Here is a 45,174-nt window from a genome sequence, read left to right on the forward strand (position 1 = left end):
GGCGAAGACGACCTACCAGCTGCACACCGAGGGCAACCGGGCGCCGCTGTCGTCGAAGGTGACGGCGGACTGGACGTTCACGTCCGAGACCGTCCCGGGCGACCGGTCGAAGGAGCTGCCGCTGCTCGCGGTGCGGTTCGCGCCGAGGCTCGACGACCACAACCAGGCACGGGCGGGCAGCGTGCTCACGATCCCGGTGACCGTGCAGCGCAACGGCGCCGGGGCCGTCACCGACGTCCGCACGCCGGAGGTCCAGGTCTCCTTCGACGAGGGCAAGACCTGGCAGCGGACGCTCGTGTTCAAGGCGGGGAACAAGTGGCTGCTCACGCTGCCGCACCCGAAGAACGCGAAGTCGGTGTCGTTCAAGGCGAAGGCCGGTGACGCGCACGGGACCGTCGACCAGACGATCCTCCAGGCGTACACGCTGAAGTGACGCCAGGTGGGGAGGGACCGGTCCGCCGGTCTCTCCCCACTCCTCTCCCGGTATATAGTCGACAAACGACCGAGGGAGGCGGCGGGGATGGACCGCAAGTTCAAGTGGCTCGAAGACCGGACGACGACGCCCGACGGCGTCTACCGGGTGTTGCGTGCCGCCATTCTCGACGGAACCGTGCCTCCTGGCGGGCAGCTGCGTGAGGCGCACATCGCCGCGGATCTCGGGATCAGCCGGTCCCCGCTGCGTGAAGCGCTCACGAAGCTGGAGGAGGAGGGGCTCATCGTGAAGATCCCCTACCGCGGTGCGTTCGTCGCCGAGGTGAGCGCCCAGGACGTCGCCGAGATCGACTCGATCCGCCTGCTCGTCGAGCCGTACGCCGCCGAGCTCGCGTTCGACGCGCTGCGCGGTTCCGAGCGGTCGAGGTTGCTGCAGACCACCGAGGATCTCCGCGCGGCCCTGGAGAAGAACGACATTCCGGCCAGCGTCGACGCGCACCTCGGCTTCCACCGGCTCTTCTACGACCTCTCGGGGAACGGCGCTCTGCGGAACCTCTGGCACGGCTGGGAGACCAAGCTGCGTCTCTACCTCAGCGTCGATCACCAGACCTACAGCGACCCGCGCGATCTGGCCGTCGAGCACGAGCGGCTGGCCGCCGTCGCGCTGGAGGGCTCCATCGACGAGTTCCGCGAGGAGCTGGCCGCCCACTTCCAGACGGGGCTCAGCGGCAAGGCGGAGGTTCATCCCCGGCAGGCGTGAGGCCATGCTCAGAACGCGGTGTACCCGCCGTCGACCGGCAGGACCGCCCCGGTGACGTACGACGACTCCGCCGACGCGAGGAAGAGGACCGCGTCGGCGACCTCCTGCGGGGTGGCGAGGCGCTGGAGCGGGATCTGTGACTCGCGTTCGCGGCGGTGGGCCTCGGGATCGGCACTGCGCTGGAACGACGCCTCGATGATCGGCGTGACGGTCAGGCCGGGTGCGACGACGTTGACGCGGATGTTGCGCGAGGCCCATTCGATCGCCGCACCCTTGGCGAGCATGATGAGGCCGCCTTTGGCCGCGGAGTACAGGACCTCCCCCGCCTTGCCGACCATGCCGAGCCGTGAGCTGACGCAGACGAACGAGCCTCCCGCGGCGGGCATCAGCGGCGCGAAGTGCTTCATCACCAGGAACGCGCTGAGCAGGTTGCTCTCGAGCACGTTCCTCGCGTCCTCATAGGACATCTCGGTGAGCGGACTGCTCGCCTGCAGACCGTGGTTGAGGACGACGACGTCCACGGTGCCGAACGACTCGGCGGCCCGGCGAGCCAGTGCTTCGACGAACGCCTCGTCGTTGAGGTTGCCCGGGACGTACAGGTCGTCCGGCTGAGCGCTGCCGAGCCGCTCCCTGCGGCCGGTGAGGAGCAGTCGTGCGCCCTCACGGCGGAAGCGGGAGCACACCGCCTCGCCGATGCCGCTGCCGGCGCCGGTCACCAGGGCCGTGACGTTGTCGAGTCTCATGTCGGGCAACTCCTGTAGGTCAGCTGAGGAAGCCGCGGGCGTCGACCGGCCACCGCTCCAGCGACGTGCCGGTGCTGTCGGTGACGATCAGCTCCTCGAAGTTGAGGATGACCGGGCAGACGTGGTTCGGCACCACGGGGAGCACGGTGCCGATGGTGGGCCGGGACTCGCCGCCGGGCAGCGCGAGGAATCCGTGGTACTCGTTGAGCTTGGCGAGCACGGCCTTCGTGCCGGCGACACCGCCGTAGCCGCGTTCCGGACTGCCCTCCCGGCTGAGGGCTTTGGTGCCGGTGTCGACGATGACCTGGTCAGGAAACCAGTCGCTGACCACGGTGGCGGCGACGAACAGCGCGACCTGGTCGTCCGTGCAGGCGCCGAGCCGGGTGTTGTTGAGGTCGCAGAAGACGTACTCGCCGGGACGGATCTCGGTGATCACGCTGCTGGTGGTGAACTCGACCGTTGGTGTGGAGCCGGCGCTGACCACCTGCGCGGTGATCCCGGCGGCGGCGAGGCAGCGCACCGCGGTGACGAGAGCGGCGTCCTGGTCCCGCGAGGCGCGCACGCGAGCGTCCGGACCTGAGCTGCCGTGACCCGGATACGTGAAGACACCCACCGGCACCATGCCGCGTCTGCGGGCGGCCAGTGCGAGGTCGCCCGCGAGCTCGGGCGGCGCCCCGGAACGCCGGGCACCGCAGTCCACCTCGATCACGACCTCCAGCCGGTCCGGTTCACCTTCCATGGCGTCGGCGAGCGCCTCGATCGCCGCCACGTTGTCGACGCCGACCCGCAGCCGGACGGACTCGGCGAGCCGACGGATCCGCGCGCCCTTCGTCCCCGACGGCCAGACCGGATAGGCCAGGAAGATGTCGTCGAAGCCCGCCGCGGCGAAGACCTCGGCCTCACCGACGTTGCCCGCGGTGATCCCGGTCGCGCCCGCCGCGACCTGGCGCCGGCCGATCTCCACGCACTTGTGCGTCTTGACGTGGGGCCTGACGCCGAGACCGCGCTGATCGGCGAAGTCCTGCATGCGCTCGATGTTGTTCTGCATGACGTCGGCCAGCACGATGGGCGGCCGGGGTGTCGATCCGCTCGCTCAGCGCGTCGAGTGCTCGCTGGAGCCGGTTCACGGTGTTTCCTCGTGCTGAACCGCGGTGCAGATCATCTGGATCTCGACGGGACTGTTGCGCGGCAGCCCGGCGACGCCGATCGCGGTGCGTGCGTGCCGTCCGTTCTCGCCCAGTACCTCGACGAGGAGCTCACTGGCCGCGTCGGCGACTCGCGACTGCTCACCCAGATCCGGCGTGCTGGCCACGAACACCAGCATCTGCACGATCCGCACCCGGTCCAGATCTCCCACCGCGTCCGCGGCGATCGCGAGCGCGTTGAGCGCGGTCTGGCGGGCGAGTTCTCGCGCCGTCGGCACGTCGACGTCCCTGCCGACGATGCCCTGGCCCATCAGCTCGCCGTCGCGGTACGGCAGCTGGCCCGAGATGTGGATGGCGGAGTCCACCGCCCGGTGGTTCACGAAGTACGGGCTCGCGCCGAAGCCGAGGGCAGGAAGCTCCAGGCCGAGCGCCTCGAGCCGATCAGAAGCCCGCGCGGTCGCATTGATCATCGTCACAGCACCCTTTCCAGGAACTCCTGGGTCCGCTTCTCCTTCGGGTTGGCGAGCACTTCCCGTGCGTCGCCGCGTTCGACCGCGATGCCGTCGTCCATGAAGAGCACTTCGTCGGCGACGTCGCGGGCGAAGCCCATCTCGTGGGTGACCAGCAGCATGGTCATGCCGTTGTGGGCCAGGTCGCGCATCACACCGAGCACTTCGCCGACGAGTTCGGGGTCGAGTGCGCTGGTGGGTTCGTCGAACAGCATGATGCTGGGGTCCATGGCGAGGGCGCGGGCGATGGCGACGCGTTGCTGCTGGCCGCCGGAGAGTTGGGCGGGGTACTTGTGGCCGCAGCCGCTGAGGCCGACCTGGGCCAGCAGTTCCTGGGCCCGTTCCCTGGCGGCCTTGCGGTCGGTCTTCTTGACCAGCACCGGCCCGGACATGACGTTGCTTTCCGCGGTCATGTTGGGGAACAGGTTGAACTGCTGGAAGACCATGCCGATGCGGGCACGCTGCTCAGTCAGCCTTTGCGGGCGTACGGCGTGGTAGGCGTTGTCCTTCTCGACGTAGCCGAAGTCCTCGCCGTTGACCCGCAGCACGCCGCGGTCGACGGTTTCGAGGCCGTTGACGCAGCGGAGCAGTGTCGACTTGCCGGATCCGCTGGGCCCGATGATGCAGGAGATCTCCCCGGCGGACACCGTCAGGTCGATCTCGCGCAGCACCTGGTGGCTGCCGAAGCTCTTGCAGAGCTTGCGGGCGAAGATCGTTCCGTCGGCTTTCACAGCAACGACTCCTTCGTCGCGGTGGCGACCGCGGCCTGCCTGCGGGTGGAGCGGGAGAAGCGGCGCTCGATCATGGACTGCGGCACGCTGAGCGCGAGGGTCATGATCAGGTACCAGAGGCTGGCGACGATCAGCAGCGGAATGGTTTGTAGGTGCGGGCGTAGATGGACTGCGCGCTGTTGAGCAGTTCGGCCACGCCGAGGACGCTGACCAGTGAGGTGCCCTTGAGCATGCCGATCACCTGGTTGCCGGTGGCGGGGATGATCGCGGGCATGGTCTGCGGGATGATCACGTGGCGGAGCCTGGTGAAACCGCTCATTCCCAGCGAGTCGGCGGCCTCGTACTGGCCGCGGTTCACCGACGCGAAGCCGCCGCGGATGATCTCCGCCATGTAGGCGGCCTCGTTCAGCGTCAGGCCCACGATGGCCGCGGTCAGCGGGGTCATCAGCGCGTTGACGTCCACCGGGTTGGAGATGTCGGTGAACGGGATGCCGAGGGAGACGTTCGGGTACAGCGCGGCGATGTTGAACCAGAAGATCAGCTGCACCAGCACCGGTGTGCCGCGGAAGAACGTGATGTACAGCCGGGCCAGACCGGAGATCGGGGGCTGGTGCGACATCCGCATGATCGCGAGCAGCAACCCGAGCAGCGTGCCCAGGCCCATGCTGACCACCGTCAGGACCAGCGTGAGGAGCAGACCGTCCAGAATGGACCGAGTGGTGAGGTAGCTGAACACCACCGGCCACTGGTAGTTCTCGTTGGTCACCGTCGTGTAGACCAGGCCGGCGACGACCGCGATCGCGGCCGCCCAGCAGAGGTAGTCGCGCGGACGCTTCGGCGTGATCCGCTTCTTGTGCTCTGGCAGCAGTTCCGGCAACGGCCGGCTCCCGGTCGGAGAAGTGGTCGTGGTCGTCGACATCACTGCCCCAGCGGAACGGCCATCGCCGCGGTCTCGATGCCGAGGCCCTGGAAGCCCCAGCGATCAAGGGCTTCGGCGTACTTGGGACTGTCGATGATGGACTGCACGGCCGCCTGGATGGCCGGGGTCAGCGCGGAACCCTTGGGCAGTGCGACGTTCACCTTCGCGGAGACCACCCGCTCCGGCAGGACCTCCAGCACGTTCGGCTGCCGCTTGGCCGCCCACGACAGCGAGGTGAAGTCGTACATCACCGCGTCGAGGCGCTTGGAGGCGAGCTGGGTCAGCGAGTCGTTGACGCTCGGCAGGGTCACTCCGGTGATGGCCTGCTTGCCCTGGCTCGTGCAGTCCTTCTCGCTCAGCTGTGGCAGCCACTTGATTTCCGCCGTGGTACCGGACTGCACGCCGACGCGGCGTCCGCACAGGTCGTGGACGGTCAGCTTCTGCGGGTTCCCGCGAGGTACGGCGACCCCGGTGCCGTTCTGGAAGTAGTTGATCATGTCGAGCACCTTCAGCCGCTCCGCGGTGGCGCCCATGGTGGTCGCGGTGAAGTCGAACCGCCCGCCCTGCAGACCGGGGATGATGGTGTCGAACTTGACGTTGTCGATCTGCAGCTTCACCCCGAGCTTGGCCGCGATCAGCCGCGCCATGTCCGGGTTGAACCCGATCGGGGTCTTGTTGTCCGTCGCCATGAACGTGGTGGGCGGACTCGACAGGTCCATCGCCACCGAGATCGTGCCCTTGGCCTTCACGGCTTCCGGCAGCAGCTTCACCGCCGCCGGGTCCGGCTGCACGCCCACCGAGATGTCGTCGGTGTGCTCGACCTGGTCGGAGCCGGCGGGCTGGGTTGCTTCGACCGACCCGCACGCGACGAGTGCGAAGGTCAGGGATGTCGCGATGATCGTGGCACGCAAGGGTGTTGAGGCTCGCATGGTGGCCGTCCTTCATCAACTGGGAAGGTGCGCAGGTTTGAGGCGTGGCGGAACGCCTACTTCACGGATCCTTGAACTTGTAGAAGGCACCCGCGAAAGGCAGGAACCAGGGCGGGCCGAAGTGGCCGGGGATCCGGTTGAACTTCAAGTCACGCCACGGGTTCGCGGTCACGGTGCCGTTCAGGTACTCGGCCATCTGCTTGCCCATGTGCGTGGCCATCTGGACACCGTGGCCGGAGTAGCCGAGCGAGTAGAACAGTCCGTCGCGCTCGCCGGCGTGGACCATGCGGTCCATGCTCATGTCGACCAGTCCGCCCCAGCAGTAGTCCACCCGCGCGTTCGCGAGCTGTGGGAAGAACTCGGTCATCCCCCGCTGCAGGATGCGCCCGCACTTCTCGTCCGACTGCGGGTTGGACATGGTGAACCGGGCGCGACCACCGAACAGCAGTCGGTGGTCCGGCGTGATCCTGAAGTAGTTCAGCAGGTTCTTGGAAGTCGACGCCATCCGCCGGGTCGGCAGCAGCTCGTCGCAGGCGTCCTCGCTCAGCGGCTCGGTCACGATGATGAAGCTGCCGACGGGCGCGATCCTGACCTGCTGCCAGCGGAACGGCCGCCCGGTGTAGCCGCTGGTGGCGACGAGGACCTGGTCGGCACGGACGGTGCCCCGCGCGGTGACCAGCTCGTGCTTCGTGCCGCCCAGCCCGCGGAACTGCTCGACCGGCGCCTTCTCGTGGATCGTGGCGCCCGCCCGCACGGCCGCCTCGGCGAGTCCCTTGGTGAACTTGCCGACGTGCAGCCCCGCACTCCTGGAGTCGACCATCGCACCGTGGAACTGGTCGGAGCCGATCTCCGCGCGGAGTTCGTTCCTGCCCACCACGCGGTGCTCGAAACCAAGCCCGGACAGCATCTCGGCGGTCTTGCGCATGCCGTCGAGGTGAGCGGGCCTGGACGCGAGGTTCAGCTTGCCGGTGCGGGCGAAGTCGCAGTCGATGCCCTCGTCGCTGATGACCTTCTCCACGGTGTCGACCGCGTCGTGGTAGGCCAGGAGGTACGCCTTCGCGATGTCCAGCCCGTAGCGGCTGACCGCGTCGCGGAAGCCGATCGACAGACCGGTCGTGGCCATCCCGCCGTTGCGGCCCGACGCACCCCAGCCCACCGTCTCCTTCTCGAAGACGTGCACGTTGGCGCCCTTGCGGGCCAGGTGCAGTGCCGCTGACAGGCCGGTGAGGCCGGCTCCCACGATCGCGACGTCGACGTGGCCGCCGATGTCGGTGCGCGACCGGTCAGGGCCCTGCGGAGCGGTGTCCAGCCAGTACGGGGTGAACTTCATCGCTGTCCTCCTGCCGTTGCGATCGGTCGTCCACGCCTCAAGGCCGCGGCAGACCGAAGAGGACGGGGAGGTCGGCGATGTCGGTGATCCGCTTGCAGCCGAGCCACGGGTGGTCCGGCTCGAAGCCGCGGTCCATGTACACCTTGTTCTCGAAGCCCATGACGGTCGCGGAGCGGAGGTCGTACTTCGGGCTCGCTGAGACCCACACGATCTCGTCGGGCGTCGCGCCGAGCTTGTCCAGCGTGTACTGGAACGCGTGCAGCCGCAGCTTGTAGGCGCGCATCTGCTCGGCGGTGATGACGACCTCGAACGGAGCCTGGAGGTTCTCCACGAGGCTCGGCGCGTGGGCGTCGTCGGTGTTCGTCACGATGACCAGCGGGTACTCCTCGGCCAGGCGCCGAAGTGCCTCGGTGACACCGGGGTAGGGGCCGAACGTGGGGATCTGCTCGTACACCGCCTCACCGTCACCGGCGCGGTACTCCAGGCCGAAGTGACGCATGGTGCGCTCCAGCGAGTTGGCGACGATCTGGTGGAACGGCTTCCAGTCGCCCAGGGTCTCGTCGTACCGGAACTCGTTGCCCGTCCGCAGGAACTCGTCGGCGAGCTCGGCGGGGAGCCGGTCGCCCAGGACCTGACGGATCACGTCGTTGATGCGGAAGCGGATCAGCGTCCCGTTCATGTCGAACGTGACGAACTTCGGCTTGCTCGCGAACTCCACGGTGTCCTTCAGTGCTGGTGCTGGCGTGCCGGTTGTCGATTGTCGACCATCTGTCCGCGAGAGTCAACGCTCTCCCTTGTCGATCGAGGTCCGCCGGGTGCTCGACGCCCGTCTGGTGGAGGCGAGCGGCGCAAGCGACCACGGTGGTCGAGGATCTCGCCTCAGCTGCCCCGAGACTGCACCTTGGCCCGTTGAGCGACCCGCGTGCCGCCGCGGCCGGGTTGTTGAATGTGGAGAGAGCGGCGCAAGAGGCCATCAGGCAGTGGGACAGCGCCCAGGACGAAGAGAGCCTGCGTGACTTGGTGTTCGGCGGAACGCTGGACAAGGCACTGGCGGATTTCCGATCGGCCGTCCGGCCGGGCGGGCAGGCCGTTCCCGTTGTCGCGGAGGTTTCGGCCCACTGGTCGTTCCTCAACGCGACTGTCCGCAGCCGGCTGCTGGAGACCGGCGGGAAGTGGCTGGCCCCACCACTCGCCGCGCAGATCGACGAGATGGTGAAACTGGTGACCGGCAGATCCGTACCTGGACGGCTGGCTGCGTGACCTCGCGGTCAGGAGGTTTCACACGACCTCGGACATGTCCGCCGCTCTCCGGCACCTGTGGATCCAGCTGGAGATCGGGTCCGAACTCGCCGAGGCCGTCAGCTTGCTCGGCGACCTCACCGCCCAGGCTTGCCGGGTGTTGACGTCGTCCTCAGGATGACGGGAAGCGGCGGAAATGCAAAAAAGCAGGTAGAGACGAATCTCTACCTGCTTCTCTGGAGTACGCCGCCAGGGACTCGAACCCCGGACCCGCTGATTAAGAGTCAGCTGCTCTAACCAACTGAGCTAGCGGCGCTTGTTTGTGTGCCGGAGCCTTGCTCTTTCCGACACCAAGAACGTTAGCACAGGGCATCCAACGGGTTTTCAGGCGGGGTCGCCCTCCTGCTCGAACCCGGTGTGGATCAGCCACTGCGCGGCCGCGTAGGTGGGCATCACACCGGCCGAGGCGACCCGCGCCGCCCGTCCATCGAGGACGAACCGGCTCGCCCCGAGCAGCGCGTCCGACACCGCGAACAGTGCCGCACCACCGAAAACTCGTCGCGCACCACGCCCGCGGACCGTCGACGCGGCAGCGACCATCGTTCCGAGCGTCAGTGCGTACAGGCCGACCGGTCGCCCCATCGGCCCGGCCGCGCGGGCGAACACCGCGGCCCCGGCAGCCGAGGCCGCGACGATCGGCAGGACCGCCCCGCGTGAGCCGGGCTGTGATCGGCGGGCCAGCGCGGCCGTGTAGCCGACGTGGGCCACGAGGAAGCTGAACAGTCCGGTTCGGAACGCCCGGTCGGAGTCGCCGAGCAGTGCCACGTCGCCGGCCCAGGATCCGGCCAGGCCCACCGCCATGCCAGGGTCGTGTGGCGGGCTGGTCAGCGCGAGGGCGGGCATCAGCGCGGTTTTCGTGACCTTGCGCACGCTTCCGGTGCCGCGCAAGGCCGCCATGACCGAGTCGACGACGGCGGCGACTGCGTAGAGCTTCATGAGCACTCCTCGGTTTCGAGGGCTCAGCCTAGACAAGCGGTCCTCCTCCGCTCCCGCGCACTGGCGACACCAGCAGGCGGGCGCCGTGGTGCCGGCGAGCCACAGCGACGGTCTGTCCGAAGTGGAGGGTGCTACCGCTTCGAACGCGTCGTCATGCCGGAGGGCCGCAGATCGGCGATCCCGGTGGCCTTCCTCACCGGGGACTGAGGCGCGGATCGACGGCCAGGGCGGCCAGCTGCTGATCGGTCATCGGCATCGCGGCCAGGGCGGGGCGGCCCGATCGGGCCATTCCGGTGGACTGCATGACGAACACCACGGTGCCGTCAGCGTGGCGATAGCCGGCCCACTGAGCGGGCGGCAGGCCGTCCACGGCCGGGTAGGTGACGGACGCGACGGCGACCGTCTTGCCGCTGACGTTCACCTCGGTGCAGTGAGCGAGGGAGGAGTCCCACGCCGTCGGCTTCAGCCCGCAGCCTTCCCCGGTCGTCGCCGACCCCGGCGAGTGGACCGTGGCGACCAGCTCTCCGACAGCCGCGCCCTTGGTCAGCGGGGTGCCCGCGGCGTACTGCCACAGCTCGGTGCCGTTCACCGCGCCGGCCGACATGGCCTTGTGGCTCTTCAACGGCCGGTTGGCGAAGTCACCGGTGCCCTTGAGGTCGTCCGGTGTCCCGAACCCGTCCGGTGCCAGGTCGCTCAGCGCGGCCGCCAGTGCCGCGGCGCGGTCGTGGTGCGGGCCGGAGGTCGCCGTCGCGTCGGGACGTGCGGTCGGTGACGACGCAACGGTGTCCGGCACTGCCGACGGCTTCGCGCCGACCGGAGCGAAACCGTTGTGGCCCTGGCCTGAAGCGAGCACGGCCACCCCGACCGCCGTGATCGCGACCACCGCCGCGCTCGCGGTGCTCGCCCGCAGCGCACGACGTCGTTTGAGGGCTTGCCGACCGGCCACCAGCACGGGCCCTTCCATCATCGGCGGCGGCGCCACCGCCACGGCGTCGTCCATCGCTGTCCGCAGTTCACGCTCATCCATCTCTTGGGCTCCTTGTTCCGCATTACCCAGCTGTTTCACGAGGTCACGCACTGCTGACCGGCACGAGGGAGCGCATCGTCGCGAGGCCGCGGGCTAGCTGGCTCTTGACCGTCCCCGTGCTGCAGCCCATCGCCTTCGCGGTGTCCTCGACGGACAGGTCCTCCCAGATCCGCAGCACCAGAGCGGCCCTCTGCCGCGGCGCGACCGCGGCGAGCGCCTCGACCAGCACGACGCGGTTCTCGACGTGGTCGTCCGGTTCGGACAGCGGGCGGTCCCCGATCTCGGAGGTCGGCCGCTCGCGCCGGAAGAACCCGCGTCTCTTCTCGTCCAGGAAGGTCCGCACCAGAACCTGGCGCGTGTAGCAGTCCAGCTTTTCCTCGTGGCCGACCCGGTGCCACACCAGGTACAGCTTCACGAACGCGGTCTGGACGAGGTCCTCCGCGCGGTGCCAGTCGCCGCACAGCAGGTACGCGGTCGCGCGCATCGCGCCCGATTTGGCGGCGAAGTACGCCGCGAACCGGTCCTCGCGTTCGTTCTTTGTCCGTTCCCCACCGGCATTCACGCGGTTAGTCACGCCATGTCCTCACCGGGAGGTTGCAACCCGGTCAGGAGGACATGGCGTGTCTTGGTCCGCGAGTCGAACCACGACAACAACTTTGTGGAGATGTTTGATGCGAAGCAGACGAGCCTTACCGGGGCTGCTGGCACTCGTGCTGGCGGGGACGGTGGTGTCGGCGGCACCGAGCGCGGCCGCCGATCCGGTCGTGATCACGCCGGTTGGTGCCAACGGTGCGACCGTGACACTGCTGACCGGGGACAAGATCACCGTCAGCGGTAAGCGGGTGGTGAACGTCCGGCCCGCTCCTGGCCGTGAGCGCTTCCTGTTCGAGTCCTACACCGACGAGCACGGCGACCTCAACGTCGTCCCGGAGGACGCGCAGGCACTGTTGCAGAAGGGGGTTCTCGACCCGCGGCTGTTCAACGTCACCGACCTGATCGCCGCCGGGTTCGACGACGCCTCTGCCGACCGCCTGCCGCTGATCGTCGACCACGCCGGACCGGCGCCGAGCACTGCCGCCGCCCAGGTCACGCGCGAACTGCCCGCCATGGGGGCGACGGCCGTCTCCGTGGCTCGTTCGGCGGCGTTCTGGCCGGTGGCCCAGAAGGCGGACCGCGTGTGGCTCGACGGACGGGTCCGGGTGGCTCTGGCGCACTCGGTGCCGCAGATCGGCGCCCCGGCCGCGTGGCAGGCAGGCCACACCGGTGCGGGTACGAAGGTCGCGGTGCTGGACACCGGGATCGACGCCACGCACCCCGACCTCGCCGGCGCGGTGGTGGACGCCCGCGACTTCACCGGCGGTGACAGCCCGGACGACCGGCACGGGCACGGCACGCACGTCGCGTCGATCATCACCGGCGAGCACACCCGGTACCGGGGAGTCGCGCCGGACACCAGGCTCCTCAACGGGAAGGTGCTCGGCGACGACGGTGTCGGCCACGTGTCGACGATCATCGAAGGCATGCAGTGGGCGGCGGCCCAGGGTGCCGACGTGGTCAACATGAGCCTGAGCGGCGAACCGAGCGACGGCACGGATCCGTTGTCGCAGGCGGTGAACCGGCTCACCGCCGAAACCGGGACGCTGTTCGTCATCGCCGCGGGCAACCAGGGCTTCGTCGGACTGCCGGGCACCGCGGACGCGGCGCTGACCGTCGGAGCGGTCGACCGCTCGGACAACCTGGCCGAGTTCTCCGGCCGGGGTCCCCGGTTCGGCGACGGTGCGGTCAAACCGGACATCACCGCGCCCGGCGTCGACATCACCGCGGCCCGCGCCGCGCACAGCGTGAACGGGCAGCCCGGCCAGAGCCACCTGCCGCTGACGGGCACGTCGATGGCGGCACCGCACGTCGCGGGCGCGGCGGCGATCCTCGCAGGGCAGCACCCGGGCTGGACCGCGGAGCAGCTGAAGTCCACGCTGATGGGCAGCGCCACCGCGAAGGCCGGACTGACGGTCCACCAGCAGGGCGCGGGCCGGGTCGACGTCGGCAAAGCGGTCGGCGCGACCACGTCCACCGCACCCGCGAGCCTGAACTTCGGCGAGGTGCGCTGGCCCTACCAGGACACGGCCGCGATCAAGAAGACCCTCACCTACACCAACCACGGCACCGCACCGGCCACCTTCAGCCTCTCGGCCGACGTCAAGCACCAGGACGGTTCTCCCGCACCGCAGGGCATGTTCACGATCACCCCGGCGACGGTGACCGTGCCGGCAGGTGGTCAGGCCACCGTCACCGTCACCGCCGACGTCGCGGTGAACGGGCCTTCCGGTGATGTCTCGGGCGTCATCACCGCGACGGCCGGCACCACCGCGGTGCGCACGCCGATCGCGGTGCATCGCGAGGTCGAGAGCTACGACGTCGACCTCAGCGCGATCGCTCACGACGGCTCGCCCAGCACCGACTACCGCTACCGGTTCGTCCCGATCGGCCGGGTGGACGTCTACAAGGCCTTCGCCACCGGGCCCACCACGGTCCGGCTGCCCGCGGGCGAGTACACCTACACCGGCTTCGTCCGGGACGCCGCCACCGGGCGCAAGGCGTACATGGCCGAACCGACGTTCACGGTGGGCAAGAAGACTTCGCTGGTCTTCGACGCCCGCGAGGCGATGCCCGTCGGGATCACGGTGGACGAGCCGTCCTCCCGGGACGTCCGCACCCAGCTCGACTTCCAGCGCACGACCAGCACCGAGTTCGGATTCACCGGGGAGTCGGTGCTGGCGTTCGGAGAGGAGCTCCAGCGGCTGACCGTGCGACCGTCGTCCACCCGGCACGACGCGTTCACCTTCACCACGCAGACCACGAAGGCGAAGTGGAACGGACAGTCGTTCGACGGCAGCCCGTACCTGTACCACCTGAAGCACACCGACCACGCCGTCCCGAGGACACCGAGGTGGCACGATCGGACGGGCGACCTCGCGAAGGTCCGGTCCGAGCACGCGAGCACGACACCGGGCTCGACCGGTGTTCGCGACCTGGTGGCCATCCCGTTGCCCGGCACCCTGACCGAGTACTACACACCGGACGTGCCGTGGGCCTTCCGCACCTTCACCGAGGTGGTCGGCGACCAGTGGCTCGGCGAGCACGTGCAGATCAAGCCGGTGGTGTACCCCCGCGGGAAGACCACGACCGTCCGCTGGAACCGCGGTGTCTTCGGACCGTCCCTGTTCGACGGCGAGGTCGGGTCCACGGCGTTCCGGGGACTGGACCGGCTGCACTTCCAGATCTCACCGCTGGCCGACCAGGACCCCGGCCGCGACAGCTCGCAGGCGATGCGCGGTCGCACGGAGCTGCTGCGCGACGGCGAGGTCATCGGCGAAAACGACCAGGCGGTCTACGGCGTGTTCGCGGTGGGTCCGGAACGGGCGGCGTACACCGCCCGCACCACCGCGGACCGCTCCACCTACGCGGGCCTGACCACCCGGTACGAGGCGGAGTGGACGTTCACCTCGCAGCGCGGTGAGCGGCCCCTCGAAGCAACCCTCCTGCCGTTGCTCGGCGTGCGGTACGCACCGGACCTCGACGACCGCAACGCCGCACCCGCCGGCAGGTTCTTCCGGATCCCGATGTCGGTGCAGCGCAACGGAAGCGCCACCCCCGGCCAGATCTCCAAGCCGACGGTCGACGTCTCCTGCGACGACGGCAAGACCTGGGCTCCGGCGCTGGTCCAGCGTGACCGTACACAGTGGACGGTCACGGTCCGCCACCCGGCCGGCGCGAAGTTCGTCTCGCTGCGCTCGTCCGTCCACGACGCCGAGGGGAACAAGCAGAGCCAGACCATCATCCGCGCCTACGCCCTGAAGTAACCGAGCAGGGGAACGGCGGGCGTCCACCGATGAGTTTCCGGACGCTCGCCGGTCTGCCTGTGCATGGGAAACGTCATCGTGCACAAGAGCATCTCTCTCGACGGCTACGTCACCGGACCGAACGTCTCGATGGAGAACCCGATGGGGGAGGGCGGCGAGGCGCTGCACTCCTGGATGTTCGGCGCGCCCGCACCGATCGACCAGGAGGTCGCCGCCTGGATGACGGCGTCGGCGGGTGCGGTCGTCTGCGGCCGCCACACGTTCGAGCTGGGCCTGCCGCACTGGGAGGACACGCCCTACCCAGCGCCGACGTTCGTGCTCACCCGCACCGGACGACCTCCGTTGCCCGCCCGCTCGGCCTCCTTCACGTTCGTCACCGACGTGGCCGCCGCCGTGCGGCAGGCCGGGGAGGTCGCCGGCGGCAGGGACGTGATCGTGATGGGAGCCGAGACCAGCAGGGCGGTCCTGCGGGCAGGGCTGCTCGACCGCGTGCAGCTCAACCTGGTGCCGCTGCTGCTCGGCGCCGGCGCGCGGCTGTTCGACGGCGTGTCCGTGGCGCTGGAGCAGGAGTTCTCGGTGTCGTCACCGGCGGTCACGCACGTGCGGTATCGCGTGGTGCCGAGCTGACGAAGGCCGTGGCCTCAGCTGGACCGGGAGATCAGGAGCGCCACCACAGCCGAGCAGGCGGCCGCGGCGGCACCGACGGCGAACGCGGCCGGCACCGACCAGGCCAGCACCAGACCGCCGATCAGCGACCCGAGCGGCAGGCCGGACATGTTGGCGCTGATGGACGTCGCCAGCACCCGGCCCAGCTGCTCGGGGTCGGTGCGGCGCTGGCGCAGGGTCAGCGTGCCGACGTCCACCAGTCCGGACAGCAGACCCACCAGCGCCAGTCCCACCGCGAGCCACACCAGGCCGCCGAGCCCGGCGATCGGGAAGACGGCGACAGCGGTGCCGAGGGTGCCCGCCATGATCCAGCCGCGTTCGCGGTTCGTGCTCTCGAGCCGCCCGACGAACAACGCACCCACGACGGCGGTCACCCCGACCAGAGCCCACAGCAGGCCGGTGCCCACCTCGGCGGCGTCGGCGGTGGCGAGCTCGCGCTGCACGGTGACCGGCACCGCGACCACCAGCACGCCCCAGCTCACCTGGTACAGCGAGTATGACCCGGCCAGCGCGCGCAAAGTCGAGTGGCGCAGCAGATAGCCGAGACCGGAAGCGGCTTCCCGCAACAGGTGCGGGTGTTCGGCGCGCTGTTCCGCTGTCCGCAGCGCCAGCGGGACCAGCAGGACGGCGGCCACGACGTACAGCCCGCCGATGAGCGCCAGCGTCACCCACGACCCGGTCAACGCGAACAGCCCGCCCGCGAGCACCGGCCCGAGCACGTCCACCACGGCGAACGTGCTGGTGTCCAAGGCGTTCACGCGAGGCAGCGCGTGCGCGGGCACGAGCCGGGGAAGCAGCGTGCGCACGCCGGCCAGGTGCAGCGGGCTCGTCAGCGAGTACAGGCCCGCGACGACGATCAGCAGCCACGAACTGGTGAAGTCCGTTCGGTCGGCGACGACGAGGGCGAACACCAGCACCGCGCTCGCCAGCAGGTCGACCGTGATCGCACGGGCGGCGCCGAGCCGGTCCAGCACGGCGCCGGCGATCGGGCTCAGCACCAGACCCGGCGCCATCGCGATGAACGCGACGACACCGGCCAGCGCGGGCGAGTGGAACCGTTCGAGCGTGTAGAGCACGATCGCCAGTGCGAAGGTCTGCTCGGCCAGCCGGGAGACCGTGGACGCGGTCACGAGCCTGCCGACGTCCGGCAGTCGCAGCACCGACCGGTAGCTCAGCTCATCGGGCGGCGATACCAATCGTCGTCTCCACTTCCTCTGCGAGGTCCGGTTCGAACTGTCCGATGAGGATCAGCGTCGGTGTCGTCACAGCTCAGTCCGCTCGGGCTGTTGAGAGATCGGATGCAACGTTAGAGGTCACTTCTTCATTAGGGGTGCGAAATCGAGGTCGAGTCGATGATCGGGAGTTGCCGATGGAGTTCACCGAGTACGTGGCAAGGCAGCGTCCCGCGCTGATGCGGTTCGCCACGGTTCTGACCTGCCGGACGTGGCTGGCCGAGGAGCTGGTGAGCGATGTGCTGGGCCGGGCGTTCGAACGCTGGGAACAGATCTCGGGAATGGACGAGCCGCACGCCTACGTGCGGCGGATGGTCGTCAACGAGTACCTGTCCTGGCGCAGAAGGCTGACCCGCACGTCCCCGCGGGCCGAGGTCGAGCCGATGGTGATCTCAGACGGCGCGGACCAGCGGGCCGAGCGGGACGCGATGATCCGCCGCCTCGCCGCCCTGCCCAGGAAACAGCGCGCGGCCGTGGTCCTGCGCTACTACGCGGGCCCCGGTCACGAGCCGGGCGAGGCCGCCGCCTCGGCTCTGTCCGAGCAGGACCACGCGGCGACCGGTCGCTTCGGCGTGCTGCTCCAGCCGGCGTTCGGTCCGTTCAACGAGTTCGCTGGTGCAGCCCACGTTGAGACCGATCTGAGCGCCTGCTGCTGACAGGCCCCTGTTGCGCAACCATGTCGCGGTCAAGGCGAGGCTGGCGTCGCCGAACCCGAAACCTGGCACCAGCAGCACGCCGAGTCCGTTGCCCTGGTTCGGTTCGGCGGCCCGCCACACCGGATGGCGCAGCAGCCGCGGTATGCCCAGCATGGCGACGAGAACGTGCTCGCGGGTTGCGGAACGGATCCTGTCAACGACGTTCATCGCTCTGCCTCCGCTGGCTGCTCTCCTCCTCCTGCGGTCATTCGTGCCGTACCCGTACACCGCCACTTCAAACGACGATCGTCATCGTCTTCCGCCGCAACGGTCAGTAGCGGTGTTTCGACCGCCGTGCTGTTGGTTATCCGCCGTTCGTGACCGACACGATTTGTGTCCTGACACCAGCGACAGCGGTGTTGTCGCTGGTGTCAGACGGGGTCATGCGCGTGACCTGCTGGAAGGGCGTCTCCGGGGCTGCTCGCAATCATCGGCGGCCTGACCGGAGAAGCGCTACGGCACGTGACCGACGGACGTTGGGCGCTGTGGCTCGGAAGGAGTCGAAGCGCTGATCCGTTGACGGAGGTGAGCAAGTGAAGATCGCGATGGTGTCCGAACACGCCAGCCCGCTGGCGGCGTCGGGCGATGTGGACGCCGGGGGACAGAACCTCTACGTGGCGGAGTTGTCGGCGGCGTTGTGCCGGCACGGGCACGAGGTGACGGTGTACACCAGGCGCGACCATCCACGCTCACCTGCCCGCGTGCGCACTGATCAAGGCTATGACGTGGTGCACGTGCCGGCTGGTCCGGCGACGCGGCTCGCCAAGGACGAACTTCTGCCGCACATGGGGGAGTTTGCCCACTTCCTCGCCGCGCAATGGAGCGATGAGACGCCGGATGTCGTGCACGCCCATTTCTGGATGTCAGGGCTCGCGGCGGTGCACGGCGCGCGTCCGATGAACGTCCCCGTGGTGCAGACATACCACGCACTCGGGATCGTGAAACGGCGTTATCAGGCTGCCGATGACACGAGCCCACCCGAGCGTGTCGGTGTCGAACGGCTCATCGGCCGGCGGGTCGCCGCGATCGCGGCCACTTGTTCGGACGAGGTGTCCGAACTCATCCGCATGGGGATTGCGCGTTCACGCATCTCGATCGTGCCGTGCGGGGTGGACCTGGCGATGTTCACCCCAGAAGGTCCGCGTGCCGAACGCGGCCAACCAAAGCGCATCGTCACGGTTGGTAGGTTCGTGCCGCGCAAGGGATTTGACGACGTCATCGCTGCTCTGTCCAAACTGGATGACACTGAGCTGGTGATCGCCGGTGGGCCTGCAAGGGACAGGTTGCGGCACGATCCCGAGGCGAAGCGGCTGAGGGCGCTGGCGACTGATGCCGGGGTCGCGGACCGCGTTGTGTTCACCGGGAAGGTGTCACGGTCGGACATGCCCGCGTTGTTGCGATCGGCGGATGCCGTGGTGTGTGCACCGTGGTACGAGCCGTTCGGCATCGTGCCCCTGGAAGCCATGGCTTGCGGCGTGCCGGTGGTCGCAACCGCGGTCGGTGGGCTCACCGACACCGTGGTGGACGGCGTGACCGGTGTGCATGTTCCGCCGCGCGATCCAGCTGCGCTGGCGCGTGCGTTGCGCGCGTTGCTGGCCGACGCCACCCAGCGCCAGGAGTTCGGCATAGCGGGACAGGATCGTGTAGCCGCGCGTTACTCGTGGCACCGGGTCGCTGCCGACATGCTGCGCGTTTACCAGCGCGCTCGTGCGGCGGTCCCGAACTTGGCGACGGCGTGGGTTCCCTCATGACGGGACGTTCGAAATGACCAGGTCGACAAGTGGGCGCGAGCGGCCGTCGTTCAGCAAGGCCTATTCCTTCGTGTTGGTCACCTTCGCCTTGTTCCTGCTGTCCTGGATCGGCCAGTTCATCAGTCAGGTCATCGAGGTGGGCAACTCGGCGGCTGAGCACGGATCGAGTTTCTCCTGGTCGGAGTTCTTCCCGCAGTTCCTGTCGGCGACGCTGGAGAACTGGCAGTCGGAGTTCCTCCAGTTGATGTGGCAGGTGGTGGGATTGGCGTTCCTCTACGCGTGGGGTTCGTCCCAGTCCCGCGAGAGCGACGACCGGCTCGAGGCGAAGATCGATGCGCTGCTCCAGGACCGCGGCATCGACAGCAGTGCGATCAACACCGAGATCAGGGACCGAGTTCAAGGCCGGACGACACAGGATCACGGATGACCAGGTCGTGATCGGGGTAGCCGTGAGGTCGCGATGTTTCCGATGAGGGGTGGACCACGATGACCTCAACGACCATGCCGATGCTGCGCAGCTATCCCGCCGAGATCACGATGGACCGCGTCGAGCTCGCGGCCGCGATCGACGCCTTGATCGCGTGCGCCGAAGCCTGCACGGCCTGTGCCGACGCCTGTCTGAGCGAGGACTCGGTGGCGGAGTTGACGAAGTGTGTGCGCACGAACCTGGACTGCGCCGATGTCTGCAACGCGACGGCGCGGGTGTTGTCGCGGCACACCGGCTACGACGCCAACATCAGCCGCACGTTGCTGGAGGCGTGCGCGATGGTGTGCAAGTCCTGTGGCGACGAGTGCGGCCAGCACGCGGAGATGCACGAACACTGCCGGATCTGTGCGGAGGCGTGCCGTGAGTGCGCGCGGGCGTGCGAGAGCTTGCTGGCCACCATGAGCTGACCCGCCCGGCGACGAGTGGTGTCCGCTCGAGCAGATGGGAGAAAGACGAGTAGCTTCAGCCGCACGGCCTGCGCCGGGCGCAGGCCTGACGAGATCTTTCGTCGATTGGACGCGGTCGTCGTGGCATCAGGTCAGAGGGAAGGTACGCGGCTGGCTGGGGAGCGCGCGGCGTCGCGGGGCGAACCTCACGTCAGAGCGCATCCTGCAACTGGCGTCGCGCCGGGCCGAACTCGCCACCGATGCGGGAAGGGCGTCAACGGGCACCGACATCGAGTCGGCCGTCGGTGCTCTGAGCAAGGCTCGAAGACATGCGGCTGAGGCGCAGGAGAGGTTGCGGGAGAGTCTCGGCCGGGCTGCTGCGGCGCACGAACGAGCAGCGCAGGCACACGAGCAGGCGGCGGCACGCGGCGGCAGCGACGCCGAGGACCATCGCACCGCTGCCGCCCGTCACCGCGCTGCCGCCGAGGCCGATCGCCGTCGTGCGGCAGCGTTCGAACGTCGCTGATCGGCCGACGATGCCCCCCAACGGCAGTTCGATCGTCCCTGTCATGTGGCCGTCGTCGACCGGTCAGCGGCTGCGGCGTGCCGCAGAAGTCGTTCGAACACCAGGGGATCGTCGGAGTCCACCACCGGGAACCCGGCGCCCTGCTCGCCTTCCCAGCGCAGCTGAACGCCGGGGTTGTGCACGTCGTAACCGTCGGCGAAGAACAGATGCGGACTGCCCTGCACGGCATCTCGATGAGCGTGGTAGTCGAGCATCATGGGTCCGCGTGCCCGGCCGTCGTTCAGTGCCGCGCCGATCTCGGTGGCGTCGACGTGCGGACAGCCCTGCGCGATGTCGACGATCTCGTGGCGCAGCGAGATGCACCGGCTGTCGCGGAAGAACGCCAAGCGCAGCGCAAGGTCGAGTTCCTCGGCGGCCTGTGGTGACTGCAGTTTAGCGGCGTGCACGGCCTCGTTGGCCGGCGCTGTGGTGACCGGCCACTCGGACGGGTCGGCCTGCCAGGGTTTCCAGCCCAGACTCGGTTCGAGGGCGCCGGCGACCGGGATCTCGGAGTCGAGGAGCTTCTTGGGGATGGGGAAGGAGTTGACGTCCTCGAGCAGGAAGCACCGGTGGTCCAGCAGCACCTGCTCGTCGAGGCCGAGGTCGGCGCGGGTGCGCAGCAGCCGCGCGATCGTGACGGTCGACCACGCGCAAGCGACGTCGGTGTAGATCACGATGGTTCCGGGACGCACGTCCGGCCGGGTCATCACGGGTTCCTTTCCGCGGCGCGCTGCCGCAGCAGCCGTTCCTTCGCGCCGCCGCCGTCGGGTTCCTGCTCCAGCCCGTGCAGACTCAGCCGATGCCGTGCTGCTGCAGCCAGATTTCCAGCACGCCCAGGTGCCACAGCGCGTTACCCCCGGTTTTGGTGAACTGGCCGTTCGGATCGGCCAGCAGGGCGTCGACGTAACCGGGTCGCAGGACGCCGCGACGGCGAGCGGCGGGGGAGCTCAACGCGGAGCGGAGCAGGTCGAGCACCTCTCCGTCGAGCCGGGTGAGCGCCGGAACCGGGAAGTACCCCTTCTTGCGGTCGACCACCTCGACGGGCAGCAGATCGCGCCCGATGTCCTTGAGGATTCCCTTGCCGTCCTGTCCGGACTTCAGCTCCGGCGGGCACGCCGCGACGAGTTCCACGAGGTCCTGGTCGAGGAACGGCACGCGCGCCTCGACGCCCCACGCCATCGCCATGTTGTCGACCCGCTTGACCGGGTCGTCGGGCATCAGCAGATGCGTGTCCGTCCGCAGCACGGCATCCAGCGCAGTGTCCGCGCCAGGAGCGGCGAGGTGCCGCGCAACGAGGTCGCTGCTGACGTCCTCATCCGGAAGCCAGTGCGGTTCCAGCACGTGCGCGAGCTCGTCGTGGGTCAGGTCGTGGAACGCCTCGCGGAGCACGTCGGCCGCTTGGTGCCGTGCCGCGCCGGCCGCGGGCTGGTGGTAGCGGTAGCCCGCGAACACCTCGTCGGCGCCCTGACCGCACTGCACGACCTTGATGTGCCGGGACACCTCGCGGCACACGAGGTGGAACGCGGTGGCGTCGTGGCTGCCCATCGGTTCGCTCATCGATCCCACGGCGTGCTCGACGGCGGAGGCGATTTGCTCGTCGTCGACGCGCAGCTGGTGGTGATCGGTGCCGAACTTCTGCGCGACGGCGTCGGAGTAGGCGAACTCGTCACCGTCCACTCCGTCGCGGTCGGTGAAGCCGATGCTGAACGTGCTGGGCCGCTGCCCTTCCTCGGCGAGCAACGCCACCAGGAGGCTGGAGTCCAGTCCTCCGGAGAGCAGCACACCGACGTCCACATCGGACACCGTCCGCCGCCGCACCGCGACCTGCAACGCCTCACGGACCGCGTCACGCCAGTCCTGCGCGGTCCACTCGGCGTGCACGGACCGCCGCGTGTACGACGGCTGCCAGTAGACGTGATCGCGGGGCGCCCGGCCCGGTTCGAGCACGCGGATCGTGGCGGCCGGCAGCTTGCGCACGCCCCGCAGGACCGTGCGCGGTGCGGGAACGATGGAGTGCCACGTCAGGTAGTGGTGCAGGCCCACCGGGTCGAGTTCCGTGTCCACACCGCCACCCGCCAGCAGCGCGGGCAGGGTCGAGGCGAACCGCGTCCGCCCCCGCACTTCGGCCACGTAGAGGGGCTTGATCCCGAGTCGGTCCCTGACCAGCAGCACCCGGTCGCGCCGCCGGTCGACCAGCGCGATCGCGAACATGCCGACGAGGTGCTCGACGAACCGCTCACCCCAGCGGTCGTAGGCCTTCAGGATCACCTCGGTGTCGCTGGTGGACCTGAAGCGGTAACGGCTCGACAGCTCCGCGCGCAGTTCCCGGTAGTTGTAGATGCACCCGTTGAACACGATCGCCAGCCCGAGATCGTCATCGATCATGGGCTGGGTGCCGTTCTCGGACAGGTCGATGATCGACAGTCTTCGGTGTCCGAGCGCCACCCGTCCCTCGGACCAGTGCCCCGCACCGTCCGGGCCCCGTGACCACAGGGACCGCGTCATGCGTTCCACCGCGGCGAGGTCGGGGCTTCCCACCTGCGCGGTCACGACCTCTCCGGCGATTCCACACATGGCGCCTCTCCTCGGGTGAACCAGACTGCTCGATGCAACTCAGTTACCCCGTTTGCGCACGATCAAGCGCCTACCTGGTGTTACGGGGTGCTTCGACAACGACGTGTGAGGGAGAACACGTTTGAATCGGCGGTTCTGTGGTTGACTCCCGACGCCCGTGGTCCGGCAATTGCAGGATGCAGCTCGTGACCGCCAGCGCCCCGGTGACCGCCGGTCTGGGCGCAGACGTCGACCTGGACCGGGTGACGATCCCGCTGCTCGCCGATCTGATGGCGGACGGCACGCTGACCTCGGTCGAGCTGACTCACGCCTACCTGCGGCGCATCGCTGACGTCGACCGGCTGGTACGGGCAGTGCTGGCGGTGGACCCGACGGCGTTGAAGCAGGCGGCTGACAGCGATCACAGGCGCACGCGCGGACAGTCACGTGGACCGCTGGACGGTGTTCCGGTGCTGCTCAAGGACAACATCGACACGGCCGGCCTGGCGACCACGGCCGGCTCACGAGCGTTGTGCGTGCCGCCGCGACAGGACGCCGAGCTGGTGCGCCGCCTCCGCGCCGCCGGTGCCGTCGTGCTGGGCAAGACGAACATGTCGGAGTGGGGGAACTTCCGCTCCCCGTGGGCGCCGTCCGGTTGGTCTGCGGTCGGTGGGCAGACCCGCAACCCCTACGTGCTGGGGCACAGCCCGTGCGGCTCCTCGTCCGGGTCGGCCGCGGCGGTGGCGGCCTCGCTGGCGCAGGTGGCGATCGGCACCGAGACCAACGGCTCGATCGTGTCCCCGGCGGGCCACACGGGCGTCGTGGGGTTCAAACCGACGCTCGGCAGGGTCAGCGGCGCCGGTGTCGTACCGATCTCGCTCGAGCAGGACACCGCGGGCCCGATGGCCCGAAACGTCGAGGACGTCGCCGCCCTGATGTCGGTGCTGGCAGGTGTGGACCACCCGCTCACGCCCGGTGCGTTGCGGGGTGCGCGGGTGGGCGTGTGGCGCAAGGCAGGGTTCTGCGCCGAGGTCGACCGGGTCCTGGAATCGGCGGTGGAGGTCCTGCGCGACTGCGGCGCCACCACTGTCGACGTCGAACTCCGGTACCAGGAGGAGATCCACGCCGCCGAACGTGCCGCGTTGGTCACCGAGTTCAAGCACGACGTGGAGGAGTACCTGAGGACCCGGCCGGGCGTGCCGCGGACGGTGCGGGAGCTGATCGAGTTCAACGAGAACGACCCGGTCGAGTTGAGCAGGTTCGGGCAGGAGCGCTTCTTCGACGCCGAGAAGGCGCCGCCGATCGGCGGCGCGGCCTACCTCGACCAGCGGCGCACCGCGACGACACTGGCGCGCCGGTCGATCGACGAGGTGCTCGCCGCCCACCACCTGGACGTGATCATGGCGCCCACCAACGGTCCGGCGTGGCCCACCGCGGACAACGGCGATCCGGACGGGCCGAGCACCGCCAGTCCGGCGGCGGTCGCCGGTTACCCGACCATCACGGTCCCGGCGGGGTTCGCCGGGCCGTTGCCGATCGGGGTGTCGTTCCTGGGCGGGCACGGGGCGGACGCGACGGTCCTGCGGTTCGCCGCGGACTTCGAACGCGCGGCACCCGCACGACGTGCACCGGCCTACCTGCGCACGCTGCCCTGACGCCGTTACGGCTTCCTGGCCACGACGCGGAACGTCTTCAGCTCCGAGTCGGCCGGGTCAGGCAGCTGCATCCCGGCGTTCAGGCCGCTGCGGACGTAGTCGACGACCTCTTCGGTGATCACCTCACCGGGCAGGATGGCGGGTGCGCCGGGCGGGTAGGGCGTGACCATCTCGGCGCAGACCCGTCCGATCGCCTGGTCGGCGCCGACCTGCTCGACCTCGGCGAAGAACGCGTCGCGCGGCAGCATCGCGGTCTCCAGCTGCAGGTCCTCCGGTGAGGGCAGATCCACCGGTGGTGGCGTCTGCATCTCGTCGGCGGCCTTGACCAGGGCGCCGAGCGCGTCGAGCAGAATGCCGGCGGTGCGGTGGTCGTCGGCGTGGGTGAACTGGGCGACGATGCGCCGGTGGTCGGACAGGCCGACGGTGACGCGCTGGTGCTCACGCAGCCAGTCGGCGGCCTGGTAGCCGCTGATGCCGAGGCCGGTCAGGTCGATGACCATCTTGAGGGGGTCGAGCGACTTGGCCAGCTTCTCGCCGATGAACTCCGCCTCGCCCATCACGCGCAGGCCCGGCAGGTCGTTGATCGCGGCGCGGGTCGAGTGGGCCAGCGCCAGGGCCGCGGTGAGCAGGCCCTCGCCGTGCTGGACCATGTGCCGCCGCCAGCCGTCGAGGGTGGCGTAGACCAGCGAGGTCGGGCTGGTGGTGGCCAGCAGGTCCTCGCGGGCCTTGAGCACGTTCGGGTCGACCAGGTCGCCTTGCATGTGGAACACCGAACTCTGCTCCACCGCGGCACCGGACTTGTGCACGCTCGTCACGACCACGTCGGCGTTCGCGTCCATGCCCCACGGCGGCAGGTCGTCGTGGAACGGCAGGTGCGCACCCCAGGCCTCGTCCACGATCAGCGGCTTGCCGAAGTCGTGGCAGACCTCCGCGATCGCGGCGATGTCGCCGCAGGTGCCGTAGTCGTTGGGAGTCACCAGCAGCATGCCCTTGGTCTCCGGCTCGGCCTCGAACAGCTCGCGCACCTCGTCTGCGCCCGGCGGGTGGGACAGGTGGCGTTCGGCGTCCCAGTGCGGGGACAGCCACACAGGTGAGACACCGCTGAGGATCAGCCCCGAGATGACCGACTTGTGGACATGGCGGGGCACGATCAGCTTCTCGTGCGGTCCCGCGACCGAGAGCATGGCGCTCTTGACCGACAGAGAACTGCCACAGGTCGAGAAGAACGCCTGCTCGGCGTCGACGGCCTCGGCCATCAGCTGCTGGGCCTGCTCGATGACGCCTTGCCGGTTGAGCCGGTCGTCCAGCCCGTTGACCGAGATGACGTCGGCGGCGAACACCGCTTCACCGAGGATCTCCAGCACGCGCGGGTCCGCACCGCGGCCCTGGCGGTGGCCGGGCGGGTTGAACGGCGTGTAGCCGCGCTCGCGATACGCCTGCAACGCTTCCAGCACCGGTGCCCTGCTCTGGTCCATAGAGGAGGGTTAGCCAGGACGACGCGACTTGAACCGGATCGCCTGCATCGCCGATCGGGGGACGCCTGGTCAGGTGAGCAACTGGCCGCCGGTGACGTCCAGGACCTCACCGGTGATGTAGCTGGACTCCCTGTGATGCGAAGAAGACGTAGACCGGCCCCAGTTCGGCGGGTTGGGCGGCGCGGCCCATCGGCGTCTGCGCGCCGAGGTCGTCGACCTTCTCGGCGGGCATCGTTGGGGGGAGCAGCGGTGTCCACACAGGACCGGGTGCGACGGAGTTCACCCGGATGCTCTAGTTAGAACATCGCGTAGATGTTGGTCTTGAACACCCGGTCGAAGTGGTCGCTGCTGATGCCGAGCAGGCCGGCGCTCTGCGCCATCTGACAGGCCGCGTTGTTGACCCGTGGCAGAGGAGTCAGCCCCCTCGAGCGCGGGCAAACCCGGAGCAGCATCACGTTTTCCGAGCCGGGGAAGGCGGTAGCCGCAGCATTGAGCCGGTGCGAAAGGGGCCTGTCATGCCGGACGGTCTGCAGCACGTGCGTCTGCGGTGGGACGAGGTCGCGGGCCGGAAGGTCCGCAGTCTGCAAGCTGGCCTGCAGCACGACGGCCACGTGGACGTCGTCCTGGTGCCGGGCCTCGGGGCGTTGGGCTACCTGGTCGACACGCTCGCGGGCTGCGGTGCCTGGGCCAGGGCACACCTGCTCGACGTGCCGGGCTTCGGCCACCGTGCGTCGCGCGTGTGCCCGGCCGAGATCGGTGCCGTCGCGGACGCGGTGTCCGGCTGGGTCAAGGAGGTGGTGGGCGGTCCCGTGGTCCTCGTCGGACACTCCACAGGGGCCCAGGCGGCGTTGCATGTTGCCGCGGCACAGCCGGAACTGGTGCGGTCGCTGGTGCTGCTCGGGCCGACGTTCCCGCCGGAGCAACGTGCCGCGAAGGGCTTGTTCCGCGCGTACGTGCGCAACTCGCGGCACGAGCCACCAGGCCTGTGGCCGGCGACGGTGCCGGACTACCTGCGCGGCGGCCCGAAGGCGCTCTGCCGCTTCGTCCGGTCGGCACAACAGGACGAGCCGGAACGCGTCATCACGGAGGTCAGCTGTCCGGTGTTGCTGGCCCGTGGTGAACACGACGCGTTCGCTCCGCAACCGTGGGTCGACCGGCTGACCGCGGCGGCGCCGGACGGACGGTCGAAGGTGGTCGCCGGGGCGCACACCTTCCCGTTCCGCAGGGGCGGGATGACCGCTCAGCTCATCGCCGGGTTCACCTCGGGCTGAGCACGAACCCACTGCGGACGCGCGCCGGAATCCGGCTCAGCGAGATGGTGAGGTCCTGGCCGGGCACGTCGTAGTCCTGGTGAGCCAGGCGGGTGCACAGCTCGGCGAGCAGCGCGACGGTGAATGGCTCGCCGGGGCAGCGGTGCCCGGTGTGCGGATCACCGGCGCCCTGCGGAACGAGGTCCCACGCGCCGATCTCCTGGTCGACGAACCGGTGCGGGTCGAACCGGTACGGGTCCGTCCACAAGCGACTGTCGTGGTTCTGGCCGTAGAGGTCCAGCAGCACCAGGGATCCCTCTGGAACGTGCTCGCCCTGCCACGTCAGGTCCTGTGCCGCGCGGCCACCGAGGAACGGCGCGAACGGGTAGAACCGGCGCAGCTCGTGTGCGAACGCCACAGCGAAGTCACCGCCTGACCGCAGTGGTTCCCGGTGCTGCGGCCAGCGGTGCAGCGCATGTCCGGCGTAGGCGACGAACCAGCACACCGCGACCGTCGGCCGGATGAAGTTGAGCAACTCCACCGCGGCCGTGTGCGGGTCGAGCAGCTCGCCGTCCGCGTCGCGATGCCGTGCCACGGCCTCGAGTGCAGAGCCGTGCGGTGCGTCGAGCTCACCGTCGCGCACCTGTCGCACCAGCGATCCGAGCCACGCCTCACGGCGTGTGCGGGCCTTGCGGGCACGCCAGTGCCGGGGCCCGGCCGTGGCGAACCCGTCGACCATCGCGACGAGATCCGCCGCGAGGTCCGCCACGTCGTGGGTTTCCACCGGGACGCCGGCCCAGCGGCGCACACCGGCCGTGAGCGCGCGGCTCGCTTCGTCGAACAGCACGACCGCGCGGCCTGCTCGCCATCCGACGACGGTGTCCTCCCATGCGGCGGCCACGCAGCTGACCAGTGAGGCGATCGAGTCGGGTGTCACCAGCGAGAGGAAGAGGCTCTTGCGCTGCCGATGGGCGTCACCGTCCAAAGTGTGCACAGCGCCGTGACCGAACAGCGTGCTCAGCACAGGGCTGGGAATCGCGCCGTGCCGCTGCACGTGCTTCTCGTCGTAGAAGTACTGCGCGGCTTCCGGTCCGCACAACCCGAGTGCGGGCTGGCCCATGACTCGTGTCCGCACCACGTCGCTGCCGGTGCTGCGTCGAAGGCCTGGCAGCCAGGCGTAGCCCTCGAGCAGGACCCGCAGCGACTGGTCCCAGTGACGATCTCGCATTCCCATACGAAGCCTGCGCCCGCTTCATTGAGCTTCAAACGTGGTGAGGGCGAGAAGCCGATCGCCGCGACCGGTCAGCTCGTTCTGACGGCGCGATCGCTGGTCGTGCTGCAGCGGGTGGGCTGATATCGGGCGACGTTTCGTGTTGGTGCGAACGGGTACTCGGCCGGTGCCCCGCTCGCTCCGGCGAACGGGGGCATCCACCGGTGAAGCAGCGCGCCGGTACCCCTTCGGGTGGCCGTCCCGCGTGCTGTGATGATTCGGCCACCCACCAGGAACATCTGCGGCGCGCACGCGCCACGAGCAGGGCGGTGGGACGTGGAGCGGACATCATCGACTGAGGCGTGCAGTCCGACTGTGGGCGTGGAGGAGGAGTTCCTCCTGGTGGATCCGGTGACCGGCGTGGCGGTGAACCGGGCTGCCGGCGTCGTCGCGGCTGCCCGTGAGCTGTTCGGCCTCGAACTGGACCACGAGCTGACCGGGTCGCAGGTGGAGACCAACACCTCGGTGTGTACGGACGTGGAGCAGGTGAGGCGTGAACTGCTTCGCACGCGCAGCGTGGTCGCACGCGCCGCGCGGGCAGCTGGATGCCGTGCGATCGCGGTCGGCGCGCCACCGCTGGGAGACATGACCGGCGTGATCACGGACGACCTGCGGTACCGGCGGATCGCCCGCGCCTTCGGTGCGCTGGCAGAACAGCAGCTGATCTGCGGCTGTCACGTGCACGTCGCCGTACCGGACCGTGAGACGGCGGTGCAGGTGTGCAACCACCTGCGTCCGTGGCTGCCGTTGCTCGGCGCGATCACCGCCAACTCGCCGTTCTCGCGTGGCGCCGACACCGGTTTCGCGAGCTGGCGGCAGATGGTGTGGTCGCGGTGGCCGGTGTCCGGGCCACCGCCGTACTTCACCTCCTGGCAGCACTACCAAGCCGTGTCCGACACGCTGCTGGACGCGGAGACCGCGCTGGACCAGGGGATGATCTACTGGGACGTCCGGCCGTCCGCTCACCTGCCGACGGTAGAGGTGCGTGTTGCGGACGTGGCCGCGAGCGTGCACGACGCGGTGCTGCTGGCGGCTCTGGCGCGTGCTCTGGTCACGAAGGCGGTGGCGGAGGTCGAACGCGGTGTGCTCGCGGTGCCGGTGCCCGTCGAGACGCTGCGCCAGGCCTCTTGGCGCGCGGCCAAGGACGGTCTGACGGGCAGCACGTTGGACGTGCTGTCCGGCCGGAAGTTACCGGTGCGGCAGCAGCTGATCGCACTCGTGCGCGAGCTGACGCCGGTGCTCGACGCCAACGGTGACCTGGCTTTGGTGGAGCGCGGTCTGCGGGTGCTGGACCGCGACGGGTGCGGTGCGGATCGTCAGCGCCGGGCGTTCCGCGAGGGCGGGACGGAGGATCTGCTCACCTTGCTCGACGCCGACGCGGCACAGCGCCCTTCCGGCCACGGAATGGCCGTGGTGAAGATGGCCGGCGACGTCGACCTGTCGAACAGCGACGAGCTGGAGCGGCGCTGCACGGAGGCGATGGACGCCGGCGCCGAGGAGGTCGTGCTCGACCTGTCGGAAGTGGCGTACTTCGGCTCGTCCGGCATCACGGCACTGGAGCGGATCCGTGCACAGGGGATCGAGCGGCGTGTGCCGATCAGTGTCACCGCCAGTGCGACGGTTGCGCGGGTGCTGAACGCCACCGCTATGGACAACCTCCTGCCGCTGCGCGAGCAGCCCAGGGCGCCCTTGCCGACGGCCGGTTGATCGTGTCCGGCCGTTTTGGTGCCGTGCGTGCGGGGAAGCCAGGCGGATGGACCACGACCTGCCGCTGGCTGACGAACTGGCGGCCGTGTCCGCGCGGATGTCGGGTTTGCTGCTGTCCCGGGAGACGGTCCACACGGCGTTGAGCCTGGTCACGTCGCTGGCCGGGGAAGCACTCCCGGGCATCGCGGGAGCGGGCGTGACGCTGCTGGACGAGCACGGCCGCAAGGTGACCGCGGCCGCCACCGATTCACTCGTGGAACAGCTGGACCGGCTTCAGTACGAGCTGGGGGAGGGACCGTGCCTGAGCGCTTGGGAAGAGCGGCGCGTGTTCCGCGTCGACGACATCGCCGCGGAAGTGCGGTGGCCACGCTGGACCGCGGCCGCCCGAGGTTCTCGGATGCGGGCGACGTTGAGCGCGCCGCTGGTCGCCGGCGGGGCCGCACTCGGTGCTCTCAAGGTGTACGGGCGGGAGCCGGGCACGTTCGGGGAACGCGAAGAGTACGTGCTCACGATGTTCGCCGCGCAGGCGGCGATTCTGATGGCCAACGTGAGGTCGTTCGACGATGCGCGGAAGCTCAGCGACGCGCTCGTCGACCAGTTGCGCGGCCGGGATGTCATCAGCATGGCCAAGGGCATCCTCATGGCGCGTGAGCACGTGGACGAGGGAACCGCGTTCGCCATGCTGGCACGCGCCTCCCAGGAGGAGAACAAGAAACTTCGCGACCTGGCCGGCACACTGATCCGCTCCACCATCCGGCGCGACCGCTGATCACCATGTTCTCCGAACACGAATCATCACAGCAGGACGAGCAACGCCATGCGATGTCGCTCGCCTTCATCCGGTCCGATCTGACGTTGCAGCAGTTGTGGACGCGGTACTTCGCCCTCGGCGGAGACGCAGGTCTGGTTGAGGTCGACGCCTATCTGCACGGACTGATGCCCTTGCTCGCGTTGCAGCGGGACATGCTGGCGCACGCGGTCAACGAGCGACTCGACGAACTCACCTGGCCGCATCGCGTTCCCTACACGTTCCGCTCACGGGGAAACAGCCCGCGCACCGGCCCCCTGGCCGGGCTGGTGAAGTTGCTCGACGGCATGCACCAGGCACCGCCGGAACGCCTTCCTGTCGTCGTAGCACGCGCCGGTCAGGCACTGGGCCTGGAGATCACGGTCTACCTCGTCGACTACGAACAGCGGGCGCTGTATCCGTTGCGCGACCGGGAAAGCTCCGGCCTCACACCGCTCGGAGTGGACTCCACCCTGCCGGGCCGGGCGTTCAGGACGGTAGAGACCGTGCCGTCCACCAACGGCGGACACCCGCGGTTGTGGGTGCCTCTGCTCGACGGGGTGGAACGCCTCGGCGTGCTCGACGTAACCCTGCAAGAAGGAACGGACCTGCACGACCCCGACCTGCGCGAGCGGTGCCAATGGCTGTCGGCCCTCATCGGTCACCTGGTCACCATCAGCACGCACTACGGCGACGGGCTGGACGTCGTCCGCCTGCAGAGGCCCAGGACACCCGCCGCAGACCTGATCTGGCAGTTGCTGCCACCGCTCACCGCTGCCACGGACAGCTTCGCCGTCGCCGGCATGCTCGAGCCCTGCTACGAGGTCGGTGGTGATGCCTTCGACTACTCCTTGTCGACGGACATGGCGTCACTGGCGATCTTCGACGCCGTCGGGCACACCATGCGCAGCGGGTTCGTGACCGCCGCCGCGCTGGCCGCCTGCCGCAGCACCCGCCGCGCCGGGCACGGCCTGTTCGAACAGGCCCGGGCGATGGACGAGACGATCAACACCCAGTTCCCCCACGGCGCGTTCGCGACCGGTGTCCTGGCCGAACTGAACCTGATCAGCGGGCGGCTGCGGTACGTCAACGCGGGACACCCACCGCCGCTGCTGATGCGGTCCGGCAAGGTCGTCAAACGGCTCACCGGTGGGCGCCGGCGGCCTTTCGGGCTGGGAACTGGCGAGCTGACCATCGCCGAGGAGGTGCTGCAGTCCGACGACTGGCTCGTGCTGCACACCGACGGCGTGACCGAAGCACGTGACCACAATGGAGAGTCGTTCGGTGAGGCGCGGCTGACGGACTTCCTCGAGCGGGAAGCCGCTGCGGCGCACCCGCCACCCGAGACAGCGCGGCGACTGGTCAAAGCCGTGCTGGCACACCAGAACGACGTACTGCAAGACGACGCGTCCGTCCTGTTCGCTCGATGGATCAAGCGGGACGAACTGAGGTTGTGAGCGGTGACGGCGGGTATCCGAGCCGTGTGCAAACGTTCTTGCCGTACCCCGATTTCGCCGCCACCGCGAGCGTGTTGGATCAGCGCAGGCTCGGCAGGCAACGCGTGGAAGCGCTCCAGCTGCAGCGCGCGCTGACAGTGCCCGGTCACGGCTGGCGTCACCACCCGGCGGCGCGGATGTGGGCGGGATACGAGGAAGCGCTCGTGCGATACGGCCTGGAGATCTGCGCTGTGTGGTGCGCGGCGGGGTTCCGCGACACGTGTGAGGCCACGATGCGTGCGGATCTGTTGCACGCCAAGCAGATCACGACGGTTCGCAGCCAGGACGAGCTCGCCGCCGAGGGTGAGGTGCCTGGCTGGCTGGGTGACGAAGCCATGCACCGCAGCCACCAGTCCGCCCTGGTGCGCAAGAATCCTGGGCATTACCGCCGGTTCTTCCCGGAAGTTCCGGATGACCTGCCGTACGTGTGGCCGCGCTCTGACCGTCCAGCGCCTTCAGGCGTGCGATGAGGCCGCGCCTGGTTCGGCAGCCGGCTGACCATCGAGTCGGCCACGAGGCGCCGGTGCGAGCGAATCGATCTTGTGCCTGGTCACCGCGATGATCCGTCACAGCAACTCGCCTTCTCGTGATTTCACCGGCCTGTCGCGGGTATCCGAGCAGAACGTCGAGCAACCGACCTCATACCGCTGAGGCCGCACAGCAACGAACCGGTGCGAGCTTCCGACCCCACGGACTTCGCCATGTCCATCACGCCATGCCCTGACCGCGGTGCGGTCGTCACCTACCTCAACCCCGATGCGCTGCACCCCGCTATCTTCTTGTGCGGCGTGGTCCTCGGGGCGCACGTGGTCGATCCGGAGAGCTCTCACCTGTGGGTGCCGGTGAGACTGCCCGACAGCACCGTGTCGGTGGTGGACACCGTGAACATCGTGGAGGCTCAGGCACCGGAATGCCCCAGCCGAGGACCCGAGCGTGCTACCTGAGTGGCCGACGGCCACCACCGCGGGTTCACCGAGCGATTCTCACGGACACGGTGCAGGGCATCGCCGAAACCTCCGATGCGATGTACGTTGACCAGTAGCGACTGGACGTCGGGCTGACCCTGCGCTTGGCCGCGAAGGTGACTGGTGTTCAGACGGGCCGGCGTTGACCAGCGCGGGGCCGATGCGCCGGTCACCGTCCGCACCCGCGACGGGTGGGAGCGGGAGCGGGAGAACCGGGGTAGCGGCCATGCAGCCGAGCGAGTGGGATTGGGCTCGGGACAAGGCGCGGTTCGTCGCCGGTCCGGTGGCGGGGGATCACTGGTTCCCGCTGGGGCCGCTCGCTCAGCAGTTCGCGACGTTGACTCACTCGCTGCTGGATGCCGACACCGTGGCTGTGGTGCTCGAACAGGTGACGCACGCGACGCTGCGGCTGGTGCCGGGCGCGGATCTGGCGTCGGTCACGCTGCGTACGCCGGACGGTCGCTTCCACACGCCTGTGGAGACCGATCCGGTGGCGGGCACGTTGGATCAGCTGCAATACGACCTCGGCGAGGGTCCCTGCCTGGACGCGGCACTGGCGTTGGGCCCCGGTGTGGCGGGCAGCTTCGATCTGGCGGCCGAGTCCAAGTGGCCGCGCTTCGGTCCGGCCGCCGCCGGGTACGGCGTGGGCGCGGTGCTGTCCACCACGTTGCTGCCGAACGCGGAGCTACCGCTGCTGTCCGGTGCTTTGAACGTCTACTCCCGTCGTCCACGTGGCCTGGAGGAAGCTGACGAGGGCATGGCGCTGCTGCTGGCAACACACGCCTCGCTGGCCCTGGCCCACACCCAGGCCGTCGGAGCAGCTGAGCTCCGGGCTGTTCACCTGCGCAATGCGATCGACTCCCGGGATGTGATCGGCCAGGCGAAGGGCATCCTGATGAGCCGCCGCGGAATGTCCGCCGACGAGGCCTTCGACGTGCTGCGGCGCACCTCTCAAGATCTCAACGTCAAGCTGGTCCAGCTCGCCGCGACCGTCATCGCACACCATGACGAACTCGACGTCTCCGTCCCGTCAGGTGAGTGAACCGCGCAGCCAGGGGCTCACTCTAGGCAGCGTGAACGCGCAACGCCTCGTGCAGATCGTGGTGAAGGTCGAAGACGAGATCGAGGCCGGTGACCGACAGCGGCATCAGCACGGCTCGCTGGTTGGCCACGACCGCGAATCGCGTACCGATGAGCTGGGCGTCGGTGTGGCCGGCCAGCAGGACGTGGATGCCGGACGAGCCGAGGAAGGTGACCCCTCGCAGGTCCACCACCAGGACGGACGGCTTGTTCGCCAGCTGCTGCTTCAGCACGACACAGAACAGCTCTTCGGTACACATGTCGATCTCGCCGTGCACGGCTGTGACCGGAAAGCCTTGGCAGGTGTGGGTTGTGATCGTCAGGGGCTCGGTCTCGTCGGAGCGGAAGAGAGCGTTCATGGAGTGCTCTTCTCAAGCGTCCGCGCATGGTTGGCCAGCCTGCGTGTTCAACCCAGACAACGACATTTCGCGGTGTTCGGCATTTCTGGTGTCGTGTTCTCACGGTAGAGCCATACCCGGTTACTCACAACCGTCCTCGCACGTGACCTCCTGCCAGCTGGGCCAATCGGTTCGCGTTACCCGAAGCTCGTCGAGATAAACCTGCTTGTCGGTGTCGCGTCGATGTTCCTGCCCGGCCGTTGCGGCCACAGTGGACGATGTCCAGTCCCGCACCGAGCAGTCACGCCTGCCGCTGTTACACGGGCTGCTGACGGATCTGCCGGGACACGTGGGTGTAGAAGTCATCACATGTTGCTGTCCTTGGCTGATACGGCGCGTCGTCTGGGTATCGCTGGGAGGCGGTCGTACCGCCGGCAGGTGTTGGCGAGAGGAGGGTAGGGGACCTGTGCCGTCTGGTAACCACCTCGGTCACAATGCGCGATCGCGAAGCGTCGATCTGGACGACTACGTGCAGAACGTCGCGGGGATTCGCCGCCTGGCACGCCTCGCCCTGTCCAGGTTCCCGGATGACGATCTCGAAGACATCCTGCTCGTGGTCACCGAGCTGGTGAGCAACGCCTTCGACCATGGCCGGAGCCCGCGCTGGATGCGGCTGTACCTGACCCTGGCGCCGTTCGCGGTGCGCTGCGAAGTGGACGACACCGCACCGGAGCTGCCGGTGCTCGGCAAGTCCCGGCTCGGCGGCTTCCGCGGCCGGGGAATGGTGCTGGTGGACCAGTTGGCCACGTCCTGGGGAGCGGCGCGCGGCGACGGCTACAAGACGGTGTGGGCGCAGTTCAACCGCGAGGGGTCCCGCTGAGTCGCAGTGCGAATCGTCGGCACGTCGTTCCTGTGCCGGACGCATCTCCAGCGCGGTGCGATGGCCCACCTGGGCTCCCCTGCGCCCGGCACGTGACGAATCGATGTCCGCCGACGGACCCGACGTACTTGATCAGCACGGGTCTGTCGGGTCGGTGAGGCGCAAGGCGGCGGCATTCCTCTGTGCGGTAGCGGACACTATCCTGACGTTGTGCACGGGACGCGGTCATACGATGGCCGCCTTCGACGTGGTGTGCATGGCCGCGTCGATGGGTGGTGTTGTCGCGTACCGCGATCTGGTGCGGTTGCTGCCGGAGACGTCCCCTGCCGCGATCGTGCTGGTCCAGCACCGGACCCTGCGGGACCGTGACGCCTTCGTCGACGCCCTGCGTTACCGATCGGTGCTGCCGGTGCGGTTGCTGAGCGAGGGCGACCGGTTGTCTCCCGGTGTCGTGCACGTCGTGCCCGCGCGATCGTCCGCTGTGCTGACCGCCGCCGACGGCGTGCGGTTGCGGCCGGTGAACGACTACCGCAGCGCTGACCCGTTGTTCACCTCAGCCGCAGCGGCGTTCGGGCCGCGTGTGCTGGCCGCTGTGCTGACCGGCCGCCTCGACGATGCGGCCCTCGGCGTGCGACACGTCAAAGGTGCGGGAGGGCGGGTGCTCGCTCAGGAGCCTGCCACCGCCGCGGCGTCCGGCATGCCCAGCGCGGCGATCGCGACCGGTTGTGTGGATTTCGTGCTGCCGTTGCCCGTGCTGGCTCATGCCTTGGTCAGTCTGGTGATGGCGCCCGGCGCTGCGAACATGATGCGCGTCGCACTACCGTCGTGGGCGACCGCGATCCCACCGGTAGCTGTCGGCTGACAGGGCCGGCCCGACCCACGGGGAGGCGACCAGAGCCATGACGGGCAGCGAAGCCGGTCATCACGACCCTCGACGCAACCGGGTCCTCGCCGCCCTGTCCGACAGGGATCGTGATCAGCTGGCCGGCAACCTCACCGCTGTGGACATGCCTGTCGGCACCGCGCTCTACCAGCCGGGTGAGCCGATCAGCGCGGTGTACTTCCCGCTGCTAGGTGTGTTCTCCATCCTCACCGACCTGGACGGGCCGACGGTCGAGGTCGTCACGGTCGGCGACGAGGGGATGATCGGGCTACCGGTGTTCCTCGGCGCGGGCGTGCCGACCGAGCGGGCGATCTGCCAGGTCGAGGGACTGGCGCTGCGCATGGAGGCCGATGTCTTCCGCCACGAGATCGCGATCCTGGACGGGCCGTTTCAAGCCGTGCTCCAGCGCTACACCCAGTCCATGTTCACCCAGCTCGCCCGCAACGCCGCCTGCAACCGCAGCCACCAGACTCGGCAACGCTGTGCCCGCTGGCTGCTGATGACCGCCGACCGCATGCACAGCGACCAGTTCCCCCTCACTCAGGAGTTCCTCGCCCAGATGCTGGCGATGCGCCGCTCGTCGGTCAGCGAAGTCGCCGGGGCACTGGCCGATGACGGCTGCATCCGCTACAGCCGCGGCAGCATCACCGTGCTCGACCGCGACCGCCTGGAAACCAACGCCTGCAGCTGCTATCGCGTCATCCGCGACGCCACCGATGCCGCCTTCCCGCGCACCACCCTGAGGTGGCCTGACGGGAGCGTGGTGCGGCAGCGATGTACCGCTCGGCAACGCACGCCACAACGGCGTCCTGCCGGACGGCGCGTCGGTTCTCCTGGCCCGATGGATCAAGCGCGGCGACCTGATCCCTGGCGACGTGAAAACTGTTCACGGCTGAGCGCGGACCACCGTGCCGCGCACGTAAAGGCGCCGGCGCGGGAACTGGCGTCCGCGCCGGCGGTACTCACCGGAGTGGTCCAGGTGGGATGCTCGACCGGAGATGCTCAACGCCGTCCGGCGGTGCGGCGGCGGCCCAGCGCGAGTCCGAGGCCGATCATGCCGAGCCCGAGCAGCAGGTGCAGCCAGTTGTCGGCGTTGTTCAGCGGTACGAAGTTGGCCTGACTCTCGTGGTCGATCAGCAGGCCGTACAGCCACAGCAGCAGATAGACGATGCCGCCGCCGACGAGGAACCAGTACGCGCCGTTCCCCGTGCGAGCCATCAGGAACCCGACGGCGCCGAAGGCGAGATGCACGATGTTGTGCAGGATCGACACCATGAAGACGCCGAGCAACATCGCCTGCGACTCGTGGCCGGCGAACTCCATCGCGTCGTAGCCGGTCGTGAGCCCGGGAATGAACCCGGCGATGCCCACGAGCGCGAACACCGCGGCGACGGCCAGGGCGGCCTTCTGCACGGCGGTGCGGGCGGTCATCTCGGTTCGGGACATGACAACTCCCGTTGGGGGCGGGGAACCGCTTCGGTCGAGATCCGGCTACCCCCGGCCGTGGAGGGCAAACTGGGCCTGCGGTGGTTGGCCGGCCAGGAGGCGGGTATGTGCTCGGCATGCGTCTTGGTGTGCTGGACATCGGGTCGAACTCCGCCCAGTTGCAGGTCGTCGACGTGCGGCCGGGTGCCCCGCCGCTGCCGGCCCACTCGGTGAAGTCGCCGACGCTGCTGGGCGAGGAGATCACACCGGACGGATCTGTGAGTCCAGAGGGCGTGGAGCGCGTCACGGTCGCGGTGGCGGAGGCGGTCGACGCCGCCCATCGCCTCGGCGTCGACCAGCTGTACCCGTTCGCCACGTCCGCGGTGCGGGACGCGACCAACCGGGACGAGATCATCGACCGCATCCAGCGGGCGGTGGGCATCCGGCCGCAGTTCCTCGCGGGCGAGGAGGAAGCGCGCCTGACGTATCTGGCCGCGCACCGGTGGTACGGGTGGTCGGTCGGCCGTCTGCTGCTGCTCGACATCGGAGGCGGCTCGATGGAGATCGCGCTCGGCCGCGATGCCGACCCGAGCTGGCCCTGTCGTTGCCGGTGGGGGCAGGCCGGTTGACACGGGCGTTCCTGCACCACGACCCGCCGAAACGGGCGGAGGTCAAGGCGTTGCGCCGGTACGTCAGCGACACGCTGGGCGAGGTGGTCGACCGGCTGCGCTGGGAGAGCATGCCTCGCCGGATCGTCGCCACGTCCAAGACGTTCAAGCAGCTCGCGCGCCTGGCCGGGGCACCGCCTCAACGTGAGGGCCCGTTCGTGCGACGGGAACTGACCATCGAGGACGTGCAGAGGTGGATCCCGCGGCTGGCCGGGATGTCGGCCGCCCAGCGGGGCCGGTTGCGCGGGGTTTCGCAGCCGCGGGCCAAGCAGATCCTGGCGGGAGCGGTCGTGGCGCACGTGACGATGAGCGCACTGGGAGTGCAACGCCTGCGGATCTGCCCATGGGCGCTCCGTGAAGGCATCATGTTGCAGCACCTCGAAAGCATGTCCGACACCAACGTCAGGCTCCCGCTGCAGCCGCTGGTCCGCATGCCCGAAGCTCCTGCTGCCACCGTGACTCCCTTGCGCGACAACCCGGTTGGCTGACCGCGGCGGTGCCGGGCGCCTCCGCGGGGACTTGCGTCGCACTGACCGAAGCCCAACGCCGCGCGGCTGAAGCACGAGAGCGGCAGCCCATGCCAGGCAACAGCCCGTGGTGGCCGCGGCGCCGCGGAACACCACGCCGCTGCTGCTCGGCACCGTGCCGCCGCCGCCGCGGACCGCAGTCGCGCCGCCGAAGCGTGATGCCGCCTGAGCCGTCCGTCCTGTATGGAGTGAAGGCATACGGGTGCGCCACGAACTGGACGACGCACCACGCCGGCACCGCGTCCGGCAGCGCACTGGAACCCAGGGCACCGCTTCCGTCTTTCAGCCGAGAGTGATCCAGTAGTCCCAGAAAGCCTGCAGGACCGCGATCACGACGGCCGAGTACCAGGTCGTCAGCGCCACACCGTGGTACTTCCGAAGCGCTGGGAGGCGGAAGTTGTGCAGGGTCGTGTACCAGAAGATCGGAATGGTGACGGCCCAGACGACCATGCAGTACGGGCAGAGCGCGCCGATGACGTACAGCGACTGGAAGATCAGCCAGTGAACGAACACCACGCCGAACGTCGCGCCGGCCTGCAGCCCGAGCCAGAACCATCGCGGCAGCTCCACGCCGGCGAGCAGCACGACGCCGACCGTTGCCACGACTGCGAATCCGGCGATGCCCAGCAGCGGGTTGGGGAACCCGAACACCTCGGCCTGCTCCGTGCGCATGATCGAGCCGCAGCTGAGGATCGGGTCGATGCTGCACGACGGGACGTACTCGGGATTCTTCAACAGCGCGATCTTCTCGACGGTGAGGACGAGCGAGGCGGCCAGCCCGATCAGGCCGCCCACGCTCAAGATCCAGCGGATCACTGGCCGAGTGCCTGGTCGATGGCCGCCTTGAGGCTGTCGTAGCTGGGCCTGCCGGTGAACTGGGTGCCGTTGATGAAGAACGTCGGTGTGCCGCGGACGCCGAGCGCGGTGCCGTCGGTGCGGTCCTTCACGACGCGGTCGAGGGTGGCGGGGTCGTCGAGGTCCTTCTCGAACTTCGCCATGTCGAGGCCGAGTTCGCGGGCGAAGCCGAGGAACGTGTTGCGGTGGTCGACTCGCTGGTCGCCCCACGACTCCTGGGTCTCGTACATCTTGCGGTACATGGCTTCGAGCTTGTCCTGCTTGAACGCGGCCTCGACTGACCTTGCCGCGAGCTCGGCGTTCTTGTGGGCGGGAACGGGGAAGTAGCGCATGACGAACGTGACGCGGTCGCCGTACTCCTCGCGCAGCTTCTCCACGCCGGGGAACGCGGCGCGGCACGCTTCGCATTCGAGGTCGAGGAACTCGACGACGGTGACCTTCGACGACGTGGGAGCCGACAGCTTGTGGCTGTCCGGCCGGATGAGTCGCTCGGCGGAGGTGCCTGCGACCGGGCCTTGCACGGGGCCGTTGGCCGATGGTGCCGGAGCGTTGTCGGGCCTTGAGAGGAGGAACAGCGTGCCGACCACGACGGTGAACACGGACGCGATGATGAGCGAAAGCTTGAGGTTCTTGGACATTCCACACTTCCAGCTGGAGCGGACGCAGGTGATGGAGGACAGCCGTGAGGGCTGCTCTCGATCACGTCCGCGACACGCAGAGCTGGGTCAGCGCTGGAGGTGCGGGGAAGAGCGAACGGGCACGCGCAGTGCGCACCGGTGGCGCACGCAGCCCGAGTAGCGCCGGCACCCGCAGGGCGCCGAGGACGAGCAGGAACACCGCCATCACGATGAGGCAGAGCTCCAGCGCCGTTTCCTGCTCGACCGGAAGGTCGTCGGTGACGAACGGGATCGGTGACAGATCGGCCTGCTGGACGGTGCTCTGGTGCTCGCAGCAGTCGCTGATGGCGGTTCCGGCGCCGCACAGCGAGATCTGCAGGAACGCGATGCCCACCACGAACGCCAGCAGGAGCAGCCGGGTGGCCGCGGTGCGCTGCGGGCGGGTGGAGGTCACCGGCAAAGACTAGCGACGAGGTCTGGATTCAACATATCAACGAATGTTAGTTTGAGGATATGGAGCGACCTGACAGCTGTGACCTGCTGTGTCTCGACCTGCCGCACGCCGAGGAGATCCGGGCGGGCCTGCCGCCGTTGCCGGAGGTGGAACCCGCCGCGCTGGCGGCGCGCGCACTCGGTGACCCGACCCGGCTGCGGATCGCGGCCGCGCTCGCAAAGGGCGATGAGCTGTGTGTCTGCGACATGGCGTGGGTGGTCGGGCAGGCGCAGAACCTGGTGTCGCACCACCTGAGGCAGCTCAAGGCCGCTGGACTTGTGGTGTCGCGCAGGGACGGGAAGCTCGTCATGTACGCACTGACGGAACGCGGTCGCGTGCTGGTCGACGTGGTGCTGGGGGAGGCGGTCACCCGTGGCTGACGAGTGCTGCGCGTCTCAGGCCGCTCCTGCACCCGAGGTCGATCACGGTCCGCAACGCATCTGGCAGGTACGGGAGCTGCAGCTCGCCGCGGTGGCGGCCGTGCTGCTCACCGCCGGGCTGCTCACACCCGACCCGGTCGGTGCCGGCCTGACCCTGGCGTCGGCGGTCGCCGGTGCGGCGACCTTCGTCCCCGGCGCGTGGCGGGCGTTGCGCCGGCGCCGCGTTGGTGTTGGCACCCTGATGACGATCGCTGCCATCGGCGCCGTCGCGTTAGGACAGTTCACCGAAGCGGCGATGCTCGGCGTGTTGTTCTCCATCGCCGAAGGTCTGGAGCACTACGCGATCGCCCGCACCCGACGCGGTCTGCGCGCGCTGCTGGGTCTTGTGCCGCCCACCGCGGCAGTGTTGCGGGACGGCACTGAAACGCGCGTGGCCCCCAGCGAACTCGTGCTCGGTGACGTGATGATCCTGCGGCCCGGTGAACGGGCCGCGACCGACGGTGTGATCCGCTCCGGCTACACGAGCTTGGACCTGTCGGCGATCACCGGAGAGTCGGTTCCGGTCGAGGCGGGTGTCGGCACGGTCGTGCACGCTGGTGCGATCAACGGCGGGGGAGCGGTCGAGGTCGAGGTGACCGCGCTCGCCGCGGACTCCTCTCTCGCGCGGATCGTGCACATCGTCGAGGAAGCCCAGGACCGCAAGGGAACCGGGCAGCGCATCGCGGACCGGATCGCTCGCCCGCTGGTACCCGCGATCATGGTGCTGGCCGTGTTGGTCGCCGGGCTCGGCGCGCTGTTCGGCGATCCGATGCTGTGGCTCGAACGTGCGCTCGTCGTGCTCGTCGCGGCCTCGCCGTGCGCGCTGGCGATCTCCGTTCCGCTGACCGTGGTCGCGGCGGTCGGTGCGGCGAGCCGGCAGGGTGCTCTGGTGAAGGGCGGTGCCGCGCTGGAGGAGCTCGGGCGCATCGGCACCGTCGCCCTCGACAAGACCGGCACGCTCACTCGCAACGCGCCCAAGGTCGTGGAAGTCGTGGGCGGCAAGGATGTGCTGATCGCCGCCGCAGCGCTGGAAGCACGCAGCGAGCACCCGCTTGCCCGCGCGATCCTTGACGCCGCCGCCGACGTGACTCCGGCTGAGGACGTCACCGCTGTTGCCGGGCACGGACTTCGAGGCCGCCGCGATGGTGCTGAGCTGAGGCTGGGCAAGCCGGGCTGGATCGAGCCCGGTCCGCTGGCCTCCGACGTGGACCGCCTGCAAGCCGCGGGTGCGACGGTCGTGCTGGTCGAGCAGGACGGCGTGCTGCTGGGCGCAATCGCGGTGCGCGATGAACTCCGCCCGGAGGCGCCCGAGGTGGTCGAGCGGCTGTCGGGCCTGCGGATCGGCACGGCGATGCTCACCGGCGACAACTCCCGCACCGCCACCGCACTCGCTCAGCAGGCCGGCATCACCACCGTGCACGCCGACCTGTTGCCGGAGGACAAGGCGAAGCTGGTCGAGGGCCTGCGCAACGGCCGTAAGGTCGCGATGGTCGGCGACGGCGTGAACGACGCGCCCGCGCTGGCCACCGCCGACGTCGGCATCGCCATGGGCGCCATGGGCACCGACGTGGCGATCGAGACCGCGGACGTGGCGTTGATGGGCGAGGACCTGCGCCATCTCCCGCGGGTGCTCGCGCACGCCCGGCACGCCCGCCGGGTGATGCTGCAGAACGTCGGCCTGTCGCTCGCGATCATCACGGTCCTGGTCCCGCTCGCCGCGTTCGGGGTGATGGGCCTGGCAACGGTGGTGTTCGTGCACGAGTTCGCCGAGGTGCTGGTGATCCTCAACGCCATCCGCGCCGCGAAGACCACCCCGCTGCCCGAGACGGCGCCACCGCCCGCGCCACCGAAGACCCTGACGATCACGACGGTGGCCCGTGGTGACGACAAGGGATGCTGCGACGCCTGCTGAGCGCGCACAATCGAGGGTGTGGACACCGAGGCGGTGCACAACGAGCTGGAGCGGGCGCGAGCAACGTTCCACCAGTTGCTCGCGCGGCCACACCGGCCGAACATCGTCGCCGCAGCCAGCTGACGCCCCAGAAGCAAACGATCCATGTCCTGGGTGAGCATCACGAGGTGTCACCCGTTCGAGTTCACCTTCGACCGTTACGCAGAAGGCTTCGTCGTGGCGCGCCGACGTTCAGGAGCGAGATGGCTGCTCAGCGGGTGAGCACTTGGCTCGTTCGGAGTTGGTGAGTCCTGCCCGTGGTTCGTGCGCTCGCTGGTGGCTGGGGGAGTGACCGCTGAAGGGATGTCGTGCCGCGCCTGGCGCTTGGCGTGAGCACTTGACCACTGGCTGCTGGCGTTCCCCGATGTTGTCTGACCAACTGGAGGTAGGTAACGGTGTTGTTCGTCGGTGATGACTGGGCTGAAGGTCATCACGACATCGAGATCATGGACGCGGGCGGCCGGGCGTTGGTGAAGGTTCGGCTGCCGGAAGGGGTTGAGGGGATTGGCCGGCTGCACGGGTTGATCGCTGAGCGAGTCGGGCCGGACGCTGACCCGGAGCAGGTGTTGATCGGGATCGAGACCGATCGTGGACCGTGGGTGGCCGCCTTGGTAGCAGCCGGCTATCGGGTGTTCGTGGTCAATCCGCGGCAGACTTACCGATTCCGTGAACGGTTCTCGCCGTCTGGTGCGAAGAGCGATGCCGCGGACGCGCATGTGTTGGCGGACATGGTGCGTACCGATTCGCACCAGCTGCGTCCGGTCGCGGGCGACAGCGAGCTGGCTGAGGTGATCAAGCTGCTGGCTCGTGCTCATCAAAGCCTGATCTGGGACCGGCAGCGGTTGGTCGCCCGGTTGCGGGCGCAGTTGCGGGACTTCTATCCGGCCGCCCTGGCGGCGTTCGGAGAGGAACTTGCCGCTACAGAGGCGTTGGATTTGCTAAGTCAGGCGCCAGATCCCGACAAGGCAGTGAAGCTGTCTCTGGCGAAGATCACCGTGGCCCTACGCCATGCGGGGCGGCGCAAGATCGACGAACGTGCGCGGAAGATCCAGGACGGATTACGCTCAGAGCAGCTTCGCCTACCGACGGCCGTGCAGCAGGCATACGCCACGACCGTGCGATCGCTCGTCGCGATGATCGTCACTACCGTCGAGCAGATCGACTACCTCGAGCGGGAGCTGACCGAGCGCTTCCAGGAACACCCGGCCTCGGCGATCTACCTTTCCCAGCCCGGCATCGGTGTGGTCCTGGGCAGTCGGGTGCTGGGCGAGTTTGGAGACGCCCCTGACCGCTATGCCGGACCGAAGGCACGCAAGAACTACGCCGGCACCAGCCCGGTCACCATCGCCTCCGAGCCTGTCACGATTTTTGTGTAAGCCAGAGGTGATTTGCTTACATTTGTAGGTTATCAGAAAAGTATGCGACCGGGGAAGAGGTTGATCAGTGTGTTCAATGCCACCTTCCAGCCGTGCGTTCCC

At 68.9% G+C, this 45,174-nt stretch carries 46 protein-coding genes, 1 tRNA gene and 3 pseudogenes (1 of these 50 cut by a window edge); 25 read left to right on the forward strand and 25 right to left on the reverse strand.

What is annotated here, in order from left to right:
- Positions 1–433 (forward strand): annotated as a pseudogene (locus ABFX45_RS37490) (S8 family serine peptidase) (its annotated part extends 1,832 nt beyond the left edge of the window); the annotation flags it as partial.
- Positions 434–520: 87 nt separating this feature from the next.
- Complete coding sequence (locus ABFX45_RS37495) at positions 521–1,192, forward strand: GntR family transcriptional regulator (RefSeq protein ID WP_346135355.1); 672 nt, start codon at positions 521–523, stop codon at positions 1,190–1,192.
- A gap of 8 nt (positions 1,193–1,200) precedes the next feature.
- On the opposite strand, the gene ABFX45_RS37500 is transcribed toward ABFX45_RS37495, so the two are convergent.
- From ABFX45_RS37500 to ABFX45_RS37535, 8 genes are all read right to left on the reverse strand, one after another.
- Positions 1,201–1,935, reverse strand: coding sequence for an SDR family NAD(P)-dependent oxidoreductase (locus tag ABFX45_RS37500; RefSeq protein WP_109642158.1), 735 nt, complete (start codon positions 1,933–1,935; stop codon positions 1,201–1,203).
- A 19-nt stretch (positions 1,936–1,954) separates the two neighbouring features.
- A complete protein-coding gene (locus ABFX45_RS37505; RefSeq protein ID WP_346135358.1) occupies positions 1,955–2,998 on the reverse strand; it encodes an alanine racemase in 1,044 nt (347 codons plus the stop codon).
- A 60-nt stretch (positions 2,999–3,058) separates the two neighbouring features.
- A complete protein-coding gene (locus ABFX45_RS37510; protein ID WP_109642223.1) occupies positions 3,059–3,550 on the reverse strand; it encodes a RidA family protein in 492 nt (163 codons plus the stop codon).
- A gap of 2 nt (positions 3,551–3,552) precedes the next feature.
- Positions 3,553–4,320: an amino acid ABC transporter ATP-binding protein gene (locus tag ABFX45_RS37515; RefSeq protein WP_346135361.1), complete on the reverse strand. Its 768-nt coding sequence runs from the start codon at positions 4,318–4,320 to the stop codon at positions 3,553–3,555.
- 130 nt (positions 4,321–4,450) lie between these two features.
- Positions 4,451–5,239: an amino acid ABC transporter permease gene (locus tag ABFX45_RS37520; RefSeq protein ID WP_346135363.1), complete on the reverse strand. Its 789-nt coding sequence runs from the start codon at positions 5,237–5,239 to the stop codon at positions 4,451–4,453.
- A complete protein-coding gene (locus ABFX45_RS37525) occupies positions 5,239–6,168 on the reverse strand; it encodes an ABC transporter substrate-binding protein (RefSeq protein WP_109642166.1) in 930 nt (309 codons plus the stop codon). Before ABFX45_RS37525 ends, ABFX45_RS37520 begins: the two co-directional genes overlap by 1 nt.
- Positions 6,169–6,229: 61 nt before the next feature.
- Positions 6,230–7,498, reverse strand: coding sequence for an NAD(P)/FAD-dependent oxidoreductase (locus tag ABFX45_RS37530; RefSeq protein WP_346135366.1), 1,269 nt, complete (start codon positions 7,496–7,498; stop codon positions 6,230–6,232).
- 37 nt (positions 7,499–7,535) lie between these two features.
- Positions 7,536–8,216 carry a haloacid dehalogenase type II gene (locus tag ABFX45_RS37535; protein WP_346135368.1) on the reverse strand — a complete coding sequence of 227 codons (681 nt, stop codon included), beginning with the start codon at positions 8,214–8,216 and terminating at the stop codon, positions 7,536–7,538.
- A gap of 191 nt (positions 8,217–8,407) precedes the next feature.
- Here ABFX45_RS37535 and ABFX45_RS37540 point away from each other — a divergent pair, with 191 nt between their 5' ends.
- Together ABFX45_RS37540 and ABFX45_RS37545 are read left to right on the forward strand one after the other, a co-directional pair.
- Positions 8,408–8,758, forward strand: coding sequence for a hypothetical protein (locus ABFX45_RS37540; protein ID WP_346135370.1), 351 nt, complete (start codon positions 8,408–8,410; stop codon positions 8,756–8,758).
- Positions 8,759–8,792: 34 nt separating this feature from the next.
- Positions 8,793–8,918 carry a hypothetical protein gene (locus ABFX45_RS37545; RefSeq protein ID WP_267900122.1) on the forward strand — a complete coding sequence of 42 codons (126 nt, stop codon included), beginning with the start codon at positions 8,793–8,795 and terminating at the stop codon, positions 8,916–8,918.
- Positions 8,919–8,979: 61 nt separating this feature from the next.
- On the opposite strand, the gene ABFX45_RS37550 is transcribed toward ABFX45_RS37545, so the two are convergent.
- The 4 genes from ABFX45_RS37550 to ABFX45_RS37565 all read right to left on the reverse strand — a co-directional run bounded on the left by ABFX45_RS37550 (position 8,980) and on the right by ABFX45_RS37565 (position 11,334).
- Positions 8,980–9,053, reverse strand: a tRNA-Lys gene (locus ABFX45_RS37550).
- Positions 9,054–9,121: 68 nt separating this feature from the next.
- Positions 9,122–9,733, reverse strand: a complete 612-nt coding sequence (locus ABFX45_RS37555) for a lysoplasmalogenase (RefSeq protein ID WP_346135373.1) — start codon at positions 9,731–9,733, stop codon at positions 9,122–9,124.
- Between the two features lie 193 nt (positions 9,734–9,926).
- Positions 9,927–10,760 carry a hypothetical protein gene (locus ABFX45_RS37560; protein WP_346135375.1) on the reverse strand — a complete coding sequence of 278 codons (834 nt, stop codon included), beginning with the start codon at positions 10,758–10,760 and terminating at the stop codon, positions 9,927–9,929.
- A 43-nt stretch (positions 10,761–10,803) separates the two neighbouring features.
- Positions 10,804–11,334 (reverse strand): SigE family RNA polymerase sigma factor, encoded by a 531-nt coding sequence (locus ABFX45_RS37565; RefSeq protein ID WP_267899883.1) that lies wholly within the window; start codon positions 11,332–11,334, stop codon positions 10,804–10,806.
- Positions 11,335–11,431: 97 nt separating this feature from the next.
- On the opposite strand from ABFX45_RS37565, the gene ABFX45_RS37570 reads away from it, so the two are divergent.
- Together ABFX45_RS37570 and ABFX45_RS37575 are read left to right on the forward strand one after the other, a co-directional pair.
- Positions 11,432–14,620: a S8 family serine peptidase gene (locus ABFX45_RS37570; protein ID WP_346135377.1), complete on the forward strand. Its 3,189-nt coding sequence runs from the start codon at positions 11,432–11,434 to the stop codon at positions 14,618–14,620.
- A 63-nt stretch (positions 14,621–14,683) separates the two neighbouring features.
- A complete protein-coding gene (locus ABFX45_RS37575) occupies positions 14,684–15,247 on the forward strand; it encodes a dihydrofolate reductase family protein (protein WP_346135379.1) in 564 nt (187 codons plus the stop codon).
- 14 nt (positions 15,248–15,261) lie between these two features.
- Here ABFX45_RS37575 and ABFX45_RS37580 read toward each other — a convergent pair whose 3' ends face one another.
- Positions 15,262–16,482 (reverse strand): MFS transporter, encoded by a 1,221-nt coding sequence (locus tag ABFX45_RS37580; RefSeq protein WP_346135381.1) that lies wholly within the window; start codon positions 16,480–16,482, stop codon positions 15,262–15,264.
- Positions 16,483–16,655: 173 nt separating this feature from the next.
- On the opposite strand from ABFX45_RS37580, the gene ABFX45_RS37585 reads away from it, so the two are divergent.
- The 4 genes from ABFX45_RS37585 (at position 16,656) to ABFX45_RS37600 (ending at position 19,858) form a co-directional block, all read left to right on the forward strand.
- Complete coding sequence (locus tag ABFX45_RS37585; protein WP_346135383.1) at positions 16,656–17,174, forward strand: sigma factor; 519 nt, start codon at positions 16,656–16,658, stop codon at positions 17,172–17,174.
- Positions 17,175–17,746: 572 nt separating this feature from the next.
- The gene (locus ABFX45_RS37590) at positions 17,747–18,964 is read left to right on the forward strand and encodes a glycosyltransferase (protein WP_346135385.1); all 1,218 of its coding nucleotides are present in this window, start codon (positions 17,747–17,749) and stop codon (positions 18,962–18,964) included.
- A gap of 13 nt (positions 18,965–18,977) precedes the next feature.
- Positions 18,978–19,391, forward strand: coding sequence for a DUF6766 family protein (locus tag ABFX45_RS37595; protein WP_346135387.1), 414 nt, complete (start codon positions 18,978–18,980; stop codon positions 19,389–19,391).
- 59 nt (positions 19,392–19,450) lie between these two features.
- Positions 19,451–19,858 carry a four-helix bundle copper-binding protein gene (locus ABFX45_RS37600; protein WP_109640678.1) on the forward strand — a complete coding sequence of 136 codons (408 nt, stop codon included), beginning with the start codon at positions 19,451–19,453 and terminating at the stop codon, positions 19,856–19,858.
- A gap of 253 nt (positions 19,859–20,111) precedes the next feature.
- On the opposite strand, the gene ABFX45_RS37605 is transcribed toward ABFX45_RS37600, so the two are convergent.
- The 3 genes from ABFX45_RS37605 to ABFX45_RS37615 form a co-directional block, all read right to left on the reverse strand.
- The gene (locus tag ABFX45_RS37605) at positions 20,112–20,408 is read right to left on the reverse strand and encodes a hypothetical protein (protein WP_346135390.1); all 297 of its coding nucleotides are present in this window, start codon (positions 20,406–20,408) and stop codon (positions 20,112–20,114) included.
- The gene (locus ABFX45_RS37610) at positions 20,405–21,109 is read right to left on the reverse strand and encodes a DsbA family oxidoreductase (RefSeq protein ID WP_346135392.1); all 705 of its coding nucleotides are present in this window, start codon (positions 21,107–21,109) and stop codon (positions 20,405–20,407) included. Before ABFX45_RS37610 ends, ABFX45_RS37605 begins: the two co-directional genes overlap by 4 nt.
- 85 nt (positions 21,110–21,194) lie before the next feature.
- Positions 21,195–22,976: an N-acetylglutaminylglutamine amidotransferase gene (locus ABFX45_RS37615; RefSeq protein ID WP_109640681.1), complete on the reverse strand. Its 1,782-nt coding sequence runs from the start codon at positions 22,974–22,976 to the stop codon at positions 21,195–21,197.
- 176 nt (positions 22,977–23,152) lie between these two features.
- Between ABFX45_RS37615 and ABFX45_RS37620 the strand changes: the two genes are divergently transcribed.
- On the forward strand, positions 23,153–24,610 hold the full coding sequence (locus tag ABFX45_RS37620) for an amidase family protein (protein ID WP_109640682.1): 1,458 nt from the start codon (positions 23,153–23,155) through the stop codon (positions 24,608–24,610).
- Positions 24,611–24,615: 5 nt separating this feature from the next.
- Here ABFX45_RS37620 and ABFX45_RS37625 read toward each other — a convergent pair whose 3' ends face one another.
- The 3 genes and pseudogenes from ABFX45_RS37625 to ABFX45_RS37635 all read right to left on the reverse strand — a co-directional run bounded on the left by ABFX45_RS37625 (position 24,616) and on the right by ABFX45_RS37635 (position 26,621).
- The gene (locus ABFX45_RS37625; RefSeq protein ID WP_346135395.1) at positions 24,616–26,085 is read right to left on the reverse strand and encodes an aminotransferase class I/II-fold pyridoxal phosphate-dependent enzyme; all 1,470 of its coding nucleotides are present in this window, start codon (positions 26,083–26,085) and stop codon (positions 24,616–24,618) included.
- Between the two features lie 69 nt (positions 26,086–26,154).
- A pseudogene (locus ABFX45_RS37630) lies at positions 26,155–26,374 on the reverse strand (SDR family oxidoreductase); the annotation flags it as partial.
- Between the two features lie 7 nt (positions 26,375–26,381).
- A complete protein-coding gene (locus ABFX45_RS37635; protein WP_346135397.1) occupies positions 26,382–26,621 on the reverse strand; it encodes a hypothetical protein in 240 nt (79 codons plus the stop codon).
- Here ABFX45_RS37635 and ABFX45_RS37640 point away from each other — a divergent pair.
- A complete protein-coding gene (locus ABFX45_RS37640) occupies positions 26,601–27,356 on the forward strand; it encodes an alpha/beta fold hydrolase (RefSeq protein WP_346135399.1) in 756 nt (251 codons plus the stop codon). The two genes, ABFX45_RS37635 and ABFX45_RS37640, sit on opposite strands and share 21 nt — an antisense overlap.
- On the opposite strand, the gene ABFX45_RS37645 is transcribed toward ABFX45_RS37640, so the two are convergent.
- Positions 27,343–28,563, reverse strand: coding sequence for a cytochrome P450 (locus ABFX45_RS37645; protein WP_346135401.1), 1,221 nt, complete (start codon positions 28,561–28,563; stop codon positions 27,343–27,345). The genes ABFX45_RS37640 and ABFX45_RS37645 overlap by 14 nt on opposite strands.
- A gap of 357 nt (positions 28,564–28,920) precedes the next feature.
- On the opposite strand from ABFX45_RS37645, the gene ABFX45_RS37650 reads away from it, so the two are divergent.
- The 6 genes from ABFX45_RS37650 (at position 28,921) to ABFX45_RS37675 (ending at position 34,602) form a co-directional block, all read left to right on the forward strand.
- Positions 28,921–30,312, forward strand: coding sequence for a glutamate--cysteine ligase (locus tag ABFX45_RS37650; RefSeq protein ID WP_346135403.1), 1,392 nt, complete (start codon positions 28,921–28,923; stop codon positions 30,310–30,312).
- A 46-nt stretch (positions 30,313–30,358) separates the two neighbouring features.
- Complete coding sequence (locus ABFX45_RS37655) at positions 30,359–31,081, forward strand: GAF domain-containing protein (protein WP_346135405.1); 723 nt, start codon at positions 30,359–30,361, stop codon at positions 31,079–31,081.
- 53 nt (positions 31,082–31,134) lie between these two features.
- The gene (locus ABFX45_RS37660; RefSeq protein ID WP_346135407.1) at positions 31,135–32,556 is read left to right on the forward strand and encodes a PP2C family protein-serine/threonine phosphatase; all 1,422 of its coding nucleotides are present in this window, start codon (positions 31,135–31,137) and stop codon (positions 32,554–32,556) included.
- Between the two features lie 26 nt (positions 32,557–32,582).
- Positions 32,583–33,065 (forward strand): MSMEG_6728 family protein, encoded by a 483-nt coding sequence (locus ABFX45_RS37665; RefSeq protein ID WP_346135409.1) that lies wholly within the window; start codon positions 32,583–32,585, stop codon positions 33,063–33,065.
- A gap of 231 nt (positions 33,066–33,296) precedes the next feature.
- Positions 33,297–33,539, forward strand: coding sequence for a hypothetical protein (locus tag ABFX45_RS37670; RefSeq protein ID WP_346135410.1), 243 nt, complete (start codon positions 33,297–33,299; stop codon positions 33,537–33,539).
- A 247-nt stretch (positions 33,540–33,786) separates the two neighbouring features.
- Positions 33,787–34,602 (forward strand): GAF and ANTAR domain-containing protein, encoded by an 816-nt coding sequence (locus tag ABFX45_RS37675; protein WP_109640690.1) that lies wholly within the window; start codon positions 33,787–33,789, stop codon positions 34,600–34,602.
- Positions 34,603–34,624: 22 nt separating this feature from the next.
- On the opposite strand, the gene ABFX45_RS37680 is transcribed toward ABFX45_RS37675, so the two are convergent.
- On the reverse strand, positions 34,625–34,999 hold the full coding sequence (locus tag ABFX45_RS37680) for an STAS domain-containing protein (protein WP_346135412.1): 375 nt from the start codon (positions 34,997–34,999) through the stop codon (positions 34,625–34,627).
- Positions 35,000–35,507: 508 nt separating this feature from the next.
- Between ABFX45_RS37680 and ABFX45_RS37685 the strand changes: the two genes are divergently transcribed.
- From ABFX45_RS37685 to ABFX45_RS37695, 3 genes are all read left to right on the forward strand, one after another.
- Positions 35,508–35,858, forward strand: coding sequence for an ATP-binding protein (locus ABFX45_RS37685; protein WP_346135414.1), 351 nt, complete (start codon positions 35,508–35,510; stop codon positions 35,856–35,858).
- Positions 35,859–36,090: 232 nt separating this feature from the next.
- Positions 36,091–36,720: a chemotaxis protein CheB gene (locus ABFX45_RS37690; RefSeq protein ID WP_170155246.1), complete on the forward strand. Its 630-nt coding sequence runs from the start codon at positions 36,091–36,093 to the stop codon at positions 36,718–36,720.
- Positions 36,721–36,757: 37 nt separating this feature from the next.
- Entirely contained in the window at positions 36,758–37,861 is a 1,104-nt protein-coding gene (locus ABFX45_RS37695; protein ID WP_346135416.1) for a Crp/Fnr family transcriptional regulator, read from the forward strand.
- Here ABFX45_RS37695 and ABFX45_RS37700 read toward each other — a convergent pair.
- Positions 37,744–38,187 (reverse strand): DUF4383 domain-containing protein, encoded by a 444-nt coding sequence (locus tag ABFX45_RS37700; protein WP_346135418.1) that lies wholly within the window; start codon positions 38,185–38,187, stop codon positions 37,744–37,746. The two genes, ABFX45_RS37695 and ABFX45_RS37700, sit on opposite strands and share 118 nt — an antisense overlap.
- 116 nt (positions 38,188–38,303) lie before the next feature.
- Here ABFX45_RS37700 and ABFX45_RS37705 point away from each other — a divergent pair.
- A pseudogene (locus tag ABFX45_RS37705) lies at positions 38,304–39,322 on the forward strand (Ppx/GppA family phosphatase).
- 321 nt (positions 39,323–39,643) lie between these two features.
- Here ABFX45_RS37705 and ABFX45_RS37710 read toward each other — a convergent pair.
- The 3 genes from ABFX45_RS37710 to ABFX45_RS37720 form a co-directional block, all read right to left on the reverse strand.
- Positions 39,644–40,177, reverse strand: coding sequence for a vitamin K epoxide reductase family protein (locus ABFX45_RS37710; protein WP_109640694.1), 534 nt, complete (start codon positions 40,175–40,177; stop codon positions 39,644–39,646).
- A complete protein-coding gene (locus ABFX45_RS37715; RefSeq protein ID WP_346135420.1) occupies positions 40,174–40,854 on the reverse strand; it encodes a DsbA family protein in 681 nt (226 codons plus the stop codon). The genes ABFX45_RS37710 and ABFX45_RS37715 overlap by 4 nt, the downstream gene beginning before the upstream one ends.
- A 61-nt stretch (positions 40,855–40,915) precedes the next feature.
- On the reverse strand, positions 40,916–41,287 hold the full coding sequence (locus tag ABFX45_RS37720) for a hypothetical protein (protein WP_109640696.1): 372 nt from the start codon (positions 41,285–41,287) through the stop codon (positions 40,916–40,918).
- Between the two features lie 59 nt (positions 41,288–41,346).
- Between ABFX45_RS37720 and ABFX45_RS37725 the strand changes: the two genes are divergently transcribed.
- The 3 genes from ABFX45_RS37725 to ABFX45_RS37735 all read left to right on the forward strand — a co-directional run bounded on the left by ABFX45_RS37725 (position 41,347) and on the right by ABFX45_RS37735 (position 45,072).
- Positions 41,347–41,706: an ArsR/SmtB family transcription factor gene (locus ABFX45_RS37725; protein ID WP_346135422.1), complete on the forward strand. Its 360-nt coding sequence runs from the start codon at positions 41,347–41,349 to the stop codon at positions 41,704–41,706.
- On the forward strand, positions 41,699–43,657 hold the full coding sequence (locus tag ABFX45_RS37730; RefSeq protein ID WP_346135424.1) for a heavy metal translocating P-type ATPase: 1,959 nt from the start codon (positions 41,699–41,701) through the stop codon (positions 43,655–43,657). Before ABFX45_RS37725 ends, ABFX45_RS37730 begins: the two co-directional genes overlap by 8 nt.
- Positions 43,658–44,091: 434 nt before the next feature.
- Positions 44,092–45,072: an IS110 family transposase gene (locus ABFX45_RS37735; protein ID WP_346135426.1), complete on the forward strand. Its 981-nt coding sequence runs from the start codon at positions 44,092–44,094 to the stop codon at positions 45,070–45,072.
- The last annotated feature ends 102 nt before the right edge of the window (positions 45,073–45,174 follow it).

The sequence above is a fragment of the Lentzea roselyniae genome, assembly GCF_039537795.1.
In the GTDB taxonomy this organism is placed as follows: domain Bacteria; phylum Actinomycetota; class Actinomycetes; order Mycobacteriales; family Pseudonocardiaceae; genus Lentzea; species Lentzea atacamensis.

Excerpts from the sequence above, each read along its gene's own strand:
- ABFX45_RS37615 (WP_109640681.1), bottom strand. The coding sequence starts at position 22,976 with ATGTGTGGAATCGCCGGAGAGGTCGTGACCGCGCAGGTGGGAAGCCCC.
- ABFX45_RS37660 (WP_346135407.1), top strand. The coding sequence starts at position 31,135 with ATGTCGCTCGCCTTCATCCGGTCCGATCTGACGTTGCAGCAGTTGTGG.
- ABFX45_RS37655 (WP_346135405.1), top strand. The coding sequence starts at position 30,359 with ATGGACCACGACCTGCCGCTGGCTGACGAACTGGCGGCCGTGTCCGCG.
- ABFX45_RS37530 (WP_346135366.1), bottom strand. The coding sequence starts at position 7,498 with ATGAAGTTCACCCCGTACTGGCTGGACACCGCTCCGCAGGGCCCTGAC.
- ABFX45_RS37545 (WP_267900122.1), top strand. The coding sequence starts at position 8,793 with ATGTCCGCCGCTCTCCGGCACCTGTGGATCCAGCTGGAGATCGGGTCC.
- ABFX45_RS37725 (WP_346135422.1), top strand. The coding sequence starts at position 41,347 with ATGGAGCGACCTGACAGCTGTGACCTGCTGTGTCTCGACCTGCCGCAC.
- ABFX45_RS37525 (WP_109642166.1), bottom strand. The coding sequence starts at position 6,168 with ATGCGAGCCTCAACACCCTTGCGTGCCACGATCATCGCGACATCCCTG.
- ABFX45_RS37520 (WP_346135363.1), bottom strand. The coding sequence starts at position 5,239 with ATGTCGACGACCACGACCACTTCTCCGACCGGGAGCCGGCCGTTGCCG.
- ABFX45_RS37555 (WP_346135373.1), bottom strand. The coding sequence starts at position 9,733 with ATGAAGCTCTACGCAGTCGCCGCCGTCGTCGACTCGGTCATGGCGGCC.
- ABFX45_RS37610 (WP_346135392.1), bottom strand. The coding sequence starts at position 21,109 with ATGACCCGGCCGGACGTGCGTCCCGGAACCATCGTGATCTACACCGAC.
- ABFX45_RS37600 (WP_109640678.1), top strand. The coding sequence starts at position 19,451 with ATGACCTCAACGACCATGCCGATGCTGCGCAGCTATCCCGCCGAGATC.
- ABFX45_RS37640 (WP_346135399.1), top strand. The coding sequence starts at position 26,601 with ATGCCGGACGGTCTGCAGCACGTGCGTCTGCGGTGGGACGAGGTCGCG.
- ABFX45_RS37500 (WP_109642158.1), bottom strand. The coding sequence starts at position 1,935 with ATGAGACTCGACAACGTCACGGCCCTGGTGACCGGCGCCGGCAGCGGC.
- ABFX45_RS37675 (WP_109640690.1), top strand. The coding sequence starts at position 33,787 with ATGCAGCCGAGCGAGTGGGATTGGGCTCGGGACAAGGCGCGGTTCGTC.
- ABFX45_RS37575 (WP_346135379.1), top strand. The coding sequence starts at position 14,684 with ATGGGAAACGTCATCGTGCACAAGAGCATCTCTCTCGACGGCTACGTC.
- ABFX45_RS37690 (WP_170155246.1), top strand. The coding sequence starts at position 36,091 with ATGGCCGCCTTCGACGTGGTGTGCATGGCCGCGTCGATGGGTGGTGTT.
- ABFX45_RS37560 (WP_346135375.1), bottom strand. The coding sequence starts at position 10,760 with ATGGATGAGCGTGAACTGCGGACAGCGATGGACGACGCCGTGGCGGTG.
- ABFX45_RS37680 (WP_346135412.1), bottom strand. The coding sequence starts at position 34,999 with ATGAACGCTCTCTTCCGCTCCGACGAGACCGAGCCCCTGACGATCACA.
- ABFX45_RS37715 (WP_346135420.1), bottom strand. The coding sequence starts at position 40,854 with ATGTCCAAGAACCTCAAGCTTTCGCTCATCATCGCGTCCGTGTTCACC.
- ABFX45_RS37585 (WP_346135383.1), top strand. The coding sequence starts at position 16,656 with ATGGAGTTCACCGAGTACGTGGCAAGGCAGCGTCCCGCGCTGATGCGG.
- ABFX45_RS37595 (WP_346135387.1), top strand. The coding sequence starts at position 18,978 with ATGACCAGGTCGACAAGTGGGCGCGAGCGGCCGTCGTTCAGCAAGGCC.
- ABFX45_RS37495 (WP_346135355.1), top strand. The coding sequence starts at position 521 with ATGGACCGCAAGTTCAAGTGGCTCGAAGACCGGACGACGACGCCCGAC.
- ABFX45_RS37620 (WP_109640682.1), top strand. The coding sequence starts at position 23,153 with ATGCAGCTCGTGACCGCCAGCGCCCCGGTGACCGCCGGTCTGGGCGCA.
- ABFX45_RS37570 (WP_346135377.1), top strand. The coding sequence starts at position 11,432 with ATGCGAAGCAGACGAGCCTTACCGGGGCTGCTGGCACTCGTGCTGGCG.
- ABFX45_RS37645 (WP_346135401.1), bottom strand. The coding sequence starts at position 28,563 with ATGCGAGATCGTCACTGGGACCAGTCGCTGCGGGTCCTGCTCGAGGGC.
- ABFX45_RS37695 (WP_346135416.1), top strand. The coding sequence starts at position 36,758 with ATGACGGGCAGCGAAGCCGGTCATCACGACCCTCGACGCAACCGGGTC.
- ABFX45_RS37605 (WP_346135390.1), bottom strand. The coding sequence starts at position 20,408 with ATGACAGGGACGATCGAACTGCCGTTGGGGGGCATCGTCGGCCGATCA.
- ABFX45_RS37625 (WP_346135395.1), bottom strand. The coding sequence starts at position 26,085 with ATGGACCAGAGCAGGGCACCGGTGCTGGAAGCGTTGCAGGCGTATCGC.
- ABFX45_RS37510 (WP_109642223.1), bottom strand. The coding sequence starts at position 3,550 with ATGATCAATGCGACCGCGCGGGCTTCTGATCGGCTCGAGGCGCTCGGC.
- ABFX45_RS37700 (WP_346135418.1), bottom strand. The coding sequence starts at position 38,187 with ATGTCCCGAACCGAGATGACCGCCCGCACCGCCGTGCAGAAGGCCGCC.
- ABFX45_RS37670 (WP_346135410.1), top strand. The coding sequence starts at position 33,297 with ATGTCCATCACGCCATGCCCTGACCGCGGTGCGGTCGTCACCTACCTC.